This is a genomic window from Sphingomonas sp., assembly GCF_019746665.1.
GTDB lineage: Bacteria > Pseudomonadota > Alphaproteobacteria > Sphingomonadales > Sphingomonadaceae > Sphingomonas.
Genome location: NZ_JAIERS010000006.1, coordinates 54,549 through 107,728, shown reverse-complemented (window position 1 = coordinate 107,728; position 53,180 = coordinate 54,549). Strand labels below are relative to the sequence as shown.

Below are 53,180 nucleotides of genomic sequence, written 5' to 3'. Positions count from 1 at the left end.
CATCTCGGCGCTCCACCGCACCACCGGCCTCGGGCTCTATGATCGCTTCATCCAGACCGACGCCTCGATCAACCAGGGCAATTCGGGCGGCCCGATGTTCGACCTGCGGGGCGAGGTGATCGGCATCAATTCGCAGATCCTCAGCCCCTCGGGCGGCAATATCGGCATCGGCTTCGCGATCCCCGCCGAGCAGGCGCGGCCGATCATCGACACGCTGATGAAGGGCCAGGCGGTGAAGCGCGGCTATCTGGGCGTCGGCCCGCAGCCGATCGACGAGGATCTCGCCAGCGCGCTCGGCGTGGCGAAGAACCACGGCGAGATCATCCGCAGCGTCGAGCCCGATACCCCCGCCGGCCGCGCCGGGGTCCGCGTCGGCGACGTGGTGCTGAAGGTCAACGGCCAGGACGTGACGAACGAGCAGTCGCTCACCTATCTCGTCGGCCAGACCAAGCCGGGCGACGCGATCCGGCTCGACATTCTGCGCGACGGCAAGCCCACCGCGCTGACGGTGACCGCGGGCACCCGCCCCTCGCCGCAGGAACTGGCGGCGCAGACCGGCGATGGCGACGACGACAGCGCCATGCCCGACAGCGGGCAAGGCCAGGGCGACCAGGCGATGAGCAACTCGGTCGGCCTCACCGTCACCGAGCTGACGCCGCAGATCCAGCGCGCGCTGGGGCTCGATTCGACCGCGAAGGGCGTGGTGGTCACCACCGTCGATCCTTCGAGCGACGCCGGGCAAAAGGGGTTGAAGCGCGGTGACCTGATCGTCGCCGCCAACCGCCAGCCGACCACGACCGTCGCGGCGCTCGCCCAGGTGGTGGCGCAGGCGCGCGCGCAGGGCCGCGACTCGCTGCTGCTGTTCGTCCAGCGCGGCCGCACCCCGGGCCTGTTCGTCGCGATCCGGCTGAAGAAGTAACGGCCGGCTGCAGAACTAGCCACGAAACGCCGCCCGCGATCGCCACGCGGGCGGCGTTTTCCATTCAAGCCTCGACCAGCTCGGGCGCGGCCGCGGCGCCGGACATCACGAACGCGCTGATGTCACGAATCCCGACCAGCCGGCCCTGGCCGCCCCAGGTTGCCTCGGGCACCTCGTGGAGGAAGCACCACACCCGCGCCTGATTGGCCGGGGTGGCCTCGCTGCCCTCGGCCGCCAGCACCAGCCGCGTTGCCGCCTTCACCAGCGCGTCGCGCTGATCGAGCGTCGCCGGGCCGTGCAGCTTGCGCGTACCCTGCGGCACCGAGAAGACGATCTTGTAGATATTCTGGGCCGCCGGCTTGCCGCCGACGAAGATCGTGCCCGCCGGCAGCGGGTGGAAGAACGCCCAGCTGATCGTGCGCGACACGGGATTGTCCGGCGCGCCCTCCATCTCCAGCAGCAGCGCGGTGAGCGCCTCGCCAAGCCGCGCCTGGGCCTCCGGGCTGAAAGCGCCTTGCGGGTGATACACGTCGATCATCGGCATCGTCTGTCTCCTCGAAATAGGGGGGCGACTCGAAGTTCCCTGGATGAACTCAGCACGGCGAGCTGGATTTCGTCAAGGAACTTAGCTACGCGAAGCGCCATGGCCCGCACCTCGTTCGCCGATTTCGCCTGCTCGGTCGCCCGCACGATGGAGGTGGTGGGGGAGTGGTGGACGCCGCTGATCCTGCGCGACATCTTCCTGGGGCTGAACCGGTTCGACGCGATCGCCGCCGATCTCGGCATCCCGCGCAAGGTGCTCGCCGAGCGGCTGGCGAAGCTCGTTGAGCATGGCGTGCTCACCCGCGTCGCCTATCGCGAGACGGGGCGCACCCGCCACGAATATCGCCTGACCGAGAAGGGCGCCGATTTCCTCACCACGCTCGTCGCGCTGATGGACTGGGGCGATCGCTGGCAGCCGCTCGCCGAGGGGCCGCCGACGCGCGCCGAGCACCGCGATTGCGGCGGGCGGGTGACCGCGCGGCTCGTCTGCACAGAATGCGGGGCGATGCCGGTGCCGCAGGAGGTGATCGCCACCGCCGGCCCCGGCGTCGCCGCGCACAAGGGCACGGCGGTGCTCGGCCGGCTCGCCCGGCGCGGCTGATTTCGCTTTCGCCCCGCCCCCCGCCCCGCTTATCCTGCGGCGAGACACGGGAGGCGGGCATGGGCGAGACGGTGTTCATCGGGGCGGCGAGCGGTGGCGCCACCCCCCAGGCGATCGAGCTGAAGCGCGCCAATCGCCACGGCCTGATCGCCGGCGCCACCGGCACCGGCAAGACGGTGACGGTGCAGGGCATGATCGAAGGCTTCTCCGCCGCCGGCATCCCCTGCTTTGTGGCGGATGTGAAGGGCGATCTCGCGGGGCTGTCGATGCCCGGCAGCCCCACCGCCAAGCCCCATGCCGCCTTCACCGCCCGCGCGGCGGAGATTGGCGATACCGGCTGGGCCTATCGCGCGGCGCCGGTGCAATTGTGGGACTTGTTCGGCGAGCAGGGCCACCCGATCCGCACCACGGTTTCCGAAATGGGGCCGCTGCTGCTCGCGCGGCTGCTCGGCCTGAACGAGACGCAGGAAGGCGTGCTGACGATCGCCTTCCACCTCGCCGATCAGGAAGGGCTGCTGCTGCTCGATCTCGACGATCTGCAGGCGCTGCTCGCCCACTGCGCCGAGCGCGCGGCGGAGCTGACCACGACCTATGGCAATGTCAGCAAGCAATCGGTCGGCACGATCCAGCGCGCGCTGCTGCAGTTGCGCGCGCAGGGTGGCGAGCATTTCTTCGGCGAGCCGGCGCTCGACCTTGGTGACTTTCTGACGCTCGACGATGCCGGCGCGGGTATCGTCAACATCCTCGCCGCCGACAAGCTGATGGCCTCGCCCAAGCTCTACGCCACCTTCCTGCTGTGGCTGATGAGCGAGCTGTTCGAGACGCTTCCCGAGGTCGGCGACCCGGACAAGCCCAAGCTCGCCTTCTTCTTCGACGAGGCGCATCTGCTGTTCGATGACGCGCCCGAGGCGTTGCTGGAGAAGATCGAGCAGGTCGTGCGGCTGATCCGATCGAAGGGGGTCGGCGTCTATTTCATCACCCAGAACCCGATCGACATTCCCGACAAGGTGGCGGGGCAGCTCGGCAACCGCGTGCAGCACGCGCTGCGCGCCTTCACCCCGCGCGATCAGGCGGCGGTAAAGGCGGCGGCGACGACCTTCCGGCCCAACCCGGCGGTCGATGTCGCGAGCGCGATCACCGAGCTGAAGGTGGGCGAGGCGCTGGTCTCGCTGTTGATGGCCGATGGCGCGCCCTCGCCGGTCGAGCGGGTGCTGATCCGCCCGCCCGCCTCGCGCGTCGGCCCGATCACCCCCGAGGAGCGCCGCGTGCTGATCGACACCGACGCGGTCGGCGCGAAATACGACACGCTGGTCGATCGCGATTCGGCCGAGGAAATCCTCGCGGCCAAGGCGCAGGAGGCGCAGGCCGCCGCCGCCGAGGCCAAGGCGGCGGACGAAGCGCAAAAGGCCGAAGCGGTGCGCGTCAAGGAGGAAGCGCGCGCCGCCAAGGAGCAGGCACGCGCCGCGCAGAATTCGGTGTGGAACAAGGTCGCGACCTCCGCCGCGCGCACCGCGACGAGCACGATCACGCGGCAGGTGGCGAACGAATTCGCCAAGCAAGTGCTCGGCACCGGCACTCGCCGCGGCGGCGGCTCGGGCGGGATGCTCGGCCAGGTGGTGCGTGGGGTGCTCGGCGGGCTGTTCCGGGGTTAGATTTCGCCCGCGAGATCGGTGAGCGCCTGCCCCTCCAGCCGCCAGAGCCGCCATTCGTCCTGCTCGGCGGCGCCGAGCCGGGCGTAGAAACGCTGCGCGCCGACATTGTCGGTCAGCACCATCCAGTCCATCCACACGCAATCGCGCCGCACCGCTTCGGCGGCGAGCGCGCGCATCAGCGCCTCGCCCACGCCGGCGTCGCGCGCCTCGGCGGTGACGAACAGATCCTCCAGATACAGCCCCGGGCGGCCGAGCCCGAAGTTAAAGTTGAGGAACCACAGCGCCATCCCCGCCAGGCCCCCGCCCCGTTCGGCGACATGCGCCGCGCACCAGGCGGTGGGGCCGAAGAAGATCGCGTGGAGTTGATCGAGGCTCACCCGCACCCAATCCGGGTTGCCGCCATGCGCGCCGAACTCCTTGAGCAGCGCGTGGATCGCCGGCACGTCCGCCGGGGTCGCGGGGCGGACGATCATCGCCGCGCGAGCGCCGTGAGCGCGTCGCCGGTCACGCGGCAGATGCGCCATTCGTCCATCATCTCGGCGCCCATCGCGCGGTAAAAGTCGATCGCGGGCTGGTTCCACTCGAGCACCGCCCATTCGAACCGCGCACAGCCCCGCGCGACCGCGATCTCGGCGAGCCGCTTGAGCAGCGCCTTGCCGATGCCCGCCCCCCGCGCCTCGGGCTGGACGTAGAGATCCTCCAGATACAGCCCGCGCCGCCCGGTCCAGGTCGAGAAATTATGGAAGAACAGTGCCAGGCCAACCGCGCGACCGTCTTGTTCCGCGATCAGCGCCTCGGCCGCCGGCTTGGGGCCGAACAGCGCCTCCGCCAGCTGCGCCTCGCTCGCCGCGACCTGATCGGCGGCGTGTTCATACTCGGCGAGTTCGCGCACCAGCGCGAGCAGGGTGGGGACATCGGTGGGTTCGGCGAAACGGATCATGCGGCTTCCTTGCGTAGCGCGACGAGGCACCCGGCGATGATCAACGCCGCGCCGCCGATGGTAAAGAGCGAAACGCGCTCCTCGAACAGCACCGCGCCGAGCAGCGCCGCCCACAGGAACGCGCTGTACTCGCTCAGCGAGAGCAGCCCCGCGCCCGCGCGCGCATAGGCCCAGGCGAGCAGCATCGCCGATCCGCTGCCCAGTATCGCCGCGCCGACGATCAGCGGCAGGTCAGCGCGCGCCGGCAGCGTCGCGATGCCGAGCGTGCCGCCGCGCGCCGCGTCGATCCCGGCGCCGAGGCTGAGCAGCACCGCGAAGACGAGCCCGGTGAACAGCGTCACCTCCACCGCCGAGGCGGCCTGCGCCTGGCGCCGCAGCGCGATCAGGCTGAGCGCGTAGCACAAGGCCGCGCCGAGCAGCGCGAGCGTCGCGAGCGGATCGCCGCGCGCCCCGGGTTCGAGGCCGGCGATCACGATCACCCCGCCCGCGGCGATGCCGGCGCCGGTCAGCGCCCGCGCGCGCAGCGGCTCGCCCAGGAACAGCCGCGCGAGGAACAGCGCCATGATCGGAATGGGAAAGGTGAGCGCCACCGCCTGCGCCATCGGCACCCGCGCCAGCCCCCAGAAGAACAGCAGCCCCGAAAGCGTCGCCGGCAGCCCGCGCTGGAGGTGGAGCGCCAGCACCCGCCGCGCCGGCCACCGCCCCCCGCGCGCGAGGAACAGCGGCGCGACCAGCAATACTCCGGCGACCGAACGCCACCACAGGGCGGGATAGGCGCCATGCGCCAGCGCCAGCGCCTTCATCGCCGCATCCATCAGCGAGTAGGTGCCGATCCCGATGGTGGCGACAAGGAAGGCGAAGCGGGGCGAGGTCATGGCGGCCTTGGTGGCGCGGGGGCGCGGCGTGGGCAAGGGGCGCGATCGGGGCCGGATCAGGGCTTCACCGCCGGGCGGTGGCGCTACACCTGGTCGACCTCGTCCGCCTCGTCGCCTTCGACGAAATCCAGAATGTCGCCGGGCTTGCAGTCAAGATAACGGCAGATGGCGCTGAGCGTCGAAAACCTTATCCCTTTGACCTTGCCCGATTTCAATAAGGACAAGTTGCTTTCGGTAATGCCGATGGCGCGCGCCAGCTCGTTCGATCTCACTTTCCGCTTGGCCAGCATGACATCGAGGTTGACGATGATCGGCATCAGACGAAGCCTGAAGCGTCGCGTTCGGCCTCGCTGCCGGCGGCGATCGCCCAAACGATCACGTTCGCGGTGAGCGCGAGGAGCAGATGCTGCCCGGTCTGCACGAAATCGACCTCGAACCACCACATCGGGCCGGCCGGTGTCCCCGGAAACAGGAGCATCGCCCGCAGGCTTTGCGCGACCGGCGTCACGATCGCGAGCGCCAGGGCCGCCAGCGCGGCGCGCCGCAGCCACGGCAACGCCTGCCGGAGTGACTCGGGCGCGCGTCCCCCGAGCCGCCGCAGCGCGAAACCGACGCTTCCGGTGAGCAGCGCGAACGGCAATGACTGGAGCACGAGGATCGCGAACAGTCCCAGGCGCACGGGCCAGGAGCCGAGGTAGCGCGTGAACCCGGCCAGCGCGGCGGGCGACGCGGCGAGCGCCGCGCGCGCGTCATCGGGCGCGGCCGCCAGCGCCTTTACGGCGCCGACGCAGCCGCTCGCATCGCAGCGAAAGCCGGGCGCGGCATGCCACAGCAGCACCAGGTTGGACGCCAACGCCAGCACGGCGGTCGCCAGCAAGGCCGCGCCCACGACGTTGGCGAACCGCGCTTGTGAAGCGGTCAATCCATAGCGCATCAGCTATTCTTTCTGTTTGACAGAAACTTTTTTCCTTTTTAGCAAAAGTCATCGCCGGGGCAAATTCTGTCCACGTCGCCCAGGAGCCGCGTTTGATGATCCGATTTTTGAGCGCATTTTGCGCCACCGTCGCGCTTGTCCCCTGCGCTGTCAAAGCCCAGCAGGCAGAGGGGCGGCCGCCCGCCGAGGTGGCGATCGGCCTGCTCGCGCATGGCGTGCCCAAGCCGTTCCGCGGGCCGCCGCCGCCCGGCACCTTTTACGCGAACGAAGCCGAAGGCGGCACGGTGGATCTGCACTTGGTGCTGCGCAGCCCCCCGCTGCGCGGCGCGCTGAAGCCGCGCCTGACCGCCAAGCTTTATCTGAACACCGGCGGCCGGACGAGCCTGGCGAGCGTCGGCGCCGAGTGGCGGCAATATGCGTTTCGCCGCCGGGTTTACGGCCAGGTGGGGATCGGCCTGGCCCTTCACGACGGCTATCTCCAGACACCCGATCCGTTCGCGCCCGGAATTGGCCGGGCCGAGGCCGAGCGGCGCTACGCGATCTATTCCACCCGGACCGATTTCGGGTCGCGCGTGCTGTTCAACCCCAGCTTCTCGATCGGGGTACAGCTCAATCGCCGGCTCGCGGCGGAGGCGACCTACGAGCATTTCAGCCACAATGGCTGGTTCGGGCGCACCAATCCGGGGCTGGAAACGATGGGCCTGCGGATTGTGTACAAGTTGAGGCGATAAAGCGCCTTGGCGCGCGCCGGCGCTGCTCCGGATCACCCGCATCGGATGAACGGCTAGAACCTCACCCGCCGCCCCGCCTGGAACACCGCCGCCACCCGGCCGAGCGCGGCAGCGTCCTGCGTCGGATCACCCGTTACCGCCACCAGATCGGCGATCAGCCCCGGTTTCACGCCGCCGATGCGATCGGCGAGGCCGAGGATCGCGGCATTGCCCGAGGTCGCCGTGATCAGCGCGCGCGGCAGGCCCAGGCCCCAGTCCGCCATCAGCGCGATCTCACGGGCATTCTCGCCATGTTTGAACACCCCGGTATCGCCGCCGACACAGAGCGTGACGCCCGAGCGCAGCGCGGCGGCATAGCTCGTGCGCTTCGGCTGCAGCGCCGCATCGCTCGCCTTGGTGTAGCGGGTGATGGCGTCGCTCGCGGCGAGCGTCGGGCAGAAGGCGATGCCCTTGGCCTTCATCGCCGCGAATTCGGCCGCCGTCCCGTCATTGCCATGCTCGATCGTGTCGGCGCCGGCGGCGATCGCGCGGCGCATCCCTTCGGGGGTGCTGGCGTGCATCGCCACCTTGCGCCCGGCGTCGTGCGCCGTCCGCACCGCCTGCGCCAGCTCCTCGGCGGAAAAGGTCGGCCGGCTCGGCTCGCCGGGGCGCCAGCGATAATCGGCGTAGAGCTTGATCCAGTCGGCGCCCGCGCCGATCTGGCGCCGCACCGCCGCGATCAGCTCGGGGCCGCTCGCTTCCTCGGCGCCCTGCGGCACTTGGCCATTATACCCCTTGGGGCCGTAGGAGCCCGTCGCGACCAGCGCCCGGCTGGCGATCAGCAGCCTTGGGCCGGGCACGATGCCCTGCTCGATCGCCGCTTTCAGCCCGGCATCGGCCTCGCCCGCGCCTTCGGTGCCCAGGTCGCGCACGGTGGTGAACCCCGCCGCCAGCGTCGCCCGCGCCGCCGCCACCGCGCGTGCGGTGCGCAGCGCGAGCGGCTCCTTGGCCACCTGATCGTTCCAGGGCGTCTCGTCATAGGGGTGGAGGAACAGATGGACGTGGAGGTCGATCAGGCCGGGCATCAGCGTCGTGCCGGGCAGCGTCACCACTTCGGCGCCCGCGGGGGCGGTGACATCGGGGCCGGCGGCGACGATCCGGTCGCCCTGGATCAGCACTTTCCAGCCGGGATGCGCCTCGGGCGCGGTGCCGTCGAACACCCGATCGGGCACCAGCAGCACCGGCGCCTGCGCACGGGCCGCGCCTTGGCCGAGGATGACGAGCAGCAGCAGCAGCAACGGACGGAGCATGGGCAGGTGATGCGCCCGGGGCGCCGGGCGCCGCAAGCTAATTCGGTTCACCGGATGCCGTGCTCGGCGTCACCGGCTGGCCGGCGCGGAACTGGTCGCCCCAGGCACGCATCCCCAAGAGGAGCGGCTCCAGCGTGCGGCCAAGCGGGGTGAGGGTATATTCGACGCGCGGCGGCACCTGTGCATAGACGGTGCGGCTGACGATGCCGTCACGCTCCAGCTCGCGCAGCTGCAGCGTCATCATGCGCGGCGTCGCGGCGGGGGTCAGCCGGCACAGCGCGTTGAACCGCAGCGTGCCGCCGAGCAGGTGGAACAGGATCACCGGCTTCCACACGCCGCCGATGACGGACAAGGTCACCTCCACGGCGCACCCGGTGCGCCGCGCCGACCGATCCCGCTTAGTCACCACGCTATCATCCACGATAGTACCCGCGCGATTTGTGCGTACTTGTCGCCGCCAACCTATCGCCGGTAATCGCGAGCACGACAACTGGCATTGCCCGAAGCGAAAGGCCGCCGATGACCAAGCCCGTGCCGACCCGCATCTCCCTGCCCAATGTTTCCCTGCCCAATGTTTCCCTGCCCAGCGTTTCGCTTATCGCCGCATCCTGTCTCGCGGCGCCCGCCATCGCCCAGTCATCGGTCGATCGCATCGCCGCGCCGGGCGGCGAGGTCGTCATCACCGACGCGAAGGCGCGCGCGGCTTATGAGACGTGGCATTATGCGCCGGCACGGCGGGCGGGCGATTATGTCTATGTCTCGGGCGTGGTGATCGCGCGGGCGTCGACCGGCCCCTACACGGTTGACAGTTTCAAGGCGGCGGCGCGATCGGGCTTCGCGCGCATCCGCGCGCAGCTCACCGCGTTCGGGCTTACCTTCGACGATGTGGTGATGGTCAACAGCTTCCACGACTGGACCGCGCCCGAATTCGGCGGCGACCGGCTGGCGCAGTTCCAGGCGTTCGGCGCGGTGAAGGACGAGTTCATGACCGGGGTCCACCCCGCCTGGACCGCGGTCGGCACCAGCGGCCTGATCAGCCCCGAAGGCATCGTCGAAGTGCAGATGATCGCCTATGCCCCGCAGAAGCGGCGGCCGAAGCGCTGATCGGGCAGCCACCCGACGCTCGCTCCCATCATGGCGCGAACGTCCCCCGCTCGCCGCGCGCCAGCCAGTGGACGCGTGCGGCGATTGGGCTGGCGGCGAAGGCGGCGCGCGCCGCCTCTACCGGCTCGGCGAAATGCGCCCAGCCGTCGAAGTGGAGCGGCACCACGGTGCGTGCATGGAGCGCCTGCGCCAGTTCGATCGCCTCGGCCGCGTCGAGCGAGAAATGCATTCCCGGCAGCGGATCGAGCGCGACATGCCCCAGATGGAGCAAGGCGAGCCCGACCGGCGCGAAGCGCGCGGCGACCGCGTCGGTGCCGGCGAAGGGCACGGTATCGCCCGAGATATAGACCGGCAGATCGAGCGGCCCGCCGGTGAGGACGAAGCCGGTGACCGGCCCGGTCGCCGCCTGGGTCCCGTCCGGGCCATGCTGGGCGGGCGCCGCGGTCACAGTCAGCGTGTCGCCGTCCGGGCCGGTCAGCACCACCTCTTCCCACTCGGCGAGGCCGCGCGCATTCGGACCTAGCCGGCTGGCGCTGTCATGCGTCGTCAGTACGCGTGGCACCCGCGCCAGAAAGGCGCGCCCGCCATGATCGAGATTGTCGCCATGCTGCTCGTGGCTCAGCAGCACCGCGTCGATCCGGCCGAGCGCCGCCGGGTCGATCGCGCGCGGGCTGCGCTTCTCCAGCCGCACCGGGCCGTGTTCGAACACCGTGCCGGCGGGATCGAACAACGGATCGGTCAACAGTCGCAGCGATCCGATCTCGATCAGCGCCATGGCGGTGTCGTAATAAGTTACATGCATTGCGGCGGCATCGGGCATTGCGGCATCCTTTCGCGCGCGGTGATGCCTCGGCCGGGGTGGCGCCGAACAGGATCAACAAATTACGACCGGACCGCCTGATGCGCTACCGCCCCAAACGCCCCCCGCTCGATCCCTGCCCGATCGAAGAAGTGTTCGCCGTGGTCGGCGGCAAATGGAAGGCGCGCATCCTGCTGTTCCTCGCGGCGGGGCCGGTCGCGCTCGCGGGCTTGCGCGCCCATCTGCCGCGCGCCGCCAAGCCGGTGCTGCTCAAGCAGATCGCCGCGCTCGAGGCGGATGGCCTGATAGAGAGCATGGCGATCGTGCGCGGGCAGGCGCAGATTCGCGAATACCGGCTGAGCGCGGAAGGGAAAGCGCTGGTCGAGTATCTCGCGCTGCTGCTCCCCTGGGCGCTCGCCCGGCTGCGCGCGCGGGGGGAGGATTGGACGGCGCCAGACGTGCTGGGGCAAACGACCGAGCTGCCGATCCCCGCCTAGCGCAGCCGCATCGTGTCTCCCTCGATGCTCACGCTCGCCAGCTGCCGCAGATAGCTGTGGCCGAGCAGCGATACGCTCGCCCCTTCCAGCACCACCCCCGGCACCGCGGTCGCGCGTTTGCCGTCGAGCGTGATTTCGTCGATCGTCACCACCTGCCCCATCACCGGTCCGCCCGCGCCCTGGCCGACGGTTTGGAACTGCGCGCGATCGAACCGGACTCCGGCGCGCTCGGCATCCTCCACGGTCAGCGCGACGGTATCGGCGCCGGTATCGACGACGAAGCGCACCGGCATCCGATTGACGTCCGCCACCGCGAGGAAATGCCCCGCGCCGCTGCGCGCGAGCACGGTTTCGCGCGGCATTTCGCTGTCCCGGGGCGTCCCGTCGGGGATCGGCGTTGCCCCAGCCGGGCTCGGCGTTGCCCCGGCGAGGCTCGGCGCTGCCCCGGCGGGCACGGATTTGCGCGGCGCGGGCATCACCGCACCGATCACCACCCCAATCGCAATGATCACGATCGCCGTGTTCCGCATAGGCGCGAGCCTAGCCGCGCCCGCGTTCAGCCCGCGTGAAGCCGCGTGGTTAACGCCTATTCGGCCGCCACCGCCGGCACTTCCGCCGCTTCCAACTCGGCCGCCTTCTTCTCGACGAGCTGGACGATATGCTCGATCATGTCCTCGCTCTCGACCGTGTGGTCGGTAACCCCCGACAAATAAACCATATGTTTGCCGTTACCGCCGCCGGTGAGGCCGATATCGGTCTCGCGCGCTTCGCCCGGGCCATTGACCACGCAGCCGAGCACCGAAAGCGACATCGGCACCCGGATATGCTGCAGCCGCTCCTCGAGCGTCTGCACGGTGCGGATCACGTCGAAGCCCTGGCGCGCGCAGCTCGGGCAGCTGACGACGCGCACGCCCCGGTTGCGGATGCCCAGCGCCTTCAGGATCTCGAAGCCAACGCGCACCTCATCCTCGGGCTCGGCCGAAAGCGAGACGCGGATCGTGTCGCCGATCCCGAACCACAGCAGCGATCCGATGCCGATCGCCGACTTCACCGTGCCGCCGACGAACCCGCCCGCCTCGGTGATGCCCAAATGCAGCGGGCAATCGACGGCTTCCGCGAGCTGCTGATAGGCGGCGACCGCGAGGAAGATGTCGCTTGCCTTCACCGCCACCTTGAATTCATGAAAGTCATTGTCTTGCAATAGCTTGATATGATCGAGTGCGCTCTCGACCAGCGCCTCGGGGCAGGGCTCGCCATATTTTTCAAGCAGGTCTTTCTCAAGGCTGCCGGCGTTCACGCCGATACGGATCGCGCAGCCATTGGCCTTGGCGGCGTTGACGACCTCCTTCACCCGGTCGGCCGAGCCGATATTGCCGGGGTTGATCCGCAGACACGCCGCGCCCGCGTCCGCCGCTTCCAGCGCGCGCTTATAGTGGAAGTGGATGTCGGCCACGATCGGCACCCGCGCCGCGCGCGTGATCTGGCGGAAAGCCGTGGTCGACTCGACGTCCGGGCAGGAAACGCGGATGATGTCGGCGCCGGCTTCCTCGCAGCGCCGGATCTGGTCGATCGTCGCGCGCGCGTCGCTGGTGGGCGTGTTGGTCATCGTCTGGACGGTGACGGGGGCGTCGCCGCCAACAGGGACGTTGCCGACCATGATTTGGCGGCACTTGCGGCGCTGAATGTCGCGCCAGGGGCGAACGGACATGAAACCCTCGATCTCGGCTGGATGTTGGCGCGCGATATAGCGTTGCATTGGCGCCGCGTCGATACGATAGTGCCTGGACCGGGTGGCGCGATCACGGCGCGAGGCTGATTTGAACCGACATTATGGCATGGACTGGCTCCGCATCGGCGCCTTCGGTCTGCTCATTTTCTATCATATCGGCATGGTGTTCGTGCCCTGGGCCTATCATGCCAAGATCGCGCACCCGATCGAATGGGTAACGATCCCGATGCAGGCGCTGAACGCGTGGCGGCTGTCGCTGCTGTTCGTCGTCTCGGGCTATGCGAGCCGCGCGATCTTCGCGGCGGACCCCTCGGCCGGGCGCTTCGCGTGGGGGCGGAGCAAAAGGCTGGTGCCGCCGATCCTGTTCGCGATGGTGGTGATCAACCCGATCCAGCCCTGGGTCGAGCTCACCACCCAGCACGGCTATGCGCATGATTTCGGCTATTTTCTGGCGCACGACTATTTCCGCATCCAGAAGATCAGCGGCGTCTCGGTGCCGACCTGGCAGCATCTGTGGTTCGTCGTTTATCTGTTCGTTTACACGCTCGCGCTGAGCGTCGGTCTGTTGCTTCCGACGCGGATTCGCGTGGCGATCGCTGCCGGGGCGGGGCGGGCACTGTCGGGCGTGCTGCTCCTAATCGTGCCGATCGCGCTGCTCGCGGCCAATTGGGCGTGGAGTTTCCCCGGCATCGCCGAAACCCATGCTTTGTTCGACGATCCCGCGGCGCACCGCCTCTATTTCCCGATGTTCCTGTTCGGCTTCCTGCTGCGCGAAAGCGCGCCGGTTTGGGCGGCGATCCGGCGCTGGTGGCGCGTCGCGGGCGTGCTCGCGCTGGTCGCTTATGGCATCGTCGCGACGGTCGAGGCGGCTTATCTGAAAAGCGCGATCCCGCTCGATCATTATTTCTGGTTCGGCCTGGTGCGCGGCGTGCAGAGCTGGACCTCGATCGTCGCGCTGCTCGGGATAGCCGATCGCTATCTCAACCATGACGCGCCGGGCCGAGCGATGCTGAACGAAGCGGTGTTCCCCTTCTACATCATCCACCAGACGATCATCGTCGCGGTCGCGGGTGCCTTGCTGGCGACGCCGATCGCGCCGCTCGCCGAATTCGGCATCCTGCTGGTCGCGACCGTGCTAGGCTGCTGGCTGTTCTATCGCCTTGGGCGAATGATCGTGCCGCTGCGCCCGCTGATCGGCTTGCGACTTTCCTCGGCCGCCCGGCGCGCGGCAAGCTGATGGAGGCGCTGATGTGGTCGCTGATGGTGCATGGCGGCGCCGGAATTCTGCGCCGCGAGGATTTCCCGGTGGACCAGGCCGAAGGCGCGCGCGCTGGCTTGCGCGCGGCGTTGGCGGCGGGCGAGGCGGTGCTCGCGGGCGGCGGCGCGGCTCTCGACGCGGTGGAAGCGGCGGTGCGGGTGCTGGAGGACGATCCGCACTTCAACGCCGGGCGCGGCGCGGTGCTGAGCTATGACGGATGTGTGAGCCTCGACGCGGCAATCATGGACGGGCCGACACGCGCCGCCGGGGCGGTGGCGGGGGTGAGCGCCGCCAGGAACCCGGTCAGCCTCGCGCGCCGGGTGATGACCGCGACGCCGCACGTGCTGCTGAGCGGCGCGGGCGCCGATCAGTTCGCGCGCGATCAGGAGGTCGAGTGCGCTGGGCAGGAATGGTTCGCTACCCCCGAACGCCGCCGCCAGCTCGAGGAGTTGCGCGCCAAGGTCGATGGCTGGTTCGATGCCGAGATGAAATATGGCACCGTCGGCGCGGTGGCGCGTGATGCGGCCGGCCATGTCGCGGCGGCGACCTCGACCGGCGGGGTAATGGGCAAGCGCTGGGGACGGATCGGCGACACGCCACTAATCGGCGCGGGCACCTTCGCCGATGATCGCGCCTGCGCCGTCTCGGCGACCGGATCGGGCGAGTATTTCATCCGCGCGAACGTGGCGGCGGAAATCGCGGCGCGGGTACGGCTGACCGGCGCGGGGATCGGCGCGGCGGCGGACGCGGTGCTCGCCGAGGTTCGCGCTCTGGGTGGCACCGGCGGCGTGATCATCACCGCGCCGAATGGGGAGATGGCGTGGCGCTTCGTGACGCCGGGGATGTTCCGTGGCTGCGTGAGCGAGGGGGCAGAGGCGCGGGCCGCGATTTTTGGGGATGAGGGGTGAGCGCTACATCTGAGCCAAGGCCGTCACCCCGGCCTTGAGCCGGGGTCCCGCTTCTTCTTCGGTCGCAAGGCAGCGGGGCCCCGGGTCAAGCCCGGGGCGACGAGAACTGCCCCCTCAATTCGACCAATAGACATATTCCTGCCCCGGCCGCCACGGCGCGTTGAGCGGCACGTCGATCCGCACCGGCGCCTCGACCAGCGCGGGCCAGAGCGGCTTGCCCTGCTCGCGGTCATGCGCGGCGATCAGCGCGCGCAACGCGGCGACGCGAGCCGGATCGGCGCTCGCCAGGTTGCGGCGCTCGGTCGGGTCGTGCGCCAGATCATAGAGCCACGCCTTGTTCGGTCGCGCGGCGATTTGCAGCTTCCAGTCGCCTGCGCGAACGGCCTTGGTCTCGCCCGAGCGCCAGAACAGCGTGCGCGGCGAGGCGGGCGCCGGCGCGAGCAGGCTCGTGCCGTCAATCGGGCGATCACCCGGCACCGCCACCCCCGCCGCCGCGGCGGCGGTCGCGAAAATGTCGAGATGATGCGCCGGCCCGGGCAAGCGAGTCCCCGGTGTGATGCGGCCGGGCCAGCGCAGGAAGAAGGGCACGCGCAAGCCTCCTTCGAAATAGGTCGCTTTATAGCCACGGAACGGCGCGTTCGAATCGGGGATTCCGGTGTACCAGGCGCCGCCATTGTCGCTGGTGAAGATGACGAGGGTGTCGTCGTCGAGCCCCTGTTCCTTCAGCGTCGACAGCACCCGACCGATCCCGCGATCGAGCTGACGGATCATCGCGCCATATACCCGCTGCACCGGATCCTTGATTTGGGCCAGGGCGTCATAATCGGCGCGCGTCGCCTGAAGTGGGGTGTGCGGCGCGTTATACGCCAGATAGAGGAAGAAGGGCCGGTTGCGATTGGCCTTGATCGCTGCCACCGCCTGGTCGGTAAAGTAATCGGTCAAATGTCCCTTGGGCGCGAAGCGCTGGCCGCCATTCCATTGCACCGCATAAGGCAGATTGGGCCATAAATAACGGTCGATCGGATCCCACGGTAATTTGGCGTTGACGATGCCGGGCGTGTCCTCGGGTGCGTACATCCCACCGCCCGCCAGGAAGCCGAGCGCTTCGTCGAACCCTTGCGCGCGCGGCTGAAGCTGCTTGGCCTCGCCCAGATGCCATTTGCCGATCTGCATGGTGTGATAGCCGGCGCCCTTCAGCAGCTCGGCGAGGGTACGCTCCGATGGGGGCACCCCCATTTGCGGGTAATCGATCAACCCCTTGGTGCGCTCTTCGTGGAACAGCACCGGCGGGCGGCCATCGGCGGGGCGCTCGCCCCGGCTGACGGCGCGCGCGAAGCCGACTGGCACCGCGGTGAATTCGAACCCGAAGCGCGTCGGATAGCGCCCGGTGAGGATCGCCGCGCGCGAAGGGCTGCAAGTGGCGTTGGCGGCATAGCCGATCGCGAAACTGGCGCCCTCACGCGCGATCGAATCGATCGCCGGGGTCGGCACCGCGCCATGCGCCACGCCGCCGCCATAGAAGCTGATGTCGTTATGGCCCAGGTCGTCGGCAAGGATCAGCACGATGTTGGGGGGGCGCTCACCGGCGGGCGGCACCTTAGGCCCTTGTGACCAGACCACCGGATGGTTGGCGGCGATCGGGTCGCGCCAGCGCGCGATGATGCCGGGGAGATAGATTTTGTAGTGCTCGAACATGGCATAGCCAGCCGCCCCCAGCACCACCAACAGTGCCAGCCCGATCCAGAGTCGCCGCATCAAGCCTTCTCCTTTGCGCCCAGCTTGCCAAACGACATGCGCGATGCAAATAGTTTATGGGGCACTAGGGATGGATCGCGCGGTCGCGCGTCGAGTTCGCCCGCTACCGCCACAAGTCAACGAGCGACGCCCCCAACGCCAGGATCAACGCGACCGACGTGCGTGGCCCAAGCACAAGGCTCAGCTGCGGCGCGGTGGGAAAGGAAAAGGTGGCGAGCGTGCCCGCCAGCTTGTCCGGATGGTGCCTTGCGAACTCCGGATCGAGCGCGAGCAGCATCATGTCGCGCCGGCTGCGATAGCGCATCAGCCCGATCACGCTCCAGCCGGGATCCTCGCCCGCCGCCCAGCTATCGACATAGCCGCCGATCTTGCGCCGTACCATCAGCGGATGCCCGCCACGCCGAACCAACACGCGAATGAAGTGGCGGGCATAGCGGTTAAGCAAATCGATCCCCGGCTTGTCCGGCCCGCCAAGTGGATCAGGGACCGGATCACGGGTGGTCTTGACGAGGTTGAACATCACGAATTCGCGCCCGTCATCGGCCTCTAGGAAGGCGCGGATCGCGGCGCGGGCGGTGTCGCTCCCCGCCGCGCCTCGATCGGCACGCGCCATCAGCGCATCGATCTCGGCCGCTGTGAGCGGTCCGCGCCAGTTGTCGTACCAGCCGCGAAAGGCGAGATAGACGAGCGCGGCCGCGCCCCAGATGATCGCGCTTGTCATAGCCAATCTAGTGACATTAATGCTGCCATCAGTCTAGCTGATCCGCTTGACAAAGCGCAGGCTCAGGCCGGTAATGGAAGGAGCATTTGGGGGGAGAATTCATGGCCGATCTGGCGGAAGTGACGCGCATCATGGCCGCAGGCGGCGCCTGGCTGCCCGGCAAGCGGGTGAAGTTTGATTTCGGCGATACCGGCGTGATCCTGCTTGATGGCGTGGCCGAGGTGGTGAGCAACACCGATCAGGACGCTGACACGACGATCCGGATCAGTTTCGACAATTTCAAGAAGCTCGCCAAGGGTGAGCTCAACGCGACCACCGCCTTCATGATGGGCAAGCTGAAGGTGGCGGGCGACATGGGCGTCGCGATGCAGCTGCAACAGGTGACGAGCAAGCTGAAGCTCGCTTGAGGCGGGTGCTGGCGTCGCCGGGCACGGTGTGTATGGTGCGCGTCATTTGGTGAGCTACCGGGGCATCGCTTGAACCGCAATCTGATCGGCTTGGCCGGCATCGTCGTTATTCTGCTGATCGCGGTTGCTTTTTCCGCCAACCGGCGCGCGATCCGCCTGCGGGTAGTGGGTGCCGCCTTCGCCTTGCAGGCCGGGCTTGCGGTGCTGGTGCTGTATGTGCCGGCGGGCAAGGCGGCGATCGAGGGCATGGCAACGGGCGTGTCGGCGCTGCTCGGCTATGCAGGCGAAGGCACCAAGCTCATCTTCGGCAATCTCGCCTCCGATCCGACTTTCGGTTCGGCTTTCGCGTTTTCGGCGCTGCCGGTGATCATCTTCTTCGCCGCGCTGGTGTCCGTGCTCTACCATATCGGCATCATGCAGTTGCTGATCCGCTGGATTGGCGGCGCGATCGAACGGATCGTCGGCGTGTCACGCGTCGAAGCGCTGTGCGCCGCCGCCAATATCTTCGTCGGTCAATCCGAGGCTCCCTTGGTGATCGCGCCTTATCTGCCCGGCCTGCGACCGCAGCAGTTGTTCGCGGTGATGTCGGTAGGGATGGCTGGGGTCGCGGGGACGATCCTGGCTGCTTATGCCGCGCTGCTCGGTCCAGGCTATCTGCCCTATCTTCTCGCCGCGTCGTTCATGGCCGCACCGGGCGGGTTGCTGATGGCGAAGATCATCATGCCCGACACCGCCGATGGCGGCGACGCCGATGTCATGCCGATCGAGGCCGAGCCCGAGATCGAACGCGCCGCCAACATCATCATGGCGGCGGCGAATGGCGCGCAGACCGGGGTAAGGATCGCGGTGGCGGTGGGGGCGATGGTGCTTGCCTTCGTCTCGCTGATCGCGCTCGCCAATGGCCTTTTGGGTGCGGTTGGCGGCTTGTTCGGTTTTCCTGGCCTCACCTTTCAGGCGATGCTCGGCTGGGCGCTGTCGCCGCTGATGTTGCTGCTCAACATCCCCACGGGCGAAACCGCGACGGCGGGGGGATTGCTCGGGACCAAGGTGGTGCTGAACGAGTTCGTGGCGTTCATCGAGCTCGGCAAGCTCCAGACGCTGAGCGCGCATAGCAAGGCGGTGATCACCTTTGCCCTGTGCGGCTTCGCCAACTTCCTGTCGATCGCGATCCAGATCGCCTCGACCGGTAGCCTGGCGCCCAACCAACGCCCGGTCATCGCCCGTTTGGGCCTTCGCGCGCTGCTGGCTGGCAGCTTGGCGAACCTGATGTCGGCGGCGCTCGCGGGGCTGCTCATTCCCTGACCAAAAAAACCGCTTGAAGCTGACGTAGCGTCAACCGCTACATCACGGGCATGACGACGATCGACATTGCCGAAATCGCCCGCACCACCGGTCTCTCCGCCCGCGCGCTGCGCTTCTATGAGGCGCGCGGGCTGGTCCGTCCCTTGCGCACGCATAGCGGGCGGCGGGTGTACGGCGCGGGCGAACTGGAGCGGCTGCACCAGCTGATCGCGCTCAAGCGCGCCGGGCTGAGTCTCGCGCAGATCAAGGCGCTGTTCGACCGGCGGCCGATCGACCTCGCGGCGCTGCTCCGCTTGCAGTTGGAAGCCGTCGAGGCCGAGGCCGCGGCACTGGGCGAACGGCGCGCGATCCTCGTCAAAACCTTGTCCCGCATCGATCGCGGCGAGCCGATCGACGCCGCGACCCTGTGCTCGCTGATCCGATCGGGAGACAAGATCATGTCCGAAGAAGCCGCCAAGTGGAAAACCGTTACCGACCGTTACATGAGCGAGGAGGCCAAGGCCGATTTCGCGGCCAAGCAAGCCGAAATGGGCGAAGCTTTTGGTGAAACCCATGCCGATACCGCCGCCAAATGGAAGGATCTGGGCAGCCGGATCAAGGCGGCGATGCCGATGGACCCGGCGAGCGAGCAGGCCCAGGCGTTCCTGCGCGAATGGGGTGCCTTGCTCGAACCCTTCGCGCGGGTCGCGACGCCGGCGATGATGGAGGGTTCGCGGCAACTCTACGCGAATATGGATCAATGGGAGGGCGAGGCCGATCCGGGGTTCGACCACCAGGTATTCCAGTTCATCCAGCAGGCGGCGGCGATTGCCAAGGTCAGGGGTGCGAATCCGCTGCCCTCGGCCTGAGGCTCGCCCCAAGGTCCGTTCGGGCCGGCGGCGCACTACCGCCGGCTCCAACGGCACGCGGTAATGCGCCGCTCTGGCTCAGGGCGTCTCGCCGAGCGCCTCGGCGGCGACCGCGTCGTCTTGCGCGGCTGAGCCGCCCGAAACGCCGATCGCGCCGACGATACGTCCGTTGGCGGTGATCGGGCGGCCACCGGCCACCGCGATCACGCCGGGCAGCGATAGGGCGCCGGGGCCGTTGGCCAAACCTTGCGCGAAAACCGCCGTTGCCCGGCGGAAGCGAGCAGCGGTCGCGGCCTTGCCCTGGGCAATCGTTGTCGAGGCATATTGGGTGTCATCGAGCCGTGCGAAGGCGACGAGGTTGCCATCGGGCTCGACCACCGCGACCGCCATCCGAAACCCCTTGGCACGGGCGGCGGCGAGCGCGCGATCAAGCAGGCGCTGCGCTTCCGCCAGCGAGATTGGCGCGCCATAGGGAGCGGCGGGGGCGGGCGCGCTCGGCGCGGCCTGCGGCGCTTGGGTTTGGGGCGCGGCCAGGCCTAGCGCGAGGGGAAGTAGGCCGATCATCGCGTCGGCACCGGCTCGGCGCCCGAATAATCATAGAAGCCGCGCCCCGTCTTGCGGCCCAGCCAGCCCGCCTCGACATATTTCACCAGCAGCGGCGCCGGGCGGAATTTGGGATCGCCGGTGCCGGTGAACAGGACGCGGGTGATCTCCAAACAGGTGTCGAGCCCGATGAAATCGGCGAGCGTCAGCGGCCCCATCGGATGGTTGAGCCCCAGCCGGCAGGCGGCGTCGATGTCGCGGATGCTCGCCACGCCCTCGCCGAGCGCAAAGCACGCTTCGTTGAGCATCGGCATCAGCACGCGGTTGACGATGAAGCCCGGCGCGTCATTCGCCTGGACGATCTCCTTGCCGAGCGTCTTGCCATAGGCCTCGACCGCCGCGACGGTCGCGTCACTGGTTGCAAGGCCACGGATCAGCTCGATCAGCCCCATCACCGGCACTGGATTGAAGAAATGCACGCCGATGAAGCGCGCCGCGTCGGGCGCCGCCTGCGCCAGCCGCGTGATCGGGATGGAGGAGGTGTTGGAGGCGAGGATGGCGGTGCCGCTCAGCACCTTGCCAACGCTTTCGAAGATGCGGCGCTTGATCTCCTCGCGCTCGGTGGCCGCCTCGATCACCAGGTCGCATTTGACCATCGCGTCGGTGCTGGTGACGGGTTCGATGCGTGCGAGCGCCGCGTCGACCGCTGCTTGCTCGATCTTACCTTTGGCAACGAGCTTGGTCAGCCCTTTGGCGATGCCGTCGCGCCCCGCCTCGGCCCTCGCCTGATCGACGTCCGACAACAGCACGCGATAGCCCGCTTGCGCCGAGACCTGCGCGATTCCCGCCCCCATCTGCCCCGCGCCGATCACGCCAATCACCTGCATCGCCCAGCTCCTTGTTCGTTTGCGCCGCGTCTAGAGCCAAGCCGCGCGGAAGGGAACTAGGGAGCGGGACGGGGCGCCTGTGCCTCGGCCAAAATCACCGCGAACAGCGCGTCGGGATCGGTCCATTCGGCGATCGGCGTCCAGCCGCCGGCGCGCAGCAGCAGCCGGGCATCGCGCGGGCCATATTTGTGGCTATTCTCGGTATGGATGGTCTCGCCGGCGGCCATTTCGAACGGGCGCCCTTCAATCTCGAAGCAAATGTCGCGCCGCGCGACTAAATGCATCTCGATCCGAGCGCGCGCGTCGTTCCAGCGGGCTTCATGCGCGAAGGCGTCGATGGGGAGCGTGCCGGCGAGTTCACGGTTGATCCGTTCGATCAGGTTCAGGTTGAACGCGGCGGTGATGCCTTGCGCGTCGTCATAGGCGGGGACCAGGATTTCGGGCGATTTCACCCGGTCCATCCCGATCAGCAGCATCGCGCTTTGCCCGAGCGAGGCGCGCATCGCGCGCAGCAGGTCGACCGAGGCGGCGGGCGCCATATTGCCGATCGTCGAGCCGGGGAAGAAGCCCAGCTTGGGCAGTGCGCTCACCCCGGCGGGCAGCGCGATCGGCTTTAGGAAGTCCCCCTCGATGGGGAGCACCGGCAGTCCAGGAAAACGCGCTGCGAGGTTAGCGGCGCTTTCGCGCAGGAAATCACCCGAAATGTCGATCGGCACATAGGCCGAGGGTGCGACCGCGCGGAGCAGCAGCGGCGTTTTGGTCGACGAGCCCGAACCGAACTCGACCACGGCCCGGCCGTGACCCACCGCCGCCGCAATCGCGCCGCCCTCCGCCCGCAGGATCGCGGTTTCGGTCCTGGTGGGGTAATATTCGGGCAGCTCCGTGATCGCCTCGAACAGTTCTGATCCCCGACGATCGTAGAACCAGCGCGCTGGGATCGCGCGCGGGCGGTCGGTGAAGCCGTTGAGCACGTCGGCGCGGAACTGCGGATCGGCCAGCGAGGCCTGGCCGTCTTCGATTTCGAGCTTCAGCATGACGATCTCCTGGAAGCGCGCTTCAAACGTTCAAGTCGCGCGCTAGACGCAAGCCGGTGAATTGCCAGCGTTGATGGGGATAGAAGAAATTGCGGTAGCTGCGGCGCAGATGCCCGCGCGGGGTGGCGCAGGAGCCGCCCCGCAGCACGAACTGGCAGCTCATGAACTTGCCGTTATACTCCCCGACCGCCCCGGGCGCCGCGCGGAAGCCCGGATAGGGGCGAAACGCCGACCCGGTCCACTCCCAGGCATCGCCGTACCATGCCGGGCGCCCCGGGCGCGGCTCGACCGCCTCGGCACGGTCGAGCTGGTTGCCACTGTCAGGATGCTGTTCGGCCGCCGCCTCCCATTCGGCCTCGGTTGGCAAGCGTGCGCCGGCCCAGCTGGCATAGGCGTCCGCCTCATAGAGGCTGATGTGAGTGACCGGCGCAGCTGGGTCGATCGGGCGGCGACCATCGAGCCCGAAGCGAGTCCAGACCCCATCGTCCTGGCGCCAGTAAAGCGGCGCGACGATGGCTTCCGCCTGCACCCAAGCCCAGCCGTCGGCGAGCCAGTGGCGCGGATCGGCATAGCCGCCATCCGCGATGAACGCCGCCCATTCCCCATTGGTGATCGTTCGGTCGGCGATCGCATAGGGGTGCAACAGCACGGTGTGGCGCGGCCCTTCGGCGTCAAACGCGAAGCCCTGACCGTCATGCCCGATCTCGGCCATGCCGCCGGGTCGCTCGATCCAGCCGATCGGACCCGGCATCGCCACGGGCACCTTGGGATCGCCAGGGAAAAGCGCGGGTTCGAGCGGGTTCTGTGCGAATAGGTGCAAGATATCGGTCAGCAGCAGTTCCTGATGCTGCTCTTCATGATGGCAGCCAAGCTCGACCAGCGCGGCGATCTCGGGCGGCAGCTCGGGTAGCGCCGCAAGCACAGTCTTGGTCACCGCCGCCCGATAGGCGAGTACCTCGGCAAGCGTCGGGCGGGTGAGCATCCCGCGTCGCGGGCGGGCATGGCGCGCGCCTTCCGCCTCGTAATAGCTGTTGAACAGGAAGGGGAAGCGCGCGTCGAACAATGTATAGCCGGATACATGATCGCGCAGTACGAAGGTTTCGAAGAACCATGTGGTGTGCGCCAGATGCCATTTCGCGGGCGAAGCATCGTCCATCGACTGGACGGTTGCGTCGGCGTCCGACAGACCGGCCGCGAGCGCCTCGGTGAGCGCGCGGACGCGGGTGAAGCGCGCAAGCAGCGGATCGGTAGCGATTTTGGTGCTGGTGGCGATCATCGGCATCGCTCCCTTCTTGCCGCCGCAGCCAGGGTCTGGCTTGCAGATTCCGAACCTTAAGGCTGGCGGGAGCCCCCGGGCACCCACAAAGGATCGGCGCCCGCATTGGCGGTGCGTGCCGCGACGAACAAATAATCGGACAATCGGTTCAGATAAATCAGCGCTTCAGGGTTCAGCGGTTCCGCGCGTGCGGTCGTCACCGCGGCGCGCTCCGCGCGGCGCGCGATCGTGCGTGCCACATGCAGCGCGGCGGCGCCAGGGCTACCACCGGGGAGGATAAAGCTGGTGAGCGGCGGCAGCGCCTCATTGAGCGCGTCGATCGCGGCTTCGAGCCAAGCGACCTGCGCCGCGATCATGCGCAGTACCATCGGTCCCGGGGCGAAATCGTCACCGGGTGTCGCCAGATCGGCGCCAAGGTCGAACAGGTCGTTTTGGACCCGTCGCAGCGTCGCCGCGATCTCGCCCTCACCGAGCGCGACAACCGCGACACCGATCGCCGCATTCAGTTCGTCGACCTCGCCGATCGCGTGCAGCCGGGGCGAATCCTTGGCGGCGCGGCTGCCATCGACAAGCCCCGTCGTCCCGTCGTCGCCGGTACGCGTGTAGATTTTGTTGAGCTTGACCAGGGGGTCAGCTGCCCTTGCCGAAGAACAGCAGCAGCACCGTCGCGATCAGAATCGCGACCGCCTGGAAGAAGATACGGCCCTGCATCATCCGGTTCGACTTCATCGCCGAAACGCTCGGACCGCTGCCTTCCAGATCGGCCTTGGTGGTTTGCAGGAAGGTCACGATGCCGCGGACCAGCATCGCGAGGGTGGCGATCATCGCCGCGATCAGCAACAGCCAAAGGAACACGATCATGCGGGCAAGATAGGCGGTTCGCCGGACTTTGCCAGCGTTATTTGCGCGCGCAGCGCGTCGGCGAGCGCACGGCCATCACCATCGCGTAGCCGCCGCTTGGCAAGGCTTGGCGCGCCGTCGCGCTTCGCGAGGCGGCGGCCGTCGGGGCCAAGGAGCAGCGGATGGTGGCAATATGCGGGGGTCGGCAGGCCGAGCAGCGCCTGGAGCAGACGGTGGACATGCGTCGCCGCGAACAAATCCGCACCGCGAATGACGTGCGTCACTCCCTGCGCCGCATCATCGATCGTCGCGGCGAGATGATAGCTCGCCGGTGCATCCTTGCGCGCGAGCACCACATCGCCCTGGGCCACGGAATTGCTCGCGACCGGGCCGGCGAGATCGTCGTGCCATGCGAGCGGCCCTGTCACCGCGATCGCCGCCGCCATGTCGAGCCGCCAGGCGTGCGGTTCGGCCAGACGCCCGACGCGGACGCTGGGGCTCAGCCGGCGGCAGGTGCCAGGATAGATTGGCCCGGCGCTGCCGTGCGGCGCGGCCACGCTGGCCGCGATCTCGCGGGCGATATCGGCGCGCGTGCAGAAGCAGGGGTAGACCAGGCCGCGCGCGCGAAGATGATCGAGCGCGTCGGCGTAAGCGTCGAGCCGTTGCGACTGATGGATCACCGCGTCCCAGCGCAGCCCCAGCCATGCGAGATCAGCGAGAATGGCGGTGACATGCTCGGGCCGGCTACGGATGCCGTCGATATCCTCGATCCGCAGCAGGAAGCGGCCACCCGCCGCGCGCGCGACGTCATGCGCCCACAGTGCCGAGAAAGCGTGGCCGAGATGCAGCGCACCGGTGGGGCTGGGGGCGAAGCGGGTGGTCAGCAAGCGCGACGGTTCCTATTTCGCGACTTCAGGCGTTGTCCGCGCAACGCCGCGAGCGGTGTCGGCAAAACGACGAAACCGGCCATTGACCGCGAGTCGCTGGCAATGTCATGATGACGTCATCCTCTTCGGCGAAAGGCGTCGGCGAAAGGGAAGAAGTATGTACCATCCCGATCTGATCCGGCATCCGGACAGTTGCCCGGCGCTGGTGCTGAACGCGGATTACACCCCGCTCAGCTACTACCCTTTGAGCGTGTGGCCGTGGCAGACGGCGATCAAGGCGGTTTTCCTCGATCGGGTCGATATCGTCGCCTATTACGAGCGGGAGGTGCGGAGCCCCAATCACCGGCTGAAGCTGCCCTCGGTGATCGCCCTCAAGCAATTCGTCAAACCCTCGCAGTTTCCGGCCTTCACGCGGTTCAACCTGTTCCTGCGCGATCGGTTCGAATGTCAATATTGCGGATCGGGCCGCGACTTGACCTTCGACCATGTGATTCCGCGCGCGCAGCAGGGGCGGACGACGTGGGAAAACGTCGTCACTGCCTGCGCGCCGTGCAATCTGAAGAAGGGCGGACGGACGCCGAAGCAGGCGCATATGCCACTGATCCACCCGCCCTTCCGCCCGACGAGCTGGCAGCTGCAGGAACATGGCCGGCGTTTCCCGCCAAATTACCTGCACGAGACGTGGCACGACTGGCTTTATTGGGACGTCGAGCTGGAGGCTTGAGGAGAGATAGAAAGCCCCTCACCCAATGCTCTCCCGCATGCGAGAGAGGGCTTTCCGTAACGATGGCGAGGAAATCATAGCCCTCTCCCGTTTACGGGAGAGGGTTGGGTGGGGGTTCTTCTTCTTCTCAATCCAACCCCAACACCCGCCGCGCGGCCTTCAAATGCGGCGCGTCGATCATCTTGCCGTCGAGCGCGAGCGCCCCGGCGCCGGGGTTCGCCTCGAACGCCGCGACCACCCGCCGTGCGTGATCGAGCTCGGCTTCGCTCGGCGTGAAAGCGGCATTGATCACCGGAACCTGCGCGGGGTGGATCGCCATCATGCCCGTAAAGCCGTCGCGCCGCCCGCGCGCGGCGTAAGCAGCGAGCGCATCGAGATCGCGGAAATCGGGGAAGACCGTTTCGATCGCGGCTACCCCGGCGGCATGGGCGCCGAACAACGTGAGCGAGCGCGCCAGCTCATATGGCGGGGTAAAGCGCCCATCGGCCTCGCGCGAGGTCGCCGCGCCGATCGCCGCCGGCAGATCCTCCGCGCCCCAGGTGAGGCCGAGCAGCCGGTCGGCGGCGGTCGCATAGCTGCCTAGCTGGAAGATCGCGGCCGGTGTCTCGGTCGCGATCGGCAGGATCGGCACGCCCTCGGGCAGCCGCGCGACCGACGCGGCGCCTTCAGCCTTGGGCAGCACCAACCCATCCGGGCGCGCCGGCATGATCGCGGCGAGATCGGCCTCGAATAGCCCTGAATCGAGCGGGTTCACACGCACCAGTCGCGCGCAGCCGCACGGCTCGGCGAGGAAGGCCGCGATTGCTTCGCGCGCATGCGGCTTGCGCTCCAAGGTGACCGCGTCCTCCAGATCGAGGATGAGCGCGTCGGCACCGGTCGTCGCGGCCTTGGCCATGCGATCGGGGCGGTCTCCGGGCACGAACAGTAGCGAGCGCATGGGCATGGCAATCCTCCAGTCATGTGCGCTACCAGCCCACATGGCCGTCGCCAACCAGACGTCTATGCTCTTGATACTTTATACCATCACGTGTAGCCGGGCGTGAATCGAGGGATGCAAAAGGGTTTTTACGTGAAATTGTCGTTGCTTGCGGGCGTCGCGCTCGCCGTATTTGCCGCGCCGGTTGCGGCGCAGGAACTCGCGGACACCTCGGCGGAAGGAACCAGTGCCGCCGGAAACGCGCAGCCCCGCACCGCCGAACAGGGCAAGGAAGTGATCGTTTCCGCGCTCGTCGAACGTTCCGAGCGCGACGTGCTCTCGGGCACCACCGTCCTCACGGGAAGCGAGCTCAACCGGGCGACGCGCGCGACGATCGGCGAGACGCTCGCCCGCCAGCCCGGCGTGTCGGCGACCTCGTTCGGCCCCAACGCCTCGCGGCCGATCCTGCGCGGCCTGCAGGGCGAGCGTATCCGGGTATTGACCGACGGCATCGGCGCGTTCGACGTGTCGAACACCTCGGTCGATCACGCGGTTGTCATCAATCCGCTGATCGCCGAGCGGATCGAGGTGCTGCGTGGGCCGGCGGCATTGCTCTATGGCTCGTCGGCGGCGGGCGGCGTGGTCAATGTGATCGATACGCGCATCCCGCGCCGGATCCCCGAGAACGGCGTCAGCGCCGATCTGATCGCGGGCTATGGCTCGGCGGCGACCGAGCGCTCGGTCTCGGGTCGGATCGACGTCAAGGCGGCGAGCCAATTGGTCCTTACCGCCAATGCCAGCTATCTGGCGAGCGACGACATCCGCATCGGCGGCTTCGCGCTTACCCCGCAGCGCCGTGCCGAAGCGCTGGCGAGTGCGCGCTTGCCACAGCCCCCGGGCGCCGATCCGATCGACTTCGCCGCCAACGCCGCGATCCGCGGGACGCTGCCCAATACCGCGAGCCAGACCTGGACGGCGGGCGGCGGCGCCTCGATCATCACCGATAGTGGCATGATTGGCATCGCCTACAGCCATTATGCCAGCCGCTATGGCCTGCCGCTACGCTACGCGACGCTGCCGGGCCAGGAGCAGGAAGGGCCGCTGCTCGACATCGTCCAGAACCGTGTCGACCTCCGTGCCGAGATCGACGTGAAGGGTCCTGTCATCGAGCAACTGCGCTTCCGTGCCGGCTATGCCCGCTATCGCCATTTCGAACTGGAGCCCGAGGGTGCGATCGGTACCGCTTTCCGTAGCGCCGGGTTCGAAGGCCGGTTCGAGGCGGTGCAGGCGAAGCGCGGCGCATGGAGCGGCGCCTCTGGCGTGCAATATTTCAACCGCGATTTCGATGTTGAGGGCGAAGAGGCATTTCTGCCGCGCAACAACAGCTCGCAGGTCGGCATTTTCACGCAGCAGCAGCTCGATCTCGGCCGCTGGAAGGTGGAGGGCGGCGCGCGCTACGAATGGTCCAATGTCGCAAGCCGGGTGATCGCGGGCGACGAACGCTTCCCAGCGGGCAATCGCGCCTTCGGGGCGGTTTCGGCCTCGCTCGGCGCCTCCTACGCGTTGAACGACCAGGTGCGGATTGGGCTCAACGGATCGCGCACCGAGCGCGCGCCCGCCGCCGAGGAGCTGTTCGCGCGCGGGCCGCACAAGGGCACGCAGGCGTTCGAGCTCGGCAACCCCAATTTCGGCCTTGAAAAGAGCTGGGCGTTGGAGGCGACGCTGCACGCGCATGGCGACGGCTACAGCTTCGACGCGTCGGCCTATTACAACTGGTTCGACAATTTCATCTACGAGAATCAGGTCGATCAGGCGCTGTGCGAGGCCGCCGCGGCGCCCAGCGGGCGCGATGTCGAGCTGCCTTGCTTCCAGCAATTCCAGCGCCGGGCGCGCTTCTATGGGTTCGAGGCGCAGGGCTCACTGCGGGTGGCGCGGGTGAAGGGCTTCGACATCAATCTCGACGCGCTCGGCGATTATGTGCGCGCTAATGTCGACCGGGTTGGGCCGGTGCCACGCATCCCGGCGGGCCGTTTCCTGCTGGGTGCCGAAGCGCAAGGTGAGCGCGCGACCGGGCGGATCGAGGTGGAGCATGTCTTCCCGCAAAACCGCCTCGCCGCGTTCGAGACGCGCACCGCGGATTACACTGTGCTAAACGCCTCGTTCGAGTTCCGGCCGTTCGGCACGAGCCGCACGAGCATTCTGGTCAACGCGACCAATCTGCTTGATGCCGACGCGCGGCGCCATGCCAGTTTCATCAAGGATTTCGCCCCGCTCCCTGGGCGCGACGTGCGGGTGACGCTGCGTTACGGCTTTTAGGGAAGGGCGTCAGCCGCGTTCGGCCAGCGTCCGCTCCCACGCCAACGCATGAGCGACGATCGTGTCGAGATCGTCGAGCCTAGGCCGCCATGGCAGCCGCGCGAGGATCGCGCGGTTGTCGGCGACGAGCGCGTCGGGGTCGCCGGCGCGGCGGCCTTCCAGGCGGCGCTCGATCGTCACATTGGTCACCCGATCGACCGCGTCGAGCACTTCGAGCACCGAATAGCCGCGCCCATAACCGCAGTTAAGCGTCAGATTCTCGCCTGGCGCCTCGGCGAGCGCGCGCAAGGCGTGGACATGAGCGTCGGCTAGGTCGCTTACATGGATATAGTCGCGCACGCCCGTGCCGTCGGGCGTCGCGAAATCGGTTCCGAACACGCTCACGCCGTCGCGTTTGCCGGTTGCCGCCTCGACCGCGACCTTGATCAGGTGCGTGGCTCCCGCGGTGGATTGGCCCGAGCGACCCCGAGGATCGGCGCCTGCGACATTGAAATAGCGCAGTGCGCAATAGTTCATCGGATGCGCTGCCGCCACGTCGCGCAACATCAGCTCGGTCATCAGTTTCGACAGGCCATAGGGGTTGATCGGTGCCTTGGGGCTGTCCTCGGCCACCGGCACCACTTCGGGAATGCCATAGGTCGCCGCGGTCGAGCTGAAGATGAAATGCTTCACCCCCGCCGTGACCGCGCCTTCGATCAGGCTGCGGCTCGCCGCGGTGTTGTTGCGATAATATTTGAGCGGATCGACGACCGACTCGGGCACCACCACCGATCCGGCGAAGTGCATGATCGCGGCGACGCCGTGATGGCGCAACAGATCGACGACCGCCGGGTCTTCCACTGCCATCCGAACGAAGGTCGCGCGCGGATCGACCGCCCAGGCAAACCCGGTGACGAGATTGTCGATCACCACGACGCGGTAGCCCGCATCGCACAGCGCGAGCACCGCATGGCTGCCGATATAGCCAGCGCCCCCCGTAACCAGCACCGCCCCGTCCATCGTATCCCTTTCGATTTTGGCCCCTCGCTCCCTATCTTAGCGGGCGAGGAAATGAAGGAGCTTTTATGGGAACCGAAACCGCGACGCTGGCCGGTGGTTGCTTCTGGTGCACCGAGGCCGTGTTCAACGATGTGATTGGTGTCGAGAAGGTGGAGAGCGGCTATATCGGTGGCCATGTCGCCAATCCGACCTATCGCCAGGTGTGCGGCGGTGACACCGGCCATGCCGAAGCGATCCGGGTGACGTTCGATCCCGACCGAGTGAGTTACGGCGATCTGCTCGACATCTTCTTCGCGACGCACGATCCGACCCAGCTCAACCGCCAGGGCAATGATGTCGGCACGCAATATCGCTCGGCGATCTTCCCGCATTCGGACGCGCAGCGCGCCGAGGCCAAGGCTGCGATCACGCGCGCGGCCGCCAATTGGCCCGCGCCGATCGTGACGACGATCGAGCCGCTGTCGGATTGGTATGTCGCCGAGGATTACCACCAGGAATATTGGCAAGGCGACGGCCAGCGTAACCCCTATTGCATCGCGGTGATTCCGCCCAAGCTCAACAAGCTGCGCAAATCGTTCGCCGCGCGTTCGCGCGCGGCGCAGACGGTGGGGTAAGGTGGCCCGGGCAGGAAGCTAATGCGCCGCCCGTGCGAGCCGATCGTTGATCGCGGCGCCGAGACCCTTGTTTGGGATCGGCGCTACCGCGATACTGGCACGCCCGCTCGCATCGGCGGTGTGAAGGCAATCGAACAGCCGCGCCGCTGCCTCGGTCAGGTCGCCGCTCGCCGAGAGCGTGTCGTCCCCCGCCAGCGCGGCGAAGCCGATCAGCCATTCGTCCGCTTTGGCTGACCGGGCGTTCAGCCGCAGCGGCTTGCCCGGCGCATAGTGGCTCGCGAGCTGCCCCGGCGCGACGATCCCGCCGGGCGCGCTGCCGAGCGGGGCGCCGAGCACGGCTTCGATCGCCGCCGGGTCGATCGGTCCGGGGCGAAGCAGGCGCGGCGCGTTGCCCGGCAGCACGATGGTCGACTCGAGCCCCGCCGGGGTCGGCCCGTCATCGAGCACCAGCGGGATGCGCCCGCCGAGCGAGGCCAGTACATGCGCCGCGCGGGTCGGGCTGATCCGCCCGCTCGCATTGGCTGAAGGTGCGGCGAGCGGCCGGGCTGTCGCCTTGAGCAACGCGCGCATCGCCCGGTGCGCGGGCACCCGCAGCGCGATCGTCGGTAGCCCGGCGGTGACGAGGTTCGCGATCGGCGCTCCCGCGCGACGGGGTACGACCAGGGTGAGCGGCCCCGGCCAGAAGGCGGCGGCGAGCGCGCGCGCGCCCGCGTCGAACGCCCCGAGCGCTTCGGCCGCGCCCAGATCAGCCACGTGGACGATCAACGGATTGAAGCTCGGTCGCCCCTTGGCTTCGTAAATCCGCGCGACCGCCTCGCCCTGTGTCGCGTCGGCGGCCAACCCGTAAACCGTCTCGGTCGGCACCGCGACCGGCTGGCCCTCGGCGATCAGCGCGGCGGCGGTTTGGATCGCAGCCGGACCGAAAGCGAGACATTGCGTTTGGATTGGATGCGCCACGCGTCGGCGCTATAGCCCGGCCAAGACCTGCACAAGAGAGGACGCCCATGCCCTTCACCGCCGCCGTCGCCGATCAGCGCTTCGTGCTGGAGCATATCGCCGGAGTAGGCGCGCTCGCCGCGAGCGAGCGTTTCGCCGCCGCGACCCCCGATGTGGTTGAGGCGGTGCTCGAAGGCGCAGGGGAGTTCGCGGCGGGCGAATGGGCGCCGCTGTCGCGTGTCGGCGATACGGTGGGCGCGCGCTGGACGCCCGAGGGCGTGGTGATGCCGGAGGGGTATCGGGATGCGTACCAAGCCTATGTCGCGGGCGGCTGGGGGACGATCGGCGTGCCCGAAGCGTTCGGCGGCCAGGGCCTGCCGTTCCTGTTGCAGACGGCGGTGCTCGAGACGCTGGGCGCGGCCAATGTCGGTTTCGCGCTCGCCCCGACGCTCACGGTCGGCGCGATCGAGGCGCTGGCGCATCATGGCAGCCCCGAGCAGCAGGCGCGCTACCTGCCGCACCTGGCGACGGGCGCCTGGACGGGGACGATGAACCTCACCGAGCCGCAGGCGGGTTCCGACGTGGGCGCGGTGCGCGCCAAGGCCGAGCCGCGCGGCGACGGCAGCTATGCGATTACCGGGCAGAAAATCTATATCAGCTTCGGCGATCACGACATGGCGGAAAATATCGTCCACCTCGTGCTCGCCCGCACCCCCGATGCACCGGCGGGCACCAAGGGGCTGTCGCTGTTCCTCGTCCCCAAATACCGGCTCGATGCGGATGGGCGGCCAGGGGCGTTCAACGATGTCCGTGTCGTCTCGATCGAGCATAAGCTGGGGCTGCACGCCTCGCCCACTTGCGTGCTCTCCTTTGGCGATAATGGCGATTGTATCGGCACGCTGATCGGCCCCGAATTTGGCGGGATGCGCTGCATGTTCACGATGATGAACAATGCGCGCCTCAATGTCGGCCTTCAAGGCGTGCAGATCGCCGAGCGCGCGACCCAGGCCGCCGTTGCCTATGCGCGGGAGCGGGTGCAAAGCGCGCGCGCCGGGCATGGCGGCGCGCCGGTCGCGATCATCGAGCATCCCGATGTGCGGCGGATGCTGATGCGGATGAAGGCGCAGACCCAGGCCGCGCGCGCGCTCGTCTATCTCGCCGCCGCCCAGGTCGATCGCGCGGCGCTGGGCGAGCCCGGCGCGCAGGCGCGGCTCGATTTGCTCACCCCGCTTGCCAAGGCGCATGGCACCGACATCGGCTGCGAAGTCTCCAGCCTCGCGATCCAGGTGCATGGCGGCATGGGCTATATCGAGGAAACCGGCGTCGCCCAGCATTTCCGCGACGCGCGCATCACCCCGATTTATGAAGGCACCAACGGCATCCAGGCAGCCGATCTCGTGGGCCGCAAGCTCAGCATGGACAATGGGGGCGTTGTCTTGGGCATGATCGCCGAAATGCGGCAGGAGGCAGCGGACGCGGGGCTGGGCCGGCTGATCGAAGCCTGCGACCGCGTCGCGCACCGACTGCTCACCGCCGATATCGAGGATAGGCTCGCGGCGAGCTATCCGTTCCTCACCATGCTCGCGACGGCGATGTGCGGCTGGCTGATGGAGAAGCAGGGCCGGATCGCGGCGAGCGCCGAGGGCGACCCTGAATTTCTCGCGATGAAGCGCGCGGTGTGCGATTTCTATGTCGCGCAGATCGTCCCCGAAGCGCTGGGGCTGGAAGCGGCGGCGATGGCGAGCGCCGCGCAGCTTTACGCCCTGGCGCCAGAGGCGTTCGCGGCTTGACCAAACCGCTCGCGGACTAATTCCGGCGCGGCAGGGGTGCCTTCATGCCGCCCGCGCCGTAGGCCCCTCGCGCGCGCCGGTCACCGCGATCGGCAGCGCGGAACCGCAAAAGGCGCATTCCGCGGTTATCCGGCCGACATACCAATGATTGCCGCCGCAACCGGGGCAGCGATTAATTTCCTCGGCCCGGAAACTCGGGCGATAGCCGGTGCGTCCTAGGATGATCGGCGAATGCAGCATCGTCAGCTACTCCCATCGTCGGAGTGCAACCGCGACGAAGCGCCTTTTGTTCCCGATGAAATGCGGTCAGCCGATATCGCCGCTCAGGCGAGGGCCGATTCGCCGTCCAGCAAGGCGGCTGGGCTGAGCCCAAGCAGATCGATCTGCGCGCGCACCTGCGGCCAAACCTGCTCGACAAAATGCGCGCGTTCGACCGCGCGGAGCTTCTCGGCCGCGCCGGGGAGCACGAACATGCCGACGCCGCGCCGCACCTCGACATAGCCATCGTCTTGAAAACGCTGGTAAGCCTTGGCGACGGTGAGCGGATTGGCGCCATATTCGGCGGCGAGCGCACGCACCGACGGGAGCTGATCCCCCGCGCGGTAATCGCCTCGGAGGACCGCAGCGGCGATATGCTGCCGCAGCTTCACGTAAACTGGGCTGTCTTCGTTGGTGAGCGCCGTCATGCTGCTTTAATACACTGCTGGCTGACGGAGTCCAGCCCTGACTGCGTGCTACGCGCCCCAGGTTGACACGACCGCCTCGATGGCGGGGCGTGGGCGTTCCTCGAGCGGGGCGCCGGGGGAACCGATGAACACGAAGCCGGCGATCCGCGCCGGCGCGGGGGCGAAGGCGTCGCGCACCGCGTCGGAATAGGTTGGCCAGCCTGTCACCCAGCCGGCGACAAAGCCCATCGCGTGCGCCGCGTGGAGCAGGTTCATGCACGCCGCCCCCGCCGATAATTCCTGCTCCCACAAGGGGATATGGCTTTCGAGCTTGGGTTGGGAAAGCACCACCACCAGCGCGGGGGCCTGGGTCGCGAAAGCCTCCAGCGCGGCGATTTCGGTCGCGGCCGCTTGGGGGCGCTCGGCGCGATAGGCGGCGGTGATGACCTCGCCCAGCCTCGCCCGCGCAGCCCCGGGCACGACCGCGAAGCGCCAAGGGGCCAATTTGCCATGGTCGGGCGTGCGCGCGGCAATCTCGAGCATCGCCGCGAGCTGTCGATCGCTCGGCCCGGGCGCGATCATGTCGCGCGGCCGCCCCGAACGGCGGGTGCGCAGCAGCGACAGTGGCGTGGTGGCATCGTTGAGCATCGCCGCGCCGCTTAGCGCCACGCCCGCGCCATTTACAGCCCCGCTTTTGCCGCTAGTGTCGCGTCCCAACCAAAAGTGACACCGATTTTAGGAGCGTTTTCTTATATGAGCACCGCTGCCGAGGCCGCCCTGCCGCGTGCCGGCAAGACCTGGTTCGGCCATCCCTCGCAACTTTTCTGGCTGTTCGGCACCGAAATGTGGGAGCGGTTCGGCTATTACGGGATGCGCGCGCTGCTCACCCTGTACCTCACCAAGCATTTCGTGCTGGGGGACCGCGCCTCGACCGGGCTTTATGGCGGCTATACGGCGCTGGTCTACCTCACCCCGCTCGTTGGCGGCTTGATCGCCGACCAGTATCTGGGATCGAAGCGAGCGGTGCGCTTCGGCGCGATCCTGATGGCGATCGGCTATTTCACGCTCGCCTTTGGTGGCCAGCCGGCCAAGCCCTATCAGTTGATCGACGGCCAGCGTTATGACGTCGTCGTCGACAATTTCCGCGACACCCCCACCAGCGATCCGCGCGAGGCGCGCTTCCTGATCGTCGACGGGCAGAAGCTCGCGATGAAGGGCAATGACGATGGCAGCCTGTCGCTGATCGCGCCCGATGGGAAAGTCGCCCGCACCGTGCCCGCGGGCAAGTTCACCGAGCAGGCCGAGCGCAGCCCGCTCCTCGTCACTATCCTGCTGATCGCGCTGTCGCTGATCTCGGTCGGCAACGGCTTCTTCAAGCCCAATATCTCGACGATGGTGGGCGAACTTTACGCGCAGGGCGACCGCCGCCGCGACGCCGGGTTCACCATCTTCTACATGGGGATCAACACCGGCTCGATCCTGGGCCAGTTCCTCTGCGCCTTCTTCGCCGATCGCTTCGGCTGGCCATTGGGGCTCGGGCTCGCGGGCGTGGCGATGGTGCTCTCGTTCCTGATGATCAGCTTCCACGGCGGCCGGCTCGACGCGGTCGGCAACCCGCCGGCGGGGGTGCGCGACCGATCCTGGCTGATCTACGCGGGCGCGGTGATCGCGGTGCCGGTACTCTATTTCCTCTACACCAACCTGATGAGCGCGCCCAAGCCGGTCGAAGGCTCGGGCTTCATCGGCTATGTGATGTCGCTGCCGCTGATGGGTAAGCTGTTGTTCGGCACTTTCCTCGTGTCGGTGCCGGGCATTCTGGTCTGGTCCGCGACGGCGGGTGACAAGCGCGAATTCGAGATGATGCTCGCCGCGATGACGCTGATCGTGTTCAACGTGGTGTTCTGGACGCTGTTCGAGCAGGCGGGCTCGAGCCTCGCGCTATTCGCCGATCGCAATACCGATCGCAGCGTGTTCGGCTGGTTCACCATGTCCGCGCCACAGACGCAGAATTTCAATCCGATCTCGATCGTGCTGCTGGCGCCGCTGATGTCGGCGCTGTGGGGCGCGCTCGCCAAGCGCGGGCTGGAGCCTTCGATCCCGGTGAAGTTCGCCATCGCGCTGATGGGCGTGGGCGGCGGCTTCCTGTTCCTGGTTTGGGGCGCGAGCTTCGCCGGCCCGGATTACAAGGTGGGGCTGTGGTGGCTCGCCGGGCTGTACGTGATCCACTCGATCGCCGAGCTGTGCATCTCGCCCGTTGGCCTCAGCATGATCACCAAGCTGTCGATCGCCCGGATCGTGGGGATGATGATGGGCGTCTGGTTCCTCTCGATCTCGGTCGCGCAATATTTCGCCGGGGTCGTGGCGCAGATCGCGAGCGTCGAGACGGTGGGCGGGCAGGTGACCAATTTGAAGGTGAGCCTGGACGCTTATACCAGCACCTTCACCACCATCGCCTGGGTCGCGATCGCGTTGGGCGGGGTGTTGCTGCTGCTCTCCTTCCCGCTCAAGAAGTGGATGCACGGGGTGCAGTGAACGGCTGAGTGGGGAGGCGCGGATGGATGGCTATGGCGAATTGGCGCTGGCGACGGCGAGCTTCGTTGGCGGGCATCTGATCCTCTCCCACCCCTTGCGCGCGCCCTTGGTGAAGGCGCTGGGCGCGATCGGGTTTCAAATTCTCTACGCGGTGGCGGCCTTCGCCTCGCTGTGGTGGATTTCACGCGCCTGGAAAGCGGCGCCCGGTGCCGCGCCGCTATGGGCGGTGGGCGACAGCCTTTGGGCATTCGCGAGCGTGATCATGCTGATCGCGAGCGTGTTGTTGATGGGGTCGTTGATCGGCAATCCCGCCTTTCCGGCGCCCAACGTGAAGGCGCCAGCCGAGGCGCGCGGCGTCTATGCGATCACCCGCCACCCGATGCTGTGGTCGTTCGCGCTTTGGGGGATCGCGCACATGCTCGTGTTCCCGATCCCCGCGCAGTTCATCGTCGCGGGGGGCTTCACGGCGTTCGCGCTGATCGGCGCGGCGGCGCTCGATGCCAAGAAGGCGCGGTTGAACCCGGACCTGTGGCGGCCCTGGGTGGCGATGACGAGCTATTGGCCGTTCCAGGCGATCGGTCAGGGTCGCGCGCGCTTTGGCGGCTTTCGGCCGCACGATCTGGCGGGCGGGCTGGTGATATGGCTCGGCGCGACCAGGGCGCATCAGCCGGCGGCGGGGATCGCGGCGGGCATCTGGCGGTGGATCGGCTGAACTCAGCGCCGCGCGGCGAAGAACTCCCTGAGCAACGCCGCCGCTTCACCCTCGCCGATACCGGGATAGATTTCCGGTCGGTGGTGGCAGGTGGGCTGACCGAAGAACCTCGCCCCGTGCGCCACCGCGCCGCCCTTGGGATCATCGGCGCCGTAATAGAGCCGGTCGATTCGCGCATGAGCGATGGCCCCCGCGCACATCGCGCAGGGCTCCAGCGTCACCCACAGGTCGCAGCCATCGAGCCGATCGCGCCCCAGCGCCCGGGCGGCGGCGCGAATCGCCAGGATCTCGGCATGGGCCGTCGGATCGTGCAGCGCGCGCGGCGCGTTGGCGGCGACCGCGATCAGCTCCCCGCCTCGCGTCACCACCGCGCCCACCGGCACTTCGCCCGCCTCGGCGGCCTGGGTGGCGGCGGCGAGCGCCTGGCGCATCGGTTCGGGAAGCGGGAACATCGCCTTGCTATGCCGTGGGGACGCGGCGGGCGCCAGCGCCTGGGGAATCGGTTGACGTTTCGCCGATCCCAGCTTAAGGGGCGCGACTTTCCGGAGGATTTAAGTCGATGTCGCGCATTTGCGAGCTGACCGGCAAGGGTCGGCAAGTGGGGCACAATGTCTCCCACGCCAACAACAAGACCAAGCGTACCTTCCTGCCCAACCTGCAGAATGTCACGCTGATCTCGGACGCGCTGGGCACCAGCGTGCGGCTGCGCGTGTCGACGCATGGGCTGCGCTCGGTCGAGCATGTCGGCGGGCTGGATAACTGGTTGGTCAAGACCTCGGACGATCAGCTGTCGCTGCGCGCGCGCCGGCTGAAGCGCGAGGTGAAGAAGAAGCTGGCGCCGGTCGAAGCGGCGGCGTAACCCGCCGCAGGGGCGGCGGCAGCGCCGCCTCGTCGAGCCGGAATTCGAGCAGCAGGCTCTCCTCGAACCAATATTGGTTATTGTCGCTCGCGATCCATAGCTTGATCGCGTCCGGTTCGCTGACGACCGCGATCGCCTCGAAATTGTCGTGCTGTGCTGGCGCGGCGAAGCGCGCGATCGGGTGACCACGGGCCAGGCTGCCGGGCCGAATCGCGCCCTTGGGCAACAGCGTGACGATCGCCGTGAAGCCCTCGCCCAGATCGGCGCGCCGGTTGAGTAGCACCAGCCGGCCATCGGGCAGCTCGGCGATGTCGGTGGGCTTGTATCCCGCGGGCGGCAGATAGCGGAAGCGGAAGCCGCGCCGGGGCGCGCGCACCGGGTCGGTCAGGAACACCACCCCCTCGCACCCCTCTCCGGGCGAAACCTCATTTTCGTCGATCGCGACGAAGCGGCCGCTCGCCAGGCGGGTAAAGGCCTCGGCGCCGCGATTCTCGTCCCACCGCGTCATCGCCGGCGGAGCGACGTGTCCCTCGGCGCGCGCGAAGCCGGGGGCGTAGCGCCAAATTTCGTTCACCGTCTCGAACGATACCCACATATGTCCGGCGGGGTCGCGAGTGAGCGCTTCGCTGTCACGATCCTCGCCGTGCCAGCCGCCACGGGGCAGCCTGGGGAGCGCGAAAACCGCGCCGCCCTGGACGCGGCCATGGGTATCGAGCCGGAAGCGCACGCCCTGCCCGCTGTCGCTCAACAGGGTGAAGGCGTGGCCATCGGTGAGCATCGCGGAAAAACCGCCGAACTCGGGATCGCGGCTGGTGAGCCGGTAGCCGCGCTCGAACACCAGCGCGCCGAGTCGGCGCCGGGCAGGGGCCGCGGGGTAGAGCGCGACCGGCCGCAAGCTGAACGGCGCTTGCGGGTCGAGCAGGGGCGCCTGCCCAAGCCCCATCCATTGCGGCACGAACATCACCAGCAGAATTACCGACCAAAACAGGCGCATGGCGCTCCTCATAGAGCCCCGCGCCCGCCTGCAAAGGCTGAACGCGGGATAACGAGCACATTCAGGCACCGCTCAAAGCGACTCGGGCAAAAGCACAGCATCGGTGGAAGGGAATCGGCTCTTGCCGCCGCAGCGTGTGGAGATGGACCATGTTGAAGAAGCTTTCCGCCGCCGGTGCAGCGCTCGCCCTCGGCATGAGCGCGGTGGTGCCCCTGACCGGTGCTTCGGCGCAATATTATGATGGCTATCGCGATTATCGTGGCTATCGCGGCGACGTCTATCGCGACAATTATCGCGGGTACGATCGCAACGGCTATTACAATAACGGTTACTATGACAACCGTTACAACGATCGGGTCTATCGCGACTACCGTAGCGATTACCGGTATAATTATCGCCGCTGCGATGGTACTGCGGGCACGGTGGTCGGCGCGATCGCCGGCGGCTTGCTCGGCAATGTCGTCGCGGGGCGTGGCGATCGCGGGCTTGGCACGGTGCTCGGCGCCGCTGGTGGCGCGCTCGCCGGTCGCTCGATCGACCGTAGCGATTGCCGCTCGCGTTATTGAGTCCCCGGCGTATCGGGGGAACGAGAGGGCCGGCGCCTCGTGCGTCGGCCCTCGAGCCGTTCAGTACATGTGCTGGCCGCCGTTGATGCTGAGCGTCGACCCGGTGACGAAGCCGCCCTCGTCGCAGCACAGGAAGGTCACCGCGCGCGCGATCTCGCTCGCCTGGCCCAGCCGGCCAACCGGAATCTTGGCGACGATCTTTTCCAGCACCTCGCCGGGTACCGCCGCCACCATGTCGGTGTCGATATAGCCGGGCGCGATCGCGTTCACGGTCACGTTGAACTTGGCGCCTTCCTGCGCCAGCGCCTTGGTGAAGCCGTGGATGCCCGATTTGGCAGCGGCGTAGTTCACCTGGCCATATTGCCCCGCCTGGCCGTTGATCGAGCCGATGTTGACGATCCGCCCCCATTTGCGATCGCGCATCCCGGCGAACACCGCTTTCGCCATGTTGAAACACCCGCCCAGATTGGTGTCGATCACCTCTTTCCAGGCCTGGTAGGTCATCTTCAGCATCGTGCCGTCGCGGGTGATGCCGGCGTTGTTGATGAGCGCATCGACCGGGCCGAGTTCCTCGACGATTTGCGCGACGCCCGCCTGGCACGCATCGAAATCGGCGACATCCCACTTATAGGCCTTGATCCCGGTCCGTTCGGTAAAGGCGCGGGCGCGCTCTTCATTGCCTGCATAATTGGCGGCGACGGTGAAGCCTGAATCCCGCAAGGCAAGGCTGATCGCCTCGCCAATCCCGCGCGTTCCACCCGTGACAATCGCGACGCGTGCCATCTTCCTCTCCTTATTCGCTGGTTACGCCCAGCCTTGCAGTTCGCGGCGGATTAGCGCCTCGAGCATCTCCATACCAACGGAACGGTCGTTCAAACAGGGCAGGTAGGCGAAATCGGTGCCGCCAGCTTCCTCAAAGGTCTCGCGACCGCGAATCGCGACCTCCTCCAGCGTTTCGAGGCAGTCCGCCGAGAAACCGGGCGCGACGACGGCGATGCGCTTGACGCCCTTGGCGGGCAGCGCGGCGAGTGTCTCGTCGGTCGCGGGTTCGAGCCATTTCGCCGGGCCGAAGCGCGACTGGAAGGTGACGATCACCTCGCGCCCCAGCGCCGCGCCCAGCAGTCGCGCGGTCTTCTGGCATTGGCAGTGATAGGGGTCGCCCAGTTCCAGCGTGCGCGCGGGCATCCCGTGGAAACTCACCAGCAGCGCCTGGGGATCGAAGGGAAGGCCGGCGAGCCCGCTGGCGATGTCGCGGGCGAGCGCGTCGATGTGGAGCGGATCATCATAATAGGGCGGCAGCGTGCGGATCGCCGGCTGCCAGCGCATCGCGCGCAGCACCGCGAACGCCTTGTCATTGGCGGTCGCGGTCGTCGCCGCGCAATATTGCGGGTAGAGCGGCGCCAGCAGCAGGCGGTCGCAGCCCGCTTCGAACATCCGGCGCAGCACGTCGGGGATCGAGGGCTGGCCATAGCGCATCGCCCAATCGACGAGCGCCGCGTCCCCAATCCGAGCTTGGAGCGCCGCCGCCTGGCGCCGGGTGATCGCGGCGAGCGGCGAGCCCTCGTCGCTCCAAACCGCGCGATACGCCTCGGCCGAGCGCTGCGGGCGGGTGTTGAGGATGAAGCCACGCAGGATCGGCTGCCACAAGGGCGCAGGGATCTCGACGACCCGCCTGTCCGACAGGAATTCGCCCAGATAGCGGCGCACCGATTTGGTGTCTGGCGCGTCGGGCGTTCCGAGGTTCACCAGCATCACCCCCACACGGCGAGGCTTGACCGGCGGGTGATCGGGGGGACGACTCATGCCGCCGCCGTAAAGGGCAAGCGTCGCAAACGGAAGCCCGCCGCCGCGTAGAGCGCGTTGGCGATTGCGGGGGCCACCACCGGCACCGCCAGCTCGCTCACGCCGCCCGGCTCGGCATCGGAGCGGATCAGCTCGACGGTGATGTCGGGCGTGTCGGCGAGGCGCGGTAGATTGAGTGCTCCCAGCCGCGCCGGAGCGGGGCGCCCGCCCTCGACCCCGATCGGTGCGCCGAGCGCGGCCGCCATCCCGAACAACAGCCCGCCTTCGATCTGCTGGCGCACCAGTTCGGGGTTGATCTGCCGCCCGCAATCGACCGCCGCGACCAGCCGATCGACCCGGGGCACGCGCCCATCCTCGAAATGGGCCTCGGCCAGCAGCGCGATATGGCTGCCGCGGAACGAGTGGCAGGCGATGCCCTGGCCCGATCCGGGAACGCCGCCTTCCCAGCCGCCGAGCGCCGCCGCGGTCGACAGGCAGCGCACCAGCCGTGCCTCGCCGGTGATGCCCACGCGGAACGACAGCGGCTCGGAACTCGCGGCATGGGCCAGTTCGTCGAGGAAGCTTTCGGTGAAGAAGGCGGTGTAGCTGTGCGCGCCGCTCCGCCAATAGCCGGTGGGGAGACCGATCTCGACCGGGTGATGATCGAGCGCGAAGGCAGGAAAGCGATAATAGGGCACGGCCCCGGCGACCGCCGCCATGTCGCCCCCGCCCTGAAGCAGCAGCGCGGCGCGGGCCGCCGGATCGCCCCCGAGCAGGCGGTGGGCGAGCGCGGTGCCGCTCGGCGGGGTGGCGATCTTCGCGCGCCAGCCGAGGATCGTGCCGTTGCCGCCGAGCCGGGCGGTCATGCGCGCGGCGGCGGGCGGGCGAAACGGATCGCGGGCCAGTTCCTCGCGCCGCGACCAGGTGAGTTGCACCGGGCGTTTCGCCGCGCGGGCGAGCAGCGCCGCCTGCGCGGCGACCGTCGGCTCGATCCCCATGCCGAACGACCCGCCGACAAGCATCGGATGCACCACCACCTGCGCCGCCGCGATGCCGAGCGCGGCGGCGGCGGCATCGCGCGCGAGCCCCGGCGCCAGCGTCGGCAGCCAGAGTTCGAGCCGCCCGGACTCGAACCGCGCGGTCGCGCTCTGGGTTTCGAGCGAGGCATGGGGCGCGGGGCCGACATGGTAATCGGCCTGGATCAGCGGCGCGCCCTTGAATACCGCCGCCACGTCCCCCCGCGCGGCGAGGCGCGTGCCCGACGTTTCGAGCGCGCGGACGAGCGACGATTCGATGCCCTTGGCGCTCGGCATCGCGCCCCCTGCCGTGCGCGGGGCGAGCGCCTCGACCGCGCGGTGGGCGCCCCACCACGTCGTCGCGAGCGCGGCGACCCAGTCGCCCTGCTCGACCAGCATCAGGAAGCCCGGTGCCTTGGCCGCCGCGTCGCGGTTCAGGCCTGTGATCCGCGCGCCCGGCGGCGCGCTCCAAGCGGCGGCGAACACCATGTCGGCCAGCCGGACATCGCCCGCGAAATTGGCGGAGCCATCGACCTTCGCCGGCACGTCGAGCCGGGGCACCGACTGTCCCGCCAGGCCGCCCGACTCCTCCGCGCGCAGCGGTAGTGTTTCGGGCAGCTTTTCCTTGACCGCCGCCGCCGCGAGTTCGGCGAAACGCGCGCGGCGGTTGCCGTGGGTAATGAAACCGTCCTCGGCGACGCAGGCGCGCCAATCGACTCCCCAGCGCGCGGCGGCCGCCTTGCTCAACAGCACCCGCGCGGCGGCGCCCGCCCGGCGCAGCTCGTCCTCGAACGCGCGGAGCGAGCTCGATCCTGCGGTGAGCATCAGTGCGGCGGGCGCGACATAGCGCTCGGCGAACCCCGCCGCGCCCGTGTCGAACAGTCCTTCGAACAGCTCGGCCGCGCCCAGCCGGTTGGCGTAAAGCGGGTTGAGCGGCGCCGGCTCGACCGAGACGGTGCGCCAATCGGCCCCAAGCTCGTCGGCAAGGATCTGGGGCAGCGCGGTCCAGCTGCCCTGGCCATATTCGGCCTGCGGGATGGCGACCGCGACGTGCCCGTCCTCGCCGATCTTCACCCACGCGCCGAAGATCGTCTCCCCCCGCGCGGCGGTGAGGTTGGGGGCGTAAGTGCGCGGCCACACCCCCCAGGCGATCGCGAGACCCAGCCCCGCCCCCCCGGCGATGAGCAGGTTGCGCCGGTCGATCGAGATTGGTCGGGCCATGGGTCCAGCGTTTAAGCGGCGCCGACGGGCAGGGAAAGAGCCCGTTTCCACCCAGAAGAGAGGAAGGCACTTCAAGCTATTGCAAAGGTTTGCAATGTCCGACATCGTTGCCGTGATTTCGGGCAGCGGCCCGATTGCGTGAGAGGTGGCAGCGCATGACGCCGTTTCGCTGGACCCCCGCGCATGTCGCGGCGATCGCCGAGGGCGGCTATCCGGTCGCGCCGCGCTTCGCCGCCGCCGCCGCGCCGCGCGTGGTGCCGGGGATCGAGCTGTGGGACCATTGGCCCGCGCTGACCCCCGCCGGGGCGTTGGCGGCGATCGACGGCGGGCTTCTGGTGATCGCGCTGACCGCGCCGATCCTGCCCGATCCCGAGGCGCGCCATGCGGTCGCGCGGTTGCGGCTGTTTCACCGGACGGCCTTGAGCTGGCGCGACCTGGGCGCGCTATTGCCGCCCGCTCTCTCGCCGGGAAGCCGTGAGTGGGCGGGTTCGGCGCTGCTCGACACCGCCCGGCGGCGGCTGACGCTGTATTTCACCGCCGCGGGCCGGCCGGGCGAAGCCGCGCCGGGGTTCGACCAGCGGCTGTTCGAATGCCACATCACCCTGGGCGACGATCTCCGCCCGATCGACTGGACCACGCCCGTCGAATGCGTCGTCCCGGATGGCGAGGCCTATGAAACCGCGCTTGCGGGCGGCGGGGAGAGCGGGACGATCAAGGCGTTTCGCGATCCCTTCCATGTTCGCGATCAGGGGAGCGAATGGCTGCTCTTCGCCGCATCGCGCGCGCGGGCAGAGAGCGCGTGGAACGGGCTGGTCGGCGCGGCGCGGCGCGACGGGAGCGGCTGGCGGCTCACCGCGCCCTGGATCGATGCCACCGGCGTCACCAACGAGCTCGAACGCCCGCACGCCGTGGTTCATGAGGGCGCGCTCTATCTGTTCTGGTCGACCCAGCGCAAAGTCTTCGCGCCCGAGCTGCGCCACGCGCCGACGGGGCTGTACGGGGTGGTTCGCGCGACCGGCGACGCGCCGTGGCAGCCGGTCAACGGCCATGGCCTCGTCTTCGCCAACCCGCCCGAGGCGCCCGCCCAGGCCTATAGCTGGCAAGTCCTGCCCGATCTGAGCGTGTGGAGCTTCGCCGATCTGGTCGGGCTCGATCGCCCGGCGACGAGCCTCGCCGAAGCCCGCCGCGCCTTCGCCGGTGCCCCCGCCCCGGGGCTGCGCCTGCGGCTGGAGGGCGCGCGCGCGGCATTGGTGGATTGAACCGCCGAAAGGCCGTTCAGCCCCCCTGCAGCGCGACCAGCGCCTCGACCAGCTTGGCATCGTCCCCCGGCTCGATCGGCGCCTTATAGACGCGGCGCATCTTGGCGACTTCGGCCGCCCAGGTCGCGCGGCTGAGCTTGGGTTGAGCGGTCAGGAACTCGCTCGAATGGCAACCGGTACAGTTCTGCGTCACCAGCTCGAAGCGATCGGGCAAGCCAGGCGGATCGGCGGGATAGTCGATCGTTTTGTTCTTGAAGGTGACGCTCGCCGCCATGGCGAGCCCCGCCAGCGCCAGGATCAGCTTCATGCGACGCGCACCTCGACCTTCTCGACCGCGTTGTAGAGGTAGCCGCCGGGGTTCCACACCGGCCGCATCGGCTGGACCCGCCCGTCGGCGGCGGTGCAGCGGACGTGGAGCGTCGCCGCGCCGGCTAAGAACTCGGTCGTCGCCTGCCAGCCGCGAAAGGCATAGCGCCCGGCATCGGTGCCCAGTGTCGCCGGCTGCCAGCTCACGCCCCCGTCGCGGCTCAGCTCGACCTTGGCGACCGCGCTCGCGCCGCCAAAGGCGATGCCGCGCACCAGGCGTGGGCCGGGGGGCACGATCGCGCCGTCGCGCAGATTGGTGAAGAAGCTGCGCGGCGGCATCGTGTTGATCGGCACGCTCTCGAACTGGGTCGTGCCCGGTGGAACCCCGCCATCCACGGTTGCGGGGATGCGGTAGGCGGTCGCCATCCAGAAGTTATCGTCTTCTTTATCAAGCACTTCGATGCTCGACAGCGCCTTGATCCAATAGGTGGAGAACCAGCCCGGCACGACCAGCCGGATCGGATAGCCGTTAAGCATCGGCAGCGCGGCACCGTTCATCGCGAAGGCGATCATCACCTCGCCGTCCAGCGCGTGATCCATGCCGAGCGACTTCAGGAAGCGCGGCGCCTCGGGCGGTGGCTCGTCGAGCCCGCCGAAGCGCACCGCCCGCGCGCCCGGCTTCACCCCGGCGCGCTCGAGCACCGCCTTCAGCGGCACCCCGGTCCAGCGCGCGCAACCCATCGCGCCGTGCCCCCACTGCGCGCCGGCGACGCGCGGGGCCACGAAGCCGCGCGAATTGCCCGAACATTGGTTGACCGCCGCCAGCTCGATCCGGGGCAGCTTGAGCAGTTCGCCCAGCGTCAGCGCGAGGGGACGGGAAACCGCGCCGCTCACGTTCAGCCGATGGTCGCGGGCGTTCACCGCCAGCGGGATGTCCTGGTAATGCCAGCGGACGTAGAAACGGTCGTTCGGGGTGAACAGCCCGTCGTCGAACACCTCGAACGGGGTTTCGAGCAGCGGCGCGCGGGTGCGCTGGACGATCATCTCGCCCTTCTCCGAAAAGCCGCTGCCGAGCAGTCTCGTGCCGTTCTCAAACCCCAGCCGGACATCGCGCGCCAGCGCGGGGACGGCGAAAGCCCCGCTTATCCCCGCCAGGGCAGTCCGCCGACTAATCATGCGCGGCGAGCGGCGCGAACCGCGCGACCTGGCGGCCGACGAGCGCGAGCTGATCGAGCACCGCCGGGTCGCTCGCTCCGCCCGCCTCGTCGAACTTGGTGAGCTGGGTGTTGATCGCGGCGGCGAACGGCGTCGGCCAGCCGCGCAGCGCATGGACGATCGAGCGCAGCGCCGCGATCGTGCTCCCCGTCGCCTGCCAGCCATAAGCGGTGGCGATGAGCCCCACCGGCATGTCCGCCAGATAGGGCCGGGGGTCGCGCGCGGTTTCCTCGAGCAGATCGAGCGCGTTCTTCACCAGGCCCGAGATCGAGCCGTGATAGCCCGGGCTCGCGATGATCACCGCCGAGGCGCGGCGCACCGCCGCGACGAAGCGCTGCTCGCACTCGGTGCGCTCATGCGCCTTGGGGTTGTAGAGCGGCAGCCGCGCGAGCGCCTCGCCGCCGAACAACTGGGTCTCGAAGCCGTCGCGCGCGGCGGCGTCGAGCGCGATCATCAGCGCGCGCTCGGTGGAGGAAACACCCCCGATGGTGCCGCCGATCCCGACGACGAGCGGTTTGGGTTCGGTCATCGCTTGCTTCCTAGCGCAGATGGCGGGGGGATCGAAACCGCGAAACGCTCAGCGCGCGCGCAATCGCGCGACCGCCCGGTCGCGGCCGATCAGCGGGAGGAGCGCGGCCATGTCCGGCCCGTGATCGCGGCCGGTGAGCGCGCGGCGCAGCGGCAGGAACAGCGCCTTGCCCTTGCGCCCCGTCTCGGCCTTCAGCGCGTCGGTGAGCGCGTGCCACGGGTCCGCTGCCCAATCGAGCCCTGCGGCGACCGTGGCGGCGCGGGCGAGGAAATCGCCGTCCTCGGGCGCCGGGGGCGCGGCGACCGCGCCTTCGATCACCCCCCACCAATCGACCGCCTCGTCGATCCGGGTCAGATTGGGGCGGATCGCTTCCCAGGCGTCCGCGCCCATTCCCGCCGGCAGGCGTTCCGCGACCGCCGCGAACGGCAGCTGATGGATGATGCGCGCGTTGAGCTGTGCCAGCTCGCCTTCGTCGAAGCGCGCCGGCGCCCGGCCGAAACGCGCGAAATCGAACGCGGCGATCAGCGGCGCCATCTCCACGAAGGGCTCGACCGGGTCGCTCGTCCCCAGCCGCGCGAGCAGAGCCCGCACCGCCTGCGGCTCGATCCCCGCCTCACGCAGCGCCTCGACGCCGAGCGAGCCCAGCCGCTTGGAAAGCTTGCCCTCCGCGCCGGTCAGCAGCGCGGCATGGGCGAACACCGGCGGCGTGGCGCCCATCGCCTGAAACATCTGGATTTGCAGCGCGGTGTTCGAGACATGATCCTCGCCGCGCACGACATGGGTGATACCCAGCTCGACATCGTCGATCGCGGACGGGAGCATGTAGAGCCAGCTGCCATCGGCGCGGCGGATGACGGGATCGCTCATCGTCGCGGGCTCGAAATGCTGGGGGCCGCGGATCAGATCGTGCCATTCGACCGGCGCCGCGTGATCGAGCTTGAAGCGCCAATGCGGCTTCACCCCCTCTGCCTCCAGCTGGCCGCGCTCGGCATCGGTCAGCTTCAGCGCGGCGCGATCATACACCGGGGGCAGGCCGCGCCCCAATTGCACCTTGCGCTTCAGATCGAGCTCGGCTTGGGTTTCATAAGCCGGGTAGACGCGCCCCGCCGCGACCAGCGCGTCGAACCGCGCCTGATAGCGATCGAACCGCGCCGATTGCCGCGCCTCGTCATCCGGCGCGAGCCCCAGCCAGGCAAGATCGGCGCGGATGCCTTCCACGAACCGCTCCTCGCTGCGCGCGGCATCGGTATCGTCGATCCGCAGCAGGAACGCCCCGCCCTGCGCCCGCGCGAACAGCCAGTTGAACAGGGCGGTACGGATATTGCCGATATGGAGAGTGCCGGTGGGCGATGGGGCGAAGCGCGTGCGCACGGTCATGCGGAGCGCCTAGGCGCGGGACGCGGCACGGGCAATGCCTACTTGCGGGCGTGGGAAACGAGGGCTTAAGGCAGGGGATAGAGCAAGGGGCCTATTCATGAAACTGCTGACCGGCAACTCCAACCTGCCGCTGGCGCGCGACGTGGCGCGGTATCTCGAAATTCCGCTCACCGAGGCGAGCGTGCGCCGCTTCGCCGACGAGGAAGTGTTCGTCGAGATTCAGGAGAATGTGCGCGGCGAGGACGTGTTCGTCCTGCAATCGACGGGCTATCCCGCGAACGACAATCTGATGGAGCTGCTGATCTGCATCGATGCGCTGAAGCGCGCCTCGGCCAAGCGGATCACGGCGGTGGTCCCCTATTTCGGCTATGCCCGGCAGGACCGCAAACCCGGGCCGCGCACGCCGATTTCGGCCAAGCTCGTCGCCAATCTCATCACCGTCGCGGGCGCCGACCGGGTACTCTCGATCGATCTCCACGCCGGGCAGATCCAGGGGTTCTTCGATATCCCGACCGACAATCTCTATGCCGCGCCGGTGATGTCGGCCGATGTGCTGACGCGCTTTCCCGGGCGCAACCTGATGGTCGTCTCGCCCGATGTCGGCGGGGTGGTGCGTGCCCGTGCGCTCGCCAAACGGCTCGACAACGCCCCGCTCGCGATCGTCGACAAGCGCCGCGAGCGCGCGGGCGAATCGGAAGTGATGAACATCATCGGCGACGTGACCGGGCGCTTCTGCATCCTGATCGACGATATCGTCGATTCGGCGGGCACTTTGTGCAACGCCGCCGCCGCGCTGAAGGCAGCGGGGGCCGAGGAAGTCGTCGCCTATTGCACCCACGGCGTGCTTTCGGGCGGGGCGGTGGCGCGGGTGGAAGGATCGGCGCTCACCGAACTCGTGATCACCGATACGATCGGCAGCCCGCCGGCGGTGAGCGAGGCCAGGCGCATCCGCCATCTGACGATCGCACCGCTGCTGGGCGAAGCGATCCGCCGCATCGCGGATGAGACGAGCGTGTCGTCGCTGTTCGATTAGGGTCGTTCGGCGCCAGCCCGCTCCGCCACCCGACCCGCCCGGCAAGCGCTCAAGGCAGCAGCACCGTATCCGCCGCCACCGGCAGCGTTTCGGGGTAATCGAGCGTATAGTGCAGCCCCCGGCTCTCCTTGCGGGCGAGCGCGCAGCGGACGATCAGATCGGCGCATTGCAGCAGGTTGCGCAGCTCGATCAGATCGGGCGTGACGCGGAAATGGCCGTAATAATCGCCGATTTCCTCGCTCAGCAGCTTGATCCGGTGCGCCGCGCGCTCCAGCCGCTTGGTGGTGCGGACGATGCCGACATAGTTCCACATGAAGCGCCGGATCTCGGTCCAGTTCTGCTTGATGACGACTTCCTCGTCCGAATCGGTCACCCGGCTCTCGTCCCAGGGGCGGATCGGCGGTGGCGGGGGCAGATCGGCCCAATGCGCGGCGATGTGCTTGGCCGCCGCCTCGCCGAACACGAAACATTCGAGCAGCGAATTGGAGGCGAGGCGATTGGCGCCGTGCAGCCCGCTATCGCTGCACTCGCCCGCCGCGTAGAGCCCCGGCAGATCGGTGCGCCCGTCATGATCGACGATGATCCCGCCGCAGGTATAGTGCTGCGCGGGCACCACCGGGATCGGCTCACGCGTCATGTCGATGCCCAGGCCGAGCAGCTTTTCGTGGATCGTCGGGAAATGGCCGCGGACGAACTCGGCGCCCTTATGGCTGATGTCGAGATGGACGTAATCGAGGCCCAGCCGCTTGATCTCATGGTCGATCGCGCGCGCGACCACATCGCGCGGGGCGAGTTCGGCGCGGGGGTCGACATCGGGCATGAAGCGGTGGCCGGTGGTGGGCAGCTTCAGCCAGCCGCCCTCGCCGCGCACCGCCTCGGTGATCAGGAAGTTCTTGACGTCGAGATTGTAGAGGCAGGTCGGGTGGAACTGCATGAATTCCATGTTGGCGACGCGGCACCCGGCGCGCCACGCCATCGCGATCCCGTCCCCGGTCGCGCCGCGCGGAGCGGTCGAGAACAGATAGGTCCGCCCCGCGCCGCCGGTCGCGAGAATCGTCGCGCGCGCGGTGAACAGCTCGACGCGGCCCGTCTCGCGGTTGACGGCGTACACGCCCCACACATGCCCCGCGCCCGAATAGCGTTGCTCGTGCCGCCCGGTCGCGAGATCGATCGCGACGCGGTTGGGGACGAGAGTGATGTTGGGATGCGCCTCCGCCGCGCGCTGGAGCGCGACCTGCACCGCATAGCCGGTCGCGTCGTTCACATGGACGATGCGGCGGTGCGAATGCCCGCCCTCGCGCGTCAGGTGGAGCGTGTTGCCGTCCTGGTTGAACGGCACCCCCAATTCGACCAGCCGGGCGATCGCGCGCGGGGCGCTTTCGACGACGAACTCCACCGTGTCGCGGTGATTGAGCCCGGCGCCCGCGACCATCGTATCCTCGACATGGCTGTCGAACGTGTCGCCGGGTTCGAGCACCGCCGCGATCCCGCCCTGCGCCCAGGCGGTCGAGCCATCGTCGATCCGGCTCTTGGCGAGCACGGTGACCTTGAACCGATCCGCGAGGTTGAGCGCGGCGGTAAGGCCAGCCGCGCCCGAGCCGATGATCAGGATGTCGGCGGTGTGGGGGTCGTGCAAGCGAGGCTCCATCATCACCGCCCGGCAGAGCGCGAAGCGCGCCGCGCGTCAAGCGCGGGGCGTGGCTTCGGGTGATTGCCAGGGTGTCGCCGCCCGCATAGCTTGTGGCGATGGCGTTGTTGCTTTCCGCGATGCTGGCCGCCGCCGCGCCCCCGGTGGCGCTGCGGCGGCTCATCCACGACACGCGCGCCATCACCCGGCGCGACGGCGACGCCCTCTGGCCCGGCTTCGCGCGCATCCCGTTCCACATGATCCTGGTCGAGCGGCGCGGTGAGACGTTGTTCTGCCACGCGCCGCTCGCCGGCTTTCGCCCGCTGCGCCGGGATGCGGTGACCGGTTGTACGATGCAGCAACGCCCGCGCGCCAACCCGCTCGACATCTCCGCGGCATTTCCGGTGGCCGACGAGCCGGCGATGATCGTGGTCGGCGCGCCGGCCCGCCCTGGCAGCGAGCGGGCACGATGGGCGATCGAGGTCGCGCATGAAGCCTTTCACCAATATCAGGCGCGCCTGCCCGATTATGCCGCGAAGGTTCAGGCGTTGGGGCTGGCGGGCAGCAGCGGCGACGGCGCCTGGATGCTCGACTATCCTTTCCCTTACGCCCAACCGGCGGTGGAGGCGGCGTTCGCGGCGATGTGCGGGCGGGCTCTGGCCTTTTTGCAGGCACTCACGCCCGCCGCGCGCCGGCAGGCGATCGCCGCTTATGTCGCCGCCCGCCACCAAGCGCGGGCGGCGGTCTCCCCCGCCGACTGGCGTTATTATGAGTTTCAGATCGGCCAGGAAGGGGTCGCGCGGTGGACCGATGTGATGCTCGCCCAGGCGGCCGCGCGGCGCGACCCACGGTACAAGGGTGTCGCGCGTGACCGGCTGGAAGGCGTTGCGAGCAGTTTGAAGGCCGTGATGCGCCAGGGGTTGCGCGTGTGGAAGCGTGGCGCCTTCTATGAACTTGGCGCGGTGGAGGCGATGATGCTCGACAGCGGCGGACCCGGCTGGCGCGCCGCGTACCGCGACAAGCCCTTCGGCATCGGCGATCAGCTTGACGCGATGGTCAGCCCGCCGCCCGCGTAAGGCTGAGAAACACATCCTCCAGATCCGCCTCGCGCGTGCTCACATCGACGATCCCCAGCCCCGCCGCCTGCACCGCCGCGAGCACCTGCCCCGCGTTCACCCGGTCCTTCCGGTAAGTGATGTCGAGCTCGCGATCGCCCTTCAGTTCGATCTTCTCGAAGGCGGGGTCGCTTGGCGGCGTCGCCACGTCGCGGTCCACCGTCACCGCGACCATCTTCTCATGCGCCATGCCGACCAGCGCGCGCGTCGGTTCGTTGGCGATCAGCTTGCCGTGGTTGATGATGGCGATGCGCTCGCACAGCTCCTCGGCTTCTTCGAGATAGTGCGTCGTCAGCACCACCGTCACCCCGCCGCGGTTGAGCTCGCGGACATATTCCCAGAGTTGCTGGCGCAGCTGGATATCGACGCCCGCCGTCGGTTCGTCGAGCACCAGCACCGGCGGCGCGTGGACCATCGCCTTGGCGACCATCAGCCGCCGCTTCATGCCGCCGGAGAGCGTACGCGAATAGGCGCGCGCCTTGTCCTCCAGATGCACCGCGCGCAGCAGCTCCATCGAGCGGCGCTCGGCCTTGGGCACGCCGTAGAGCCCGGCCTGGATCTCCAGCGTCTCGAACGGGGTGAAGAAGGGATCGAAGATGATCTCCTGGTTGACGATCCCGATCGAGGCCTTGGCATTGCGGGGGTGGGCGTCGATGTCGAACCCCCAGATCGAGGCGCTGCCGCTGGTCTTGTTCACCAGCCCCGCCAGGATGTTGATCAGCGTCGATTTGCCCGCGCCGTTCGGCCCGAGCAGGCCATAGATCATGCCGCGCGGCACATCGAAGCTGACGTCGCTCA

The 53,180-nt window shown here is 68.4% G+C and carries 59 protein-coding genes (2 of these 59 cut by a window edge); 22 read left to right on the top strand and 37 right to left on the bottom strand.

Annotation, left to right across the window (positions count from 1 at the left end; genetic code table 11):
* Positions 1 to 919 carry the 3' portion of a Do family serine endopeptidase gene (locus K2X73_RS05500; protein WP_294109121.1) on the top strand. It extends 623 nt beyond the left edge of the window, so the window shows 919 of its 1,542 coding nt (coding positions 624–1,542); the start codon falls outside the window, past its left edge; it ends in the stop codon at positions 917 to 919.
* A gap of 64 nt (positions 920 to 983) precedes the next feature.
* On the opposite strand, the gene K2X73_RS05495 is transcribed toward K2X73_RS05500, so the two are convergent.
* Complete coding sequence (locus K2X73_RS05495; protein ID WP_294109120.1) at positions 984 to 1,463, bottom strand: tautomerase family protein; 480 nt, start codon at positions 1,461 to 1,463, stop codon at positions 984 to 986.
* A 99-nt stretch (positions 1,464 to 1,562) separates the two neighbouring features.
* Here K2X73_RS05495 and K2X73_RS05490 point away from each other — a divergent pair, with 99 nt between their 5' ends.
* A complete protein-coding gene (locus tag K2X73_RS05490) occupies positions 1,563 to 2,063 on the top strand; it encodes a helix-turn-helix domain-containing protein (RefSeq protein ID WP_294109119.1) in 501 nt (166 codons plus the stop codon).
* A 59-nt stretch (positions 2,064 to 2,122) separates the two neighbouring features.
* Positions 2,123 to 3,715 (top strand): helicase HerA-like domain-containing protein, encoded by a 1,593-nt coding sequence (locus K2X73_RS05485; RefSeq protein ID WP_294109118.1) that lies wholly within the window; start codon positions 2,123 to 2,125, stop codon positions 3,713 to 3,715.
* Here K2X73_RS05485 and K2X73_RS05480 read toward each other — a convergent pair.
* From K2X73_RS05480 to K2X73_RS05460, 5 genes are all read right to left on the bottom strand, one after another.
* Positions 3,712 to 4,188, bottom strand: a complete 477-nt coding sequence (locus K2X73_RS05480; RefSeq protein WP_294109117.1) for a GNAT family N-acetyltransferase — start codon at positions 4,186 to 4,188, stop codon at positions 3,712 to 3,714. The genes K2X73_RS05485 and K2X73_RS05480 overlap by 4 nt on opposite strands.
* Positions 4,185 to 4,655 carry a GNAT family N-acetyltransferase gene (locus K2X73_RS05475; protein ID WP_294109115.1) on the bottom strand — a complete coding sequence of 157 codons (471 nt, stop codon included), beginning with the start codon at positions 4,653 to 4,655 and terminating at the stop codon, positions 4,185 to 4,187. Before K2X73_RS05475 ends, K2X73_RS05480 begins: the two co-directional genes overlap by 4 nt.
* Entirely contained in the window at positions 4,652 to 5,530 is an 879-nt protein-coding gene (locus K2X73_RS05470; protein WP_294109114.1) for a DMT family transporter, read from the bottom strand. Before K2X73_RS05470 ends, K2X73_RS05475 begins: the two co-directional genes overlap by 4 nt.
* 83 nt (positions 5,531 to 5,613) lie before the next feature.
* Positions 5,614 to 5,847, bottom strand: a complete 234-nt coding sequence (locus K2X73_RS05465) for a helix-turn-helix transcriptional regulator (RefSeq protein ID WP_294109113.1) — start codon at positions 5,845 to 5,847, stop codon at positions 5,614 to 5,616.
* A complete protein-coding gene (locus tag K2X73_RS05460) occupies positions 5,847 to 6,464 on the bottom strand; it encodes a hypothetical protein (RefSeq protein ID WP_294109112.1) in 618 nt (205 codons plus the stop codon). The genes K2X73_RS05465 and K2X73_RS05460 overlap by 1 nt, the downstream gene beginning before the upstream one ends.
* A 95-nt stretch (positions 6,465 to 6,559) precedes the next feature.
* Between K2X73_RS05460 and K2X73_RS05455 the strand changes: the two genes are divergently transcribed.
* A complete protein-coding gene (locus tag K2X73_RS05455) occupies positions 6,560 to 7,195 on the top strand; it encodes an acyloxyacyl hydrolase (RefSeq protein ID WP_294109111.1) in 636 nt (211 codons plus the stop codon).
* Between the two features lie 53 nt (positions 7,196 to 7,248).
* Here the strand turns inward: K2X73_RS05455 and K2X73_RS05450 are convergent, their stop codons facing one another.
* Positions 7,249 to 8,484: an amidohydrolase family protein gene (locus tag K2X73_RS05450; RefSeq protein WP_294109110.1), complete on the bottom strand. Its 1,236-nt coding sequence runs from the start codon at positions 8,482 to 8,484 to the stop codon at positions 7,249 to 7,251.
* 37 nt (positions 8,485 to 8,521) lie between these two features.
* Entirely contained in the window at positions 8,522 to 8,842 is a 321-nt protein-coding gene (locus K2X73_RS05445; protein ID WP_365980356.1) for a helix-turn-helix domain-containing protein, read from the bottom strand.
* 161 nt (positions 8,843 to 9,003) lie between these two features.
* Between K2X73_RS05445 and K2X73_RS05440 the strand changes: the two genes are divergently transcribed.
* Entirely contained in the window at positions 9,004 to 9,588 is a 585-nt protein-coding gene (locus tag K2X73_RS05440) for a Rid family hydrolase (RefSeq protein WP_294109108.1), read from the top strand.
* A 28-nt stretch (positions 9,589 to 9,616) separates the two neighbouring features.
* Here the strand turns inward: K2X73_RS05440 and K2X73_RS05435 are convergent, their stop codons facing one another.
* Positions 9,617 to 10,408 (bottom strand): MBL fold metallo-hydrolase, encoded by a 792-nt coding sequence (locus K2X73_RS05435; RefSeq protein WP_294109107.1) that lies wholly within the window; start codon positions 10,406 to 10,408, stop codon positions 9,617 to 9,619.
* Here K2X73_RS05435 and K2X73_RS05430 point away from each other — a divergent pair.
* Entirely contained in the window at positions 10,408 to 10,884 is a 477-nt protein-coding gene (locus tag K2X73_RS05430) for a winged helix-turn-helix transcriptional regulator (RefSeq protein WP_294109106.1), read from the top strand. The genes K2X73_RS05435 and K2X73_RS05430 overlap by 1 nt on opposite strands.
* On the opposite strand, the gene K2X73_RS05425 is transcribed toward K2X73_RS05430, so the two are convergent.
* Positions 10,881 to 11,414, bottom strand: coding sequence for a TIGR02281 family clan AA aspartic protease (locus K2X73_RS05425; protein ID WP_294109105.1), 534 nt, complete (start codon positions 11,412 to 11,414; stop codon positions 10,881 to 10,883). The genes K2X73_RS05430 and K2X73_RS05425 overlap by 4 nt on opposite strands.
* A gap of 56 nt (positions 11,415 to 11,470) precedes the next feature.
* Entirely contained in the window at positions 11,471 to 12,592 is a 1,122-nt protein-coding gene (gene ispG, locus K2X73_RS05420; RefSeq protein ID WP_294109104.1) for a flavodoxin-dependent (E)-4-hydroxy-3-methylbut-2-enyl-diphosphate synthase, read from the bottom strand.
* Positions 12,593 to 12,719: 127 nt separating this feature from the next.
* Here ispG and K2X73_RS05415 point away from each other — a divergent pair, with 127 nt between their 5' ends.
* Positions 12,720 to 13,850 (top strand): acyltransferase family protein, encoded by a 1,131-nt coding sequence (locus K2X73_RS05415; RefSeq protein ID WP_294109103.1) that lies wholly within the window; start codon positions 12,720 to 12,722, stop codon positions 13,848 to 13,850.
* Positions 13,851 to 13,858: 8 nt separating this feature from the next.
* Entirely contained in the window at positions 13,859 to 14,779 is a 921-nt protein-coding gene (locus tag K2X73_RS05410; RefSeq protein ID WP_294109306.1) for an isoaspartyl peptidase/L-asparaginase, read from the top strand.
* A 114-nt stretch (positions 14,780 to 14,893) separates the two neighbouring features.
* Here the strand turns inward: K2X73_RS05410 and K2X73_RS05405 are convergent, their stop codons facing one another.
* On the bottom strand, positions 14,894 to 16,534 hold the full coding sequence (locus tag K2X73_RS05405) for a sulfatase-like hydrolase/transferase (protein WP_294109101.1): 1,641 nt from the start codon (positions 16,532 to 16,534) through the stop codon (positions 14,894 to 14,896).
* A gap of 103 nt (positions 16,535 to 16,637) precedes the next feature.
* On the bottom strand, positions 16,638 to 17,255 hold the full coding sequence (locus K2X73_RS05400) for a hypothetical protein (RefSeq protein ID WP_294109100.1): 618 nt from the start codon (positions 17,253 to 17,255) through the stop codon (positions 16,638 to 16,640).
* Between the two features lie 101 nt (positions 17,256 to 17,356).
* Between K2X73_RS05400 and K2X73_RS05395 the strand changes: the two genes are divergently transcribed.
* The 3 genes from K2X73_RS05395 to K2X73_RS05385 all read left to right on the top strand — a co-directional run bounded on the left by K2X73_RS05395 (position 17,357) and on the right by K2X73_RS05385 (position 19,812).
* A complete protein-coding gene (locus tag K2X73_RS05395; RefSeq protein WP_294109099.1) occupies positions 17,357 to 17,662 on the top strand; it encodes an SCP2 sterol-binding domain-containing protein in 306 nt (101 codons plus the stop codon).
* A gap of 69 nt (positions 17,663 to 17,731) precedes the next feature.
* On the top strand, positions 17,732 to 18,964 hold the full coding sequence (locus K2X73_RS05390) for a nucleoside transporter C-terminal domain-containing protein (protein WP_294109098.1): 1,233 nt from the start codon (positions 17,732 to 17,734) through the stop codon (positions 18,962 to 18,964).
* Between the two features lie 50 nt (positions 18,965 to 19,014).
* Positions 19,015 to 19,812 (top strand): MerR family transcriptional regulator, encoded by a 798-nt coding sequence (locus tag K2X73_RS05385; RefSeq protein ID WP_294109097.1) that lies wholly within the window; start codon positions 19,015 to 19,017, stop codon positions 19,810 to 19,812.
* A 78-nt stretch (positions 19,813 to 19,890) separates the two neighbouring features.
* Here the strand turns inward: K2X73_RS05385 and K2X73_RS05380 are convergent, their stop codons facing one another.
* The 7 genes from K2X73_RS05380 to gluQRS are packed head-to-tail and all read right to left on the bottom strand — an operon-like array spanning position 19,891 to position 25,279.
* Positions 19,891 to 20,376: a heme-binding protein gene (locus K2X73_RS05380; RefSeq protein WP_294109096.1), complete on the bottom strand. Its 486-nt coding sequence runs from the start codon at positions 20,374 to 20,376 to the stop codon at positions 19,891 to 19,893.
* Positions 20,373 to 21,242 (bottom strand): 3-hydroxyacyl-CoA dehydrogenase NAD-binding domain-containing protein, encoded by an 870-nt coding sequence (locus tag K2X73_RS05375; RefSeq protein WP_294109095.1) that lies wholly within the window; start codon positions 21,240 to 21,242, stop codon positions 20,373 to 20,375. The genes K2X73_RS05380 and K2X73_RS05375 overlap by 4 nt, the downstream gene beginning before the upstream one ends.
* Positions 21,243 to 21,298: 56 nt before the next feature.
* A complete protein-coding gene (gene egtD / locus K2X73_RS05370; protein WP_294109094.1) occupies positions 21,299 to 22,276 on the bottom strand; it encodes an L-histidine N(alpha)-methyltransferase in 978 nt (325 codons plus the stop codon).
* A gap of 22 nt (positions 22,277 to 22,298) precedes the next feature.
* Positions 22,299 to 23,552 (bottom strand): ergothioneine biosynthesis protein EgtB, encoded by a 1,254-nt coding sequence (gene egtB, locus K2X73_RS05365; protein ID WP_294109093.1) that lies wholly within the window; start codon positions 23,550 to 23,552, stop codon positions 22,299 to 22,301.
* Positions 23,553 to 23,608: 56 nt separating this feature from the next.
* Positions 23,609 to 24,178 carry a cob(I)yrinic acid a,c-diamide adenosyltransferase gene (locus K2X73_RS05360; protein WP_294109304.1) on the bottom strand — a complete coding sequence of 190 codons (570 nt, stop codon included), beginning with the start codon at positions 24,176 to 24,178 and terminating at the stop codon, positions 23,609 to 23,611.
* A gap of 4 nt (positions 24,179 to 24,182) precedes the next feature.
* The gene (locus K2X73_RS05355) at positions 24,183 to 24,413 is read right to left on the bottom strand and encodes a twin transmembrane helix small protein (protein ID WP_294109092.1); all 231 of its coding nucleotides are present in this window, start codon (positions 24,411 to 24,413) and stop codon (positions 24,183 to 24,185) included.
* Complete coding sequence (gene gluQRS / locus K2X73_RS05350) at positions 24,410 to 25,279, bottom strand: tRNA glutamyl-Q(34) synthetase GluQRS (RefSeq protein WP_294109091.1); 870 nt, start codon at positions 25,277 to 25,279, stop codon at positions 24,410 to 24,412. Before gluQRS ends, K2X73_RS05355 begins: the two co-directional genes overlap by 4 nt.
* A 157-nt stretch (positions 25,280 to 25,436) precedes the next feature.
* Between gluQRS and K2X73_RS05345 the strand changes: the two genes are divergently transcribed.
* Positions 25,437 to 26,003, top strand: coding sequence for an HNH endonuclease (locus tag K2X73_RS05345; RefSeq protein WP_294109090.1), 567 nt, complete (start codon positions 25,437 to 25,439; stop codon positions 26,001 to 26,003).
* Positions 26,004 to 26,130: 127 nt separating this feature from the next.
* On the opposite strand, the gene K2X73_RS05340 is transcribed toward K2X73_RS05345, so the two are convergent.
* On the bottom strand, positions 26,131 to 26,946 hold the full coding sequence (locus tag K2X73_RS05340; protein ID WP_294109089.1) for a CoA ester lyase: 816 nt from the start codon (positions 26,944 to 26,946) through the stop codon (positions 26,131 to 26,133).
* Between the two features lie 126 nt (positions 26,947 to 27,072).
* Here K2X73_RS05340 and K2X73_RS05335 point away from each other — a divergent pair, with 126 nt between their 5' ends.
* Positions 27,073 to 29,235, top strand: a complete 2,163-nt coding sequence (locus K2X73_RS05335) for a TonB-dependent receptor (RefSeq protein WP_294109088.1) — start codon at positions 27,073 to 27,075, stop codon at positions 29,233 to 29,235.
* A gap of 9 nt (positions 29,236 to 29,244) precedes the next feature.
* On the opposite strand, the gene galE is transcribed toward K2X73_RS05335, so the two are convergent.
* Positions 29,245 to 30,234 (bottom strand): UDP-glucose 4-epimerase GalE, encoded by a 990-nt coding sequence (gene galE / locus K2X73_RS05330; protein ID WP_294109087.1) that lies wholly within the window; start codon positions 30,232 to 30,234, stop codon positions 29,245 to 29,247.
* A 65-nt stretch (positions 30,235 to 30,299) separates the two neighbouring features.
* On the opposite strand from galE, the gene msrA reads away from it, so the two are divergent.
* On the top strand, positions 30,300 to 30,848 hold the full coding sequence (msrA, locus tag K2X73_RS05325; protein WP_294109086.1) for a peptide-methionine (S)-S-oxide reductase MsrA: 549 nt from the start codon (positions 30,300 to 30,302) through the stop codon (positions 30,846 to 30,848).
* Positions 30,849 to 30,866: 18 nt separating this feature from the next.
* Here the strand turns inward: msrA and K2X73_RS05320 are convergent, their stop codons facing one another.
* Positions 30,867 to 31,805, bottom strand: a complete 939-nt coding sequence (locus tag K2X73_RS05320) for an L-threonylcarbamoyladenylate synthase (protein WP_294109085.1) — start codon at positions 31,803 to 31,805, stop codon at positions 30,867 to 30,869.
* Between the two features lie 47 nt (positions 31,806 to 31,852).
* On the opposite strand from K2X73_RS05320, the gene K2X73_RS05315 reads away from it, so the two are divergent.
* Positions 31,853 to 33,574: an acyl-CoA dehydrogenase gene (locus K2X73_RS05315; RefSeq protein ID WP_294109084.1), complete on the top strand. Its 1,722-nt coding sequence runs from the start codon at positions 31,853 to 31,855 to the stop codon at positions 33,572 to 33,574.
* Between the two features lie 42 nt (positions 33,575 to 33,616).
* On the opposite strand, the gene K2X73_RS05310 is transcribed toward K2X73_RS05315, so the two are convergent.
* The 3 genes from K2X73_RS05310 to K2X73_RS05300 form a co-directional block, all read right to left on the bottom strand.
* Positions 33,617 to 33,814, bottom strand: a complete 198-nt coding sequence (locus K2X73_RS05310; protein WP_294109083.1) for a hypothetical protein — start codon at positions 33,812 to 33,814, stop codon at positions 33,617 to 33,619.
* 83 nt (positions 33,815 to 33,897) lie between these two features.
* Positions 33,898 to 34,260, bottom strand: a complete 363-nt coding sequence (locus K2X73_RS05305; RefSeq protein ID WP_294109081.1) for a GntR family transcriptional regulator — start codon at positions 34,258 to 34,260, stop codon at positions 33,898 to 33,900.
* Between the two features lie 48 nt (positions 34,261 to 34,308).
* Positions 34,309 to 34,887, bottom strand: coding sequence for a nitroreductase (locus K2X73_RS05300; RefSeq protein WP_294109303.1), 579 nt, complete (start codon positions 34,885 to 34,887; stop codon positions 34,309 to 34,311).
* A gap of 105 nt (positions 34,888 to 34,992) precedes the next feature.
* Between K2X73_RS05300 and K2X73_RS05295 the strand changes: the two genes are divergently transcribed.
* Together K2X73_RS05295 and K2X73_RS05290 are read left to right on the top strand one after the other, a co-directional pair.
* Complete coding sequence (locus K2X73_RS05295) at positions 34,993 to 36,771, top strand: peptide MFS transporter (protein WP_294109080.1); 1,779 nt, start codon at positions 34,993 to 34,995, stop codon at positions 36,769 to 36,771.
* 22 nt (positions 36,772 to 36,793) lie between these two features.
* Positions 36,794 to 37,483: an NnrU family protein gene (locus K2X73_RS05290; protein ID WP_294109079.1), complete on the top strand. Its 690-nt coding sequence runs from the start codon at positions 36,794 to 36,796 to the stop codon at positions 37,481 to 37,483.
* Positions 37,484 to 37,485: 2 nt separating this feature from the next.
* Here K2X73_RS05290 and K2X73_RS05285 read toward each other — a convergent pair whose 3' ends face one another.
* Positions 37,486 to 37,935 carry a nucleoside deaminase gene (locus K2X73_RS05285; protein ID WP_294109078.1) on the bottom strand — a complete coding sequence of 150 codons (450 nt, stop codon included), beginning with the start codon at positions 37,933 to 37,935 and terminating at the stop codon, positions 37,486 to 37,488.
* 107 nt (positions 37,936 to 38,042) lie between these two features.
* Here K2X73_RS05285 and rpmB point away from each other — a divergent pair, with 107 nt between their 5' ends.
* On the top strand, positions 38,043 to 38,342 hold the full coding sequence (rpmB, locus tag K2X73_RS05280) for a 50S ribosomal protein L28 (RefSeq protein ID WP_294109077.1): 300 nt from the start codon (positions 38,043 to 38,045) through the stop codon (positions 38,340 to 38,342).
* Here the strand turns inward: rpmB and K2X73_RS05275 are convergent.
* On the bottom strand, positions 38,251 to 39,336 hold the full coding sequence (locus tag K2X73_RS05275) for an esterase-like activity of phytase family protein (protein ID WP_294109076.1): 1,086 nt from the start codon (positions 39,334 to 39,336) through the stop codon (positions 38,251 to 38,253). The two genes, rpmB and K2X73_RS05275, sit on opposite strands and share 92 nt — an antisense overlap.
* 149 nt (positions 39,337 to 39,485) lie before the next feature.
* Here K2X73_RS05275 and K2X73_RS05270 point away from each other — a divergent pair, with 149 nt between their 5' ends.
* Positions 39,486 to 39,902, top strand: coding sequence for a glycine zipper 2TM domain-containing protein (locus tag K2X73_RS05270; RefSeq protein ID WP_294109075.1), 417 nt, complete (start codon positions 39,486 to 39,488; stop codon positions 39,900 to 39,902).
* Between the two features lie 60 nt (positions 39,903 to 39,962).
* On the opposite strand, the gene phbB is transcribed toward K2X73_RS05270, so the two are convergent.
* The 3 genes from phbB to K2X73_RS05255 are packed head-to-tail and all read right to left on the bottom strand — an operon-like array spanning position 39,963 to position 43,921.
* Positions 39,963 to 40,685 carry an acetoacetyl-CoA reductase gene (gene phbB, locus K2X73_RS05265; protein WP_294109074.1) on the bottom strand — a complete coding sequence of 241 codons (723 nt, stop codon included), beginning with the start codon at positions 40,683 to 40,685 and terminating at the stop codon, positions 39,963 to 39,965.
* Positions 40,686 to 40,706: 21 nt separating this feature from the next.
* On the bottom strand, positions 40,707 to 41,705 hold the full coding sequence (gene hemH / locus K2X73_RS05260; RefSeq protein WP_294109073.1) for a ferrochelatase: 999 nt from the start codon (positions 41,703 to 41,705) through the stop codon (positions 40,707 to 40,709).
* Complete coding sequence (locus tag K2X73_RS05255; protein ID WP_294109072.1) at positions 41,702 to 43,921, bottom strand: molybdopterin cofactor-binding domain-containing protein; 2,220 nt, start codon at positions 43,919 to 43,921, stop codon at positions 41,702 to 41,704. The genes hemH and K2X73_RS05255 overlap by 4 nt, the downstream gene beginning before the upstream one ends.
* 155 nt (positions 43,922 to 44,076) lie before the next feature.
* Here K2X73_RS05255 and K2X73_RS05250 point away from each other — a divergent pair, with 155 nt between their 5' ends.
* Positions 44,077 to 45,180 carry a glycoside hydrolase family 68 protein gene (locus K2X73_RS05250; RefSeq protein ID WP_294109071.1) on the top strand — a complete coding sequence of 368 codons (1,104 nt, stop codon included), beginning with the start codon at positions 44,077 to 44,079 and terminating at the stop codon, positions 45,178 to 45,180.
* A 16-nt stretch (positions 45,181 to 45,196) separates the two neighbouring features.
* Here the strand turns inward: K2X73_RS05250 and K2X73_RS05245 are convergent, their stop codons facing one another.
* The 4 genes from K2X73_RS05245 to gltX are packed head-to-tail and all read right to left on the bottom strand — an operon-like array spanning position 45,197 to position 48,607.
* Positions 45,197 to 45,487: a cytochrome C nitrite reductase gene (locus K2X73_RS05245; RefSeq protein ID WP_294109070.1), complete on the bottom strand. Its 291-nt coding sequence runs from the start codon at positions 45,485 to 45,487 to the stop codon at positions 45,197 to 45,199.
* Complete coding sequence (locus tag K2X73_RS05240; protein ID WP_294109069.1) at positions 45,484 to 46,662, bottom strand: molybdopterin-dependent oxidoreductase; 1,179 nt, start codon at positions 46,660 to 46,662, stop codon at positions 45,484 to 45,486. Before K2X73_RS05240 ends, K2X73_RS05245 begins: the two co-directional genes overlap by 4 nt.
* Positions 46,655 to 47,230, bottom strand: a complete 576-nt coding sequence (locus K2X73_RS05235) for an NADPH-dependent FMN reductase (RefSeq protein WP_294109068.1) — start codon at positions 47,228 to 47,230, stop codon at positions 46,655 to 46,657. Before K2X73_RS05235 ends, K2X73_RS05240 begins: the two co-directional genes overlap by 8 nt.
* Before the next feature lie 48 nt (positions 47,231 to 47,278).
* On the bottom strand, positions 47,279 to 48,607 hold the full coding sequence (gltX, locus tag K2X73_RS05230) for a glutamate--tRNA ligase (protein WP_294109067.1): 1,329 nt from the start codon (positions 48,605 to 48,607) through the stop codon (positions 47,279 to 47,281).
* A gap of 97 nt (positions 48,608 to 48,704) precedes the next feature.
* On the opposite strand from gltX, the gene K2X73_RS05225 reads away from it, so the two are divergent.
* The gene (locus tag K2X73_RS05225; protein ID WP_294109066.1) at positions 48,705 to 49,640 is read left to right on the top strand and encodes a ribose-phosphate pyrophosphokinase; all 936 of its coding nucleotides are present in this window, start codon (positions 48,705 to 48,707) and stop codon (positions 49,638 to 49,640) included.
* A 49-nt stretch (positions 49,641 to 49,689) separates the two neighbouring features.
* Here the strand turns inward: K2X73_RS05225 and nadB are convergent, their stop codons facing one another.
* Positions 49,690 to 51,288, bottom strand: a complete 1,599-nt coding sequence (gene nadB / locus K2X73_RS05220; RefSeq protein WP_294109302.1) for an L-aspartate oxidase — start codon at positions 51,286 to 51,288, stop codon at positions 49,690 to 49,692.
* 98 nt (positions 51,289 to 51,386) lie between these two features.
* On the opposite strand from nadB, the gene K2X73_RS05215 reads away from it, so the two are divergent.
* The gene (locus K2X73_RS05215) at positions 51,387 to 52,343 is read left to right on the top strand and encodes a hypothetical protein (protein ID WP_294109065.1); all 957 of its coding nucleotides are present in this window, start codon (positions 51,387 to 51,389) and stop codon (positions 52,341 to 52,343) included.
* Here K2X73_RS05215 and K2X73_RS05210 read toward each other — a convergent pair.
* On the bottom strand, positions 52,324 to 53,180 hold the 3' portion of the coding sequence (locus K2X73_RS05210; protein WP_294109064.1) for an ABC transporter ATP-binding protein. 76 nt of this gene lie beyond the right edge of the window; only the last 857 of its 933 coding nucleotides appear in the window; the start codon falls outside the window, past its right edge — the gene reads right to left on this strand; the stop codon is at positions 52,324 to 52,326. The genes K2X73_RS05215 and K2X73_RS05210 overlap by 20 nt on opposite strands.

What these genes read in the sequence shown, in the direction of transcription:
- K2X73_RS05275 (WP_294109076.1), bottom strand. Translation starts at nt 39,336, where the DNA reads ATGCGCCTGTTTTGGTCGGTAATTCTGCTGGTGATGTTCGTGCCGCAA.
- msrA (WP_294109086.1), top strand. Translation starts at nt 30,300, where the DNA reads ATGGGAACCGAAACCGCGACGCTGGCCGGTGGTTGCTTCTGGTGCACC.
- egtB (WP_294109093.1), bottom strand. Translation starts at nt 23,552, where the DNA reads ATGATCGCCACCAGCACCAAAATCGCTACCGATCCGCTGCTTGCGCGC.
- K2X73_RS05385 (WP_294109097.1), top strand. Translation starts at nt 19,015, where the DNA reads ATGACGACGATCGACATTGCCGAAATCGCCCGCACCACCGGTCTCTCC.
- K2X73_RS05400 (WP_294109100.1), bottom strand. Translation starts at nt 17,255, where the DNA reads ATGACAAGCGCGATCATCTGGGGCGCGGCCGCGCTCGTCTATCTCGCC.
- K2X73_RS05470 (WP_294109114.1), bottom strand. Translation starts at nt 5,530, where the DNA reads ATGACCTCGCCCCGCTTCGCCTTCCTTGTCGCCACCATCGGGATCGGC.
- K2X73_RS05375 (WP_294109095.1), bottom strand. Translation starts at nt 21,242, where the DNA reads ATGCAGGTGATTGGCGTGATCGGCGCGGGGCAGATGGGGGCGGGAATC.
- K2X73_RS05425 (WP_294109105.1), bottom strand. Translation starts at nt 11,414, where the DNA reads ATGCGGAACACGGCGATCGTGATCATTGCGATTGGGGTGGTGATCGGT.
- K2X73_RS05255 (WP_294109072.1), bottom strand. Translation starts at nt 43,921, where the DNA reads ATGGCCCGACCAATCTCGATCGACCGGCGCAACCTGCTCATCGCCGGG.
- K2X73_RS05460 (WP_294109112.1), bottom strand. Translation starts at nt 6,464, where the DNA reads ATGCGCTATGGATTGACCGCTTCACAAGCGCGGTTCGCCAACGTCGTG.
- K2X73_RS05440 (WP_294109108.1), top strand. Translation starts at nt 9,004, where the DNA reads ATGACCAAGCCCGTGCCGACCCGCATCTCCCTGCCCAATGTTTCCCTG.
- K2X73_RS05495 (WP_294109120.1), bottom strand. Translation starts at nt 1,463, where the DNA reads ATGCCGATGATCGACGTGTATCACCCGCAAGGCGCTTTCAGCCCGGAG.
- K2X73_RS05490 (WP_294109119.1), top strand. Translation starts at nt 1,563, where the DNA reads ATGGCCCGCACCTCGTTCGCCGATTTCGCCTGCTCGGTCGCCCGCACG.
- K2X73_RS05435 (WP_294109107.1), bottom strand. Translation starts at nt 10,408, where the DNA reads ATGCCCGATGCCGCCGCAATGCATGTAACTTATTACGACACCGCCATG.
- K2X73_RS05450 (WP_294109110.1), bottom strand. Translation starts at nt 8,484, where the DNA reads ATGCTCCGTCCGTTGCTGCTGCTGCTGCTCGTCATCCTCGGCCAAGGC.
- K2X73_RS05295 (WP_294109080.1), top strand. Translation starts at nt 34,993, where the DNA reads ATGAGCACCGCTGCCGAGGCCGCCCTGCCGCGTGCCGGCAAGACCTGG.
- K2X73_RS05340 (WP_294109089.1), bottom strand. Translation starts at nt 26,946, where the DNA reads ATGCCCATGCGCTCGCTACTGTTCGTGCCCGGAGACCGCCCCGATCGC.
- K2X73_RS05345 (WP_294109090.1), top strand. Translation starts at nt 25,437, where the DNA reads ATGTACCATCCCGATCTGATCCGGCATCCGGACAGTTGCCCGGCGCTG.
- K2X73_RS05380 (WP_294109096.1), bottom strand. Translation starts at nt 20,376, where the DNA reads ATGATCGGCCTACTTCCCCTCGCGCTAGGCCTGGCCGCGCCCCAAACC.
- K2X73_RS05300 (WP_294109303.1), bottom strand. Translation starts at nt 34,887, where the DNA reads ATGCTCAACGATGCCACCACGCCACTGTCGCTGCTGCGCACCCGCCGT.
- K2X73_RS05285 (WP_294109078.1), bottom strand. Translation starts at nt 37,935, where the DNA reads ATGTTCCCGCTTCCCGAACCGATGCGCCAGGCGCTCGCCGCCGCCACC.
- K2X73_RS05215 (WP_294109065.1), top strand. Translation starts at nt 51,387, where the DNA reads ATGGCGTTGTTGCTTTCCGCGATGCTGGCCGCCGCCGCGCCCCCGGTG.
- nadB (WP_294109302.1), bottom strand. Translation starts at nt 51,288, where the DNA reads ATGGAGCCTCGCTTGCACGACCCCCACACCGCCGACATCCTGATCATC.
- K2X73_RS05270 (WP_294109075.1), top strand. Translation starts at nt 39,486, where the DNA reads ATGTTGAAGAAGCTTTCCGCCGCCGGTGCAGCGCTCGCCCTCGGCATG.
- K2X73_RS05225 (WP_294109066.1), top strand. Translation starts at nt 48,705, where the DNA reads ATGAAACTGCTGACCGGCAACTCCAACCTGCCGCTGGCGCGCGACGTG.
- K2X73_RS05245 (WP_294109070.1), bottom strand. Translation starts at nt 45,487, where the DNA reads ATGAAGCTGATCCTGGCGCTGGCGGGGCTCGCCATGGCGGCGAGCGTC.
- gltX (WP_294109067.1), bottom strand. Translation starts at nt 48,607, where the DNA reads ATGACCGTGCGCACGCGCTTCGCCCCATCGCCCACCGGCACTCTCCAT.
- K2X73_RS05415 (WP_294109103.1), top strand. Translation starts at nt 12,720, where the DNA reads ATGGACTGGCTCCGCATCGGCGCCTTCGGTCTGCTCATTTTCTATCAT.
- K2X73_RS05480 (WP_294109117.1), bottom strand. Translation starts at nt 4,188, where the DNA reads ATGATCGTCCGCCCCGCGACCCCGGCGGACGTGCCGGCGATCCACGCG.
- rpmB (WP_294109077.1), top strand. Translation starts at nt 38,043, where the DNA reads ATGTCGCGCATTTGCGAGCTGACCGGCAAGGGTCGGCAAGTGGGGCAC.
- K2X73_RS05475 (WP_294109115.1), bottom strand. Translation starts at nt 4,655, where the DNA reads ATGATCCGTTTCGCCGAACCCACCGATGTCCCCACCCTGCTCGCGCTG.
- egtD (WP_294109094.1), bottom strand. Translation starts at nt 22,276, where the DNA reads ATGCTGAAGCTCGAAATCGAAGACGGCCAGGCCTCGCTGGCCGATCCG.
- K2X73_RS05235 (WP_294109068.1), bottom strand. Translation starts at nt 47,230, where the DNA reads ATGACCGAACCCAAACCGCTCGTCGTCGGGATCGGCGGCACCATCGGG.
- hemH (WP_294109073.1), bottom strand. Translation starts at nt 41,705, where the DNA reads ATGAGTCGTCCCCCCGATCACCCGCCGGTCAAGCCTCGCCGTGTGGGG.
- K2X73_RS05455 (WP_294109111.1), top strand. Translation starts at nt 6,560, where the DNA reads ATGATCCGATTTTTGAGCGCATTTTGCGCCACCGTCGCGCTTGTCCCC.
- phbB (WP_294109074.1), bottom strand. Translation starts at nt 40,685, where the DNA reads ATGGCACGCGTCGCGATTGTCACGGGTGGAACGCGCGGGATTGGCGAG.
- K2X73_RS05405 (WP_294109101.1), bottom strand. Translation starts at nt 16,534, where the DNA reads ATGCGGCGACTCTGGATCGGGCTGGCACTGTTGGTGGTGCTGGGGGCG.
- galE (WP_294109087.1), bottom strand. Translation starts at nt 30,234, where the DNA reads ATGGACGGGGCGGTGCTGGTTACGGGGGGCGCTGGCTATATCGGCAGC.
- K2X73_RS05485 (WP_294109118.1), top strand. Translation starts at nt 2,123, where the DNA reads ATGGGCGAGACGGTGTTCATCGGGGCGGCGAGCGGTGGCGCCACCCCC.
- K2X73_RS05465 (WP_294109113.1), bottom strand. Translation starts at nt 5,847, where the DNA reads ATGCCGATCATCGTCAACCTCGATGTCATGCTGGCCAAGCGGAAAGTG.
- K2X73_RS05310 (WP_294109083.1), bottom strand. Translation starts at nt 33,814, where the DNA reads ATGCTGCATTCGCCGATCATCCTAGGACGCACCGGCTATCGCCCGAGT.
- K2X73_RS05250 (WP_294109071.1), top strand. Translation starts at nt 44,077, where the DNA reads ATGACGCCGTTTCGCTGGACCCCCGCGCATGTCGCGGCGATCGCCGAG.
- K2X73_RS05355 (WP_294109092.1), bottom strand. Translation starts at nt 24,413, where the DNA reads ATGATCGTGTTCCTTTGGCTGTTGCTGATCGCGGCGATGATCGCCACC.
- K2X73_RS05395 (WP_294109099.1), top strand. Translation starts at nt 17,357, where the DNA reads ATGGCCGATCTGGCGGAAGTGACGCGCATCATGGCCGCAGGCGGCGCC.
- K2X73_RS05305 (WP_294109081.1), bottom strand. Translation starts at nt 34,260, where the DNA reads ATGACGGCGCTCACCAACGAAGACAGCCCAGTTTACGTGAAGCTGCGG.
- K2X73_RS05240 (WP_294109069.1), bottom strand. Translation starts at nt 46,662, where the DNA reads ATGATTAGTCGGCGGACTGCCCTGGCGGGGATAAGCGGGGCTTTCGCC.
- K2X73_RS05315 (WP_294109084.1), top strand. Translation starts at nt 31,853, where the DNA reads ATGCCCTTCACCGCCGCCGTCGCCGATCAGCGCTTCGTGCTGGAGCAT.
- ispG (WP_294109104.1), bottom strand. Translation starts at nt 12,592, where the DNA reads ATGTCCGTTCGCCCCTGGCGCGACATTCAGCGCCGCAAGTGCCGCCAA.
- K2X73_RS05290 (WP_294109079.1), top strand. Translation starts at nt 36,794, where the DNA reads ATGGATGGCTATGGCGAATTGGCGCTGGCGACGGCGAGCTTCGTTGGC.